This is a genomic window from Paenibacillus alba (genome assembly GCF_013204855.1).
Taxonomy (GTDB): domain Bacteria; phylum Bacillota; class Bacilli; order Paenibacillales; family NBRC-103111; genus Paenibacillus_E; species Paenibacillus_E alba.
The window spans coordinates 1-57671 of the sequence record NZ_JABMKZ010000005.1; the positions used below are offsets into that span (position 1 = coordinate 1).

Annotated in this window: 52 protein-coding genes, 1 tRNA gene and 2 pseudogenes (1 of these 55 running past the window's edge); 36 read left to right on the forward strand and 19 right to left on the reverse strand. The window is 46.9% G+C overall.

Going from position 1 to position 57671, the window contains the following annotated elements; genetic code table 11:
• The first annotated feature begins 506 nt into the window (after positions 1 to 506).
• Entirely contained in the window at positions 507 to 1412 is a 906-nt protein-coding gene (locus HQN90_RS08930) for an ATP-dependent DNA ligase (protein ID WP_173217455.1), read from the forward strand.
• 226 nt (positions 1413 to 1638) lie between these two features.
• Here HQN90_RS08930 and HQN90_RS08935 read toward each other — a convergent pair whose 3' ends face one another.
• Both HQN90_RS08935 and HQN90_RS08940 read right to left on the reverse strand, forming a co-directional pair.
• A complete protein-coding gene (locus HQN90_RS08935; protein WP_173217456.1) occupies positions 1639 to 2817 on the reverse strand; it encodes an FtsW/RodA/SpoVE family cell cycle protein in 1179 nt (392 codons plus the stop codon).
• Positions 2814 to 3146: a PadR family transcriptional regulator gene (locus tag HQN90_RS08940; RefSeq protein ID WP_173217457.1), complete on the reverse strand. Its 333-nt coding sequence runs from the start codon at positions 3144 to 3146 to the stop codon at positions 2814 to 2816. Before HQN90_RS08940 ends, HQN90_RS08935 begins: the two co-directional genes overlap by 4 nt.
• 160 nt (positions 3147 to 3306) lie before the next feature.
• Here HQN90_RS08940 and HQN90_RS08945 point away from each other — a divergent pair, with 160 nt between their 5' ends.
• The 3 genes from HQN90_RS08945 to HQN90_RS08955 are packed head-to-tail and all read left to right on the forward strand — an operon-like array spanning position 3307 to position 5078.
• On the forward strand, positions 3307 to 3996 hold the full coding sequence (locus tag HQN90_RS08945; protein WP_173217458.1) for a metal-dependent hydrolase: 690 nt from the start codon (positions 3307 to 3309) through the stop codon (positions 3994 to 3996).
• Positions 3997 to 4018: 22 nt separating this feature from the next.
• Positions 4019 to 4327 (forward strand): Dabb family protein, encoded by a 309-nt coding sequence (locus tag HQN90_RS08950; protein WP_246362179.1) that lies wholly within the window; start codon positions 4019 to 4021, stop codon positions 4325 to 4327.
• Positions 4328 to 4355: 28 nt separating this feature from the next.
• A complete protein-coding gene (locus HQN90_RS08955; RefSeq protein WP_173217459.1) occupies positions 4356 to 5078 on the forward strand; it encodes a metallophosphoesterase family protein in 723 nt (240 codons plus the stop codon).
• Positions 5079 to 5506: 428 nt separating this feature from the next.
• Here HQN90_RS08955 and HQN90_RS08960 read toward each other — a convergent pair whose 3' ends face one another.
• Positions 5507 to 5896 (reverse strand): helix-turn-helix domain-containing protein, encoded by a 390-nt coding sequence (locus HQN90_RS08960; RefSeq protein WP_173217460.1) that lies wholly within the window; start codon positions 5894 to 5896, stop codon positions 5507 to 5509.
• Positions 5897 to 5998: 102 nt separating this feature from the next.
• On the reverse strand, positions 5999 to 7234 hold the full coding sequence (gene fabF / locus HQN90_RS08965; RefSeq protein ID WP_173217461.1) for a beta-ketoacyl-ACP synthase II: 1236 nt from the start codon (positions 7232 to 7234) through the stop codon (positions 5999 to 6001).
• Between the two features lie 116 nt (positions 7235 to 7350).
• Here fabF and HQN90_RS08970 point away from each other — a divergent pair, with 116 nt between their 5' ends.
• Positions 7351 to 8199 carry a helix-turn-helix transcriptional regulator gene (locus HQN90_RS08970; RefSeq protein ID WP_173217462.1) on the forward strand — a complete coding sequence of 283 codons (849 nt, stop codon included), beginning with the start codon at positions 7351 to 7353 and terminating at the stop codon, positions 8197 to 8199.
• Positions 8200 to 8351: 152 nt separating this feature from the next.
• Here HQN90_RS08970 and HQN90_RS39285 read toward each other — a convergent pair whose 3' ends face one another.
• Complete coding sequence (locus tag HQN90_RS39285) at positions 8352 to 9839, reverse strand: alpha-helical endospore appendage domain-containing protein (RefSeq protein WP_173217463.1); 1488 nt, start codon at positions 9837 to 9839, stop codon at positions 8352 to 8354.
• 566 nt (positions 9840 to 10405) lie between these two features.
• On the opposite strand from HQN90_RS39285, the gene HQN90_RS08980 reads away from it, so the two are divergent.
• The 4 genes and pseudogenes from HQN90_RS08980 to HQN90_RS08995 form a co-directional block, all read left to right on the forward strand.
• The gene (locus HQN90_RS08980; protein ID WP_246362180.1) at positions 10406 to 10609 is read left to right on the forward strand and encodes a helix-turn-helix domain-containing protein; all 204 of its coding nucleotides are present in this window, start codon (positions 10406 to 10408) and stop codon (positions 10607 to 10609) included.
• Positions 10610 to 11344: 735 nt separating this feature from the next.
• On the forward strand, positions 11345 to 11749 hold the full coding sequence (locus HQN90_RS08985) for a hypothetical protein (protein WP_173217464.1): 405 nt from the start codon (positions 11345 to 11347) through the stop codon (positions 11747 to 11749).
• Between the two features lie 880 nt (positions 11750 to 12629).
• On the forward strand, positions 12630 to 13238 hold the full coding sequence (locus HQN90_RS08990; protein ID WP_173217465.1) for a DUF1349 domain-containing protein: 609 nt from the start codon (positions 12630 to 12632) through the stop codon (positions 13236 to 13238).
• A gap of 667 nt (positions 13239 to 13905) precedes the next feature.
• Positions 13906 to 14946: pseudogene (locus HQN90_RS08995) on the forward strand (serine hydrolase domain-containing protein); the annotation flags it as partial.
• A 128-nt stretch (positions 14947 to 15074) separates the two neighbouring features.
• Here the strand turns inward: HQN90_RS08995 and HQN90_RS09000 are convergent.
• Positions 15075 to 18149, reverse strand: a complete 3075-nt coding sequence (locus tag HQN90_RS09000; protein ID WP_173217467.1) for a chondroitinase family polysaccharide lyase — start codon at positions 18147 to 18149, stop codon at positions 15075 to 15077.
• Between the two features lie 415 nt (positions 18150 to 18564).
• Between HQN90_RS09000 and HQN90_RS09005 the strand changes: the two genes are divergently transcribed.
• From HQN90_RS09005 to HQN90_RS09025, 5 genes are all read left to right on the forward strand, one after another.
• Complete coding sequence (locus tag HQN90_RS09005; protein ID WP_173217468.1) at positions 18565 to 20562, forward strand: efflux RND transporter periplasmic adaptor subunit; 1998 nt, start codon at positions 18565 to 18567, stop codon at positions 20560 to 20562.
• The gene (locus HQN90_RS09010; RefSeq protein WP_173217469.1) at positions 20559 to 23711 is read left to right on the forward strand and encodes an efflux RND transporter permease subunit; all 3153 of its coding nucleotides are present in this window, start codon (positions 20559 to 20561) and stop codon (positions 23709 to 23711) included. The genes HQN90_RS09005 and HQN90_RS09010 overlap by 4 nt, the downstream gene beginning before the upstream one ends.
• 85 nt (positions 23712 to 23796) lie before the next feature.
• Positions 23797 to 26655 carry an RCC1 domain-containing protein gene (locus HQN90_RS09015; RefSeq protein WP_173217470.1) on the forward strand — a complete coding sequence of 953 codons (2859 nt, stop codon included), beginning with the start codon at positions 23797 to 23799 and terminating at the stop codon, positions 26653 to 26655.
• 72 nt (positions 26656 to 26727) lie between these two features.
• Complete coding sequence (locus tag HQN90_RS09020; protein WP_173217471.1) at positions 26728 to 27024, forward strand: DUF6509 family protein; 297 nt, start codon at positions 26728 to 26730, stop codon at positions 27022 to 27024.
• Positions 27025 to 27387: 363 nt separating this feature from the next.
• Positions 27388 to 27747: a DUF1304 domain-containing protein gene (locus HQN90_RS09025; RefSeq protein WP_173217472.1), complete on the forward strand. Its 360-nt coding sequence runs from the start codon at positions 27388 to 27390 to the stop codon at positions 27745 to 27747.
• 167 nt (positions 27748 to 27914) lie between these two features.
• Here HQN90_RS09025 and HQN90_RS09030 read toward each other — a convergent pair whose 3' ends face one another.
• Positions 27915 to 29051: a GGDEF domain-containing protein gene (locus HQN90_RS09030; RefSeq protein WP_079413714.1), complete on the reverse strand. Its 1137-nt coding sequence runs from the start codon at positions 29049 to 29051 to the stop codon at positions 27915 to 27917.
• 172 nt (positions 29052 to 29223) lie between these two features.
• Here HQN90_RS09030 and HQN90_RS09035 point away from each other — a divergent pair, with 172 nt between their 5' ends.
• The 5 genes from HQN90_RS09035 to HQN90_RS09055 are packed head-to-tail and all read left to right on the forward strand — an operon-like array spanning position 29224 to position 35674.
• Positions 29224 to 30384 carry a glycosyltransferase family 4 protein gene (locus HQN90_RS09035; protein WP_173217473.1) on the forward strand — a complete coding sequence of 387 codons (1161 nt, stop codon included), beginning with the start codon at positions 29224 to 29226 and terminating at the stop codon, positions 30382 to 30384.
• Between the two features lie 20 nt (positions 30385 to 30404).
• Positions 30405 to 31682: a metallophosphoesterase family protein gene (locus HQN90_RS09040; protein WP_173217474.1), complete on the forward strand. Its 1278-nt coding sequence runs from the start codon at positions 30405 to 30407 to the stop codon at positions 31680 to 31682.
• A complete protein-coding gene (locus HQN90_RS09045; protein ID WP_173217475.1) occupies positions 31679 to 34906 on the forward strand; it encodes an AAA family ATPase in 3228 nt (1075 codons plus the stop codon). The genes HQN90_RS09040 and HQN90_RS09045 overlap by 4 nt, the downstream gene beginning before the upstream one ends.
• A gap of 17 nt (positions 34907 to 34923) precedes the next feature.
• Entirely contained in the window at positions 34924 to 35208 is a 285-nt protein-coding gene (locus HQN90_RS09050; RefSeq protein ID WP_173217476.1) for a hypothetical protein, read from the forward strand.
• 37 nt (positions 35209 to 35245) lie between these two features.
• Entirely contained in the window at positions 35246 to 35674 is a 429-nt protein-coding gene (locus HQN90_RS09055) for a hypothetical protein (RefSeq protein ID WP_173217477.1), read from the forward strand.
• Here the strand turns inward: HQN90_RS09055 and HQN90_RS09060 are convergent.
• A complete protein-coding gene (locus tag HQN90_RS09060; RefSeq protein WP_173217478.1) occupies positions 35615 to 36655 on the reverse strand; it encodes a YkvI family membrane protein in 1041 nt (346 codons plus the stop codon). The two genes, HQN90_RS09055 and HQN90_RS09060, sit on opposite strands and share 60 nt — an antisense overlap.
• Before the next feature lie 139 nt (positions 36656 to 36794).
• Between HQN90_RS09060 and HQN90_RS09065 the strand changes: the two genes are divergently transcribed.
• Both HQN90_RS09065 and HQN90_RS09070 read left to right on the forward strand, forming a co-directional pair.
• Positions 36795 to 37400, forward strand: a complete 606-nt coding sequence (locus tag HQN90_RS09065; RefSeq protein ID WP_173217479.1) for a VTT domain-containing protein — start codon at positions 36795 to 36797, stop codon at positions 37398 to 37400.
• Positions 37401 to 37682, forward strand: a complete 282-nt coding sequence (locus tag HQN90_RS09070; protein WP_173217480.1) for a hypothetical protein — start codon at positions 37401 to 37403, stop codon at positions 37680 to 37682.
• A gap of 163 nt (positions 37683 to 37845) precedes the next feature.
• Here the strand turns inward: HQN90_RS09070 and HQN90_RS09075 are convergent, their stop codons facing one another.
• Entirely contained in the window at positions 37846 to 38565 is a 720-nt protein-coding gene (locus HQN90_RS09075) for a DUF4309 domain-containing protein (protein ID WP_173217481.1), read from the reverse strand.
• A gap of 265 nt (positions 38566 to 38830) precedes the next feature.
• Here HQN90_RS09075 and HQN90_RS09080 point away from each other — a divergent pair, with 265 nt between their 5' ends.
• On the forward strand, positions 38831 to 39400 hold the full coding sequence (locus HQN90_RS09080) for a xanthine phosphoribosyltransferase (protein WP_079413699.1): 570 nt from the start codon (positions 38831 to 38833) through the stop codon (positions 39398 to 39400).
• Between the two features lie 80 nt (positions 39401 to 39480).
• Positions 39481 to 39807, forward strand: coding sequence for a hypothetical protein (locus tag HQN90_RS09085; protein WP_079413697.1), 327 nt, complete (start codon positions 39481 to 39483; stop codon positions 39805 to 39807).
• 69 nt (positions 39808 to 39876) lie between these two features.
• Here HQN90_RS09085 and HQN90_RS09090 read toward each other — a convergent pair whose 3' ends face one another.
• Entirely contained in the window at positions 39877 to 40194 is a 318-nt protein-coding gene (locus tag HQN90_RS09090; RefSeq protein ID WP_173217482.1) for a hypothetical protein, read from the reverse strand.
• Positions 40195 to 40342: 148 nt separating this feature from the next.
• Here HQN90_RS09090 and HQN90_RS09095 point away from each other — a divergent pair, with 148 nt between their 5' ends.
• Together HQN90_RS09095 and HQN90_RS09100 are read left to right on the forward strand one after the other, a co-directional pair.
• Positions 40343 to 40606 (forward strand): hypothetical protein, encoded by a 264-nt coding sequence (locus HQN90_RS09095; protein ID WP_079413693.1) that lies wholly within the window; start codon positions 40343 to 40345, stop codon positions 40604 to 40606.
• Entirely contained in the window at positions 40596 to 41369 is a 774-nt protein-coding gene (locus HQN90_RS09100) for an adenosylcobinamide amidohydrolase (protein ID WP_173217483.1), read from the forward strand. Before HQN90_RS09095 ends, HQN90_RS09100 begins: the two co-directional genes overlap by 11 nt.
• A 34-nt stretch (positions 41370 to 41403) precedes the next feature.
• Here the strand turns inward: HQN90_RS09100 and HQN90_RS09105 are convergent, their stop codons facing one another.
• Complete coding sequence (locus HQN90_RS09105) at positions 41404 to 41583, reverse strand: hypothetical protein (RefSeq protein WP_173217484.1); 180 nt, start codon at positions 41581 to 41583, stop codon at positions 41404 to 41406.
• A gap of 123 nt (positions 41584 to 41706) precedes the next feature.
• Between HQN90_RS09105 and HQN90_RS09110 the strand changes: the two genes are divergently transcribed.
• The 3 genes from HQN90_RS09110 to HQN90_RS09120 all read left to right on the forward strand — a co-directional run bounded on the left by HQN90_RS09110 (position 41707) and on the right by HQN90_RS09120 (position 42523).
• A tRNA-Leu gene (locus HQN90_RS09110) sits at positions 41707 to 41790 on the forward strand.
• Between the two features lie 185 nt (positions 41791 to 41975).
• Positions 41976 to 42218 (forward strand): hypothetical protein, encoded by a 243-nt coding sequence (locus HQN90_RS09115; RefSeq protein WP_173217485.1) that lies wholly within the window; start codon positions 41976 to 41978, stop codon positions 42216 to 42218.
• Positions 42215 to 42523, forward strand: a complete 309-nt coding sequence (locus HQN90_RS09120) for a hypothetical protein (RefSeq protein ID WP_173217486.1) — start codon at positions 42215 to 42217, stop codon at positions 42521 to 42523. The genes HQN90_RS09115 and HQN90_RS09120 overlap by 4 nt, the downstream gene beginning before the upstream one ends.
• A 183-nt stretch (positions 42524 to 42706) precedes the next feature.
• Here the strand turns inward: HQN90_RS09120 and HQN90_RS09125 are convergent.
• Positions 42707 to 43104 (reverse strand): annotated as a pseudogene (locus tag HQN90_RS09125) (arginase family protein); the annotation flags it as partial.
• 41 nt (positions 43105 to 43145) lie between these two features.
• On the opposite strand from HQN90_RS09125, the gene HQN90_RS09130 reads away from it, so the two are divergent.
• Positions 43146 to 43373 (forward strand): winged helix-turn-helix transcriptional regulator, encoded by a 228-nt coding sequence (locus tag HQN90_RS09130; protein ID WP_173217487.1) that lies wholly within the window; start codon positions 43146 to 43148, stop codon positions 43371 to 43373.
• Positions 43374 to 43413: 40 nt separating this feature from the next.
• On the opposite strand, the gene HQN90_RS09135 is transcribed toward HQN90_RS09130, so the two are convergent.
• Complete coding sequence (locus tag HQN90_RS09135) at positions 43414 to 44193, reverse strand: nuclear transport factor 2 family protein (protein WP_173217488.1); 780 nt, start codon at positions 44191 to 44193, stop codon at positions 43414 to 43416.
• Positions 44194 to 44399: 206 nt separating this feature from the next.
• On the opposite strand from HQN90_RS09135, the gene HQN90_RS09140 reads away from it, so the two are divergent.
• The 3 genes from HQN90_RS09140 (at position 44400) to HQN90_RS09150 (ending at position 46790) form a co-directional block, all read left to right on the forward strand.
• Positions 44400 to 44996 carry a TetR/AcrR family transcriptional regulator gene (locus HQN90_RS09140; protein ID WP_173217489.1) on the forward strand — a complete coding sequence of 199 codons (597 nt, stop codon included), beginning with the start codon at positions 44400 to 44402 and terminating at the stop codon, positions 44994 to 44996.
• A gap of 232 nt (positions 44997 to 45228) precedes the next feature.
• The gene (locus HQN90_RS09145) at positions 45229 to 46047 is read left to right on the forward strand and encodes a DUF695 domain-containing protein (protein ID WP_173217490.1); all 819 of its coding nucleotides are present in this window, start codon (positions 45229 to 45231) and stop codon (positions 46045 to 46047) included.
• Between the two features lie 89 nt (positions 46048 to 46136).
• Entirely contained in the window at positions 46137 to 46790 is a 654-nt protein-coding gene (locus tag HQN90_RS09150) for a Bax inhibitor-1/YccA family protein (RefSeq protein ID WP_173217491.1), read from the forward strand.
• A 72-nt stretch (positions 46791 to 46862) separates the two neighbouring features.
• On the opposite strand, the gene HQN90_RS09155 is transcribed toward HQN90_RS09150, so the two are convergent.
• On the reverse strand, positions 46863 to 47048 hold the full coding sequence (locus tag HQN90_RS09155) for a hypothetical protein (RefSeq protein WP_173217492.1): 186 nt from the start codon (positions 47046 to 47048) through the stop codon (positions 46863 to 46865).
• Positions 47049 to 47301: 253 nt separating this feature from the next.
• On the opposite strand from HQN90_RS09155, the gene HQN90_RS09160 reads away from it, so the two are divergent.
• Together HQN90_RS09160 and HQN90_RS09165 are read left to right on the forward strand one after the other, a co-directional pair.
• Positions 47302 to 47496: a hypothetical protein gene (locus HQN90_RS09160; RefSeq protein WP_079413671.1), complete on the forward strand. Its 195-nt coding sequence runs from the start codon at positions 47302 to 47304 to the stop codon at positions 47494 to 47496.
• 76 nt (positions 47497 to 47572) lie between these two features.
• Positions 47573 to 47764, forward strand: coding sequence for a YqzE family protein (locus HQN90_RS09165; RefSeq protein WP_173217493.1), 192 nt, complete (start codon positions 47573 to 47575; stop codon positions 47762 to 47764).
• Between the two features lie 389 nt (positions 47765 to 48153).
• Here the strand turns inward: HQN90_RS09165 and HQN90_RS09170 are convergent, their stop codons facing one another.
• The 3 genes from HQN90_RS09170 to HQN90_RS09180 all read right to left on the reverse strand — a co-directional run bounded on the left by HQN90_RS09170 (position 48154) and on the right by HQN90_RS09180 (position 52015).
• Positions 48154 to 49113: a hypothetical protein gene (locus HQN90_RS09170; RefSeq protein WP_173217494.1), complete on the reverse strand. Its 960-nt coding sequence runs from the start codon at positions 49111 to 49113 to the stop codon at positions 48154 to 48156.
• A gap of 116 nt (positions 49114 to 49229) precedes the next feature.
• Complete coding sequence (locus tag HQN90_RS09175; RefSeq protein WP_173217495.1) at positions 49230 to 50225, reverse strand: YqhG family protein; 996 nt, start codon at positions 50223 to 50225, stop codon at positions 49230 to 49232.
• Positions 50222 to 52015 (reverse strand): DEAD/DEAH box helicase, encoded by a 1794-nt coding sequence (locus HQN90_RS09180; protein WP_173217496.1) that lies wholly within the window; start codon positions 52013 to 52015, stop codon positions 50222 to 50224. The genes HQN90_RS09175 and HQN90_RS09180 overlap by 4 nt, the downstream gene beginning before the upstream one ends.
• Before the next feature lie 260 nt (positions 52016 to 52275).
• On the opposite strand from HQN90_RS09180, the gene HQN90_RS09185 reads away from it, so the two are divergent.
• Positions 52276 to 53115: a lipoate--protein ligase family protein gene (locus HQN90_RS09185; protein WP_173217497.1), complete on the forward strand. Its 840-nt coding sequence runs from the start codon at positions 52276 to 52278 to the stop codon at positions 53113 to 53115.
• Positions 53116 to 53181: 66 nt separating this feature from the next.
• Here the strand turns inward: HQN90_RS09185 and dat are convergent, their stop codons facing one another.
• A complete protein-coding gene (gene dat, locus HQN90_RS09190) occupies positions 53182 to 54009 on the reverse strand; it encodes a D-amino-acid transaminase (RefSeq protein ID WP_173217498.1) in 828 nt (275 codons plus the stop codon).
• 369 nt (positions 54010 to 54378) lie between these two features.
• Here dat and HQN90_RS09195 point away from each other — a divergent pair, with 369 nt between their 5' ends.
• Positions 54379 to 56937 carry an adenosylcobalamin-dependent ribonucleoside-diphosphate reductase gene (locus tag HQN90_RS09195; protein ID WP_173217499.1) on the forward strand — a complete coding sequence of 853 codons (2559 nt, stop codon included), beginning with the start codon at positions 54379 to 54381 and terminating at the stop codon, positions 56935 to 56937.
• Positions 56938 to 57316: 379 nt separating this feature from the next.
• On the opposite strand, the gene HQN90_RS09200 is transcribed toward HQN90_RS09195, so the two are convergent.
• Positions 57317 to 57671, reverse strand: the 3' portion of a protein-coding gene (locus HQN90_RS09200; RefSeq protein WP_173217500.1) for an NAD-dependent epimerase/dehydratase family protein. Its footprint extends 626 nt past the window's final position; only the last 355 of its 981 coding nucleotides appear in the window; the start codon falls outside the window, past its right edge; its stop codon occupies positions 57317 to 57319.

Genomic DNA, 57671 nt, shown 5'->3' on the forward strand with positions numbered 1-57671 from the left:
GGCTCTAAAACGAGTTGAAATTCCCTAAATAGGGGACTCCAGTTCCTTTTCGCGTGTATATGCAGCTTGTTTTCATGAAATAGCGTATCGTAGTTCCTCCTCAGCTATAGAAAACACCTTACCCCGCCCAGAAGCAGTGAGAGTGAGGGTGTGAGTATGCGTATGAGTATGAGTATGCATGTGCACGTGCATGGCAAGTCAGAAATGAGCTGAAACGGAACTGTAGTACGTTAATTGGCTTAAAAGTGGTGAATCAGCAGGTCAGACGGAACTGTGGTCCCTTATTTGGTGAATTTGGCTCTAAAACGAGTTGAAATTCCCTAAATAGGGGACTCCAGTTCCTTTTCGCGTGTATATGCAGCTTGTTTTCATGAAATAGCGTATCGTAGTTCCTCCTCAGCTATAGAAAACACCTTAACCCGCCCAGAAGCAAGGGTGAAAATGAAATCGTACTGTTCGTTTAGAAGCTACTCAAAAACCCGACAATGATCTTAGGAGGTGTTGTCGTGTTATTCACATCGATTAAACCGATGCTCGCCAGTAGCGTGGATGAGCCTTTTGATGATGATGATTATCTATTTGAACCCAAGTGGGATGGGGGACGGATCCTGCTTCACAAGCAAGGGGAGCGTATAGAGGCTTATACACGCGATGGCCAGTTGGTGACAGCCAAGTTCCCTGAATTAAAGGAAGAGGCGCAATCCATCAAAGCTCATGCGGTTATTTTGGACTGTGAGGGGATTGTGTTGCGGAGCGGAAGGCCTGTCTTTGATGATTTTGCCTATCGAGGTCGAATCAGTCTTACAGCTAAAATCAAACAGGCTGTTCACACCCACCCAGCTGTATTCGTTGCCTTCGATATCTTGCTTGCAGAGAAAGAATGTTGGAATGAGCCGCTCAGTGAAAGGAAAAAGCGCTTGTCCGCTGTCGTCGATACTTCGTCAAGCCTGATGGCTACGATGTTTGTTGAAGGTCAGGGCACGATACTTTCGAGCTTAATGAAAGAACGCAACATGGAAGGGATCGTCGCCAAGCGTAAGGATTCAAAGTACATACAGGATACGGTAAGCGCAGATTGGCTGAAAATGAAGCATGCTAAAACGATTGATGTGATGATTCTCGGATACCGCGAGGAGCCTTTCTCGTTAGTCATCGGGCTACATTTTAGGACAGTGAAAAATAAGCCAGTTGGTGTGGTTTCAGATGGTTTTAGCCAGGCGGACAAGAATTTGATCCTTTCTTTGAGCAAAGAGCTGCATACCGTCAAAGAAGCAAACACGCAGTGGATTAGGCCGGAATTGTGCTGTAGAATCGATTATCGGGATCGAACAGACACGCATCAGTTAAGAATGACGGTGTTCCGTGGTTTATTACAGGATAAGAGGGCTGAGGAATGTGTATGGGAAAGCTAAAGTCCGCCAAGGGAAGTGATCCGATTGGGGGACTTTGATTTTATGAAGCGGGAGATTATTTCGGTTTTGAGATGCTGGGAATGATGTCCTTGCGTCTGTAAACACTAAGAATAACGCCGATAGCGGCGAATTGAAAGACGATATGAGCACCCTGATAGCTGATAAAGGGAATTGCGAAGGAACTTAGTGGCGCCCATCCCAAAGACATGAGCATAGGCCAAATAAACTAAATCACAAATAGAGCAAGCAGACTAGAAATCAAAGCTTTCCCGTAGGGGTCGTGCACCTTTTTGCTGATTTGCAGCGAATGAAAGATGAATAGAATGACCAGCATTAGGATCAAGATGCCCGCAAGCCATCCGAAACAATAGATCAGAAACGGGAACATCATAGTGGAGTGAAATTCGGGCAGTGTGGTGAATGATGACCCGAAGCCATGCCCCCACCAGCCGGCGGATTCGATCGCTTTTTTGGATTGGGTAAGGACATAATTGGTGCCTAATGGATCGTCACTTGGATTTAAAAAGGCTGTCAAACGCATAAGACGATAAGATATGTAAGTTTCTTTAAACAACACGAAGAGTATGGTTGCGAATAGCAAGCTAATATGGGTAAGAAAGATTCTTCGTTTTGTTTTTAATACAAGCAGCATGACCATGCATCCCACAATAAGGATCACAAAATCTACGATGGAGTGAGCTTTTAAGATAATCATACTGGGAAGCAAAACGATGCCAAAGTTGATCCAAACCTTGCGAGCCATTGAGCGGATGAACGATTCGTTGCTTTTAACTTTGGATGAAGTGCTCCATATGCCAGCTAATGACAGCAAGATGAAGTAGGGTGAAAGTGAGACGAAATTAATAGGTATTGCTCCGAATTGTAAATAACTATGTAACCCGTTTACCCTTGCTCCTGTATTTATGGTGTAAAGCAGGAGGAGCAGCGTTCCAACGTATAAGGTCCAAGAGTATTTGGCCATTTTCTGATAGTTTGCAAAGCCAATGGTGAGCATGAGTACTACGCCAACACACGTATAGATAACTTGCGTCATACCTATCTGGTTAAAGGGTATGCGTTCGCTTAGCGAGACTTGAGCGGCAAAAACGGCGACAAGGCCAAACAGCATAAACACAGCCATAAGGGCAAGCAGCTTCCAATCCGTCCGAGGCCGATGTACCTTGTGAAACTGTGCGCCTATCAATTCAGGAGCACCCATCTGGCTGATGGCTTCTTGAATGGCCGTGTTTAGTGCAATCCCTCTACTTAATTTCTCCTCAATGATATCTTGCAAGTGACTTTCAAGCTCCATTCGCACCTCGCGATGAACTTCTTTCGCTCGGATATGAGAGAGGACCTGCTTCAAAAACTCGCGGATGTTTTCCTCATATTTGAGCTGCATCATACGCCACCCTCTCCAATCACACGTTCAACGGTGCTGCGGAAAAGCTGCCATTCTTCCTTCTTCAGACCAAGCTCGGCCTTGCCGCTCTTCGTGATGCGATAATACTTCCGTTTGCGCCCCTCTTTTTCATCCCAGTACGCTTCAACATATTTCTCTGCTTCAAGTGTATGAAGAATGGGATACAAAGTGCCTTCCTTAAGGGTGAAAACCCCATCCGTGTGCATTTCCATCTCCTTGGTCATCTCGTATCCATACATGTCCTTGCGGTTCAAGAGCGTCAGAATGAGAATGACAGTACTTCCTTTCATAAGCTCCTTGTTAATTTTCATGCGAGGCATGCTCCTTTGTTTAAATGTATAGGTTATCTATGCATCGAATATCTATGTATAGTATAAAGATCATCTTTTAATTTGGCAAATAAAATATGTTAAAATAGATGATGTGGAAGCAAGACAGCCAAAAAATGATGAAAGACGGAGGCATACGGAGATGAACCTTATTTTTCATGGACAAAGCTGTATCGAGATTCGATTCAAAGAGCATGCGATCATTATAGATCCATTCTTGCGTCATAATCCTAAGGCGATTGTGAAGCCGGAAGACATCAAGGTAAGCTATATTCTGGTCACGCATGGTCATAATGACCATCTGGGCGATTCTTTAGAGATTGCTGAACGTAATCAAGCCACAATTATCGCTCCGAATGATCTTTGCCGATATCTGGCTTTCCAAGGGGCTAAGACACATCCGATGGGTATCGGAGGTTCGTTTGAATTTCCTTTTGGTAAAATAAAAATGACACTCGCCCTGCACGATTCTTCCTTTAACCCGCCGGGCACGCAAGAAAGCATTTATGCTGGAATGGCCAGCGGTTTTCTGATCCAAGCGGAGGGCAAAACGATTTATCACGCCGGGGACACGGGACTTTTTGGGGATATGCAGCTCATCGGCAACTTACATAACATTGATTTGGCATTCCTGCCGATTGGCGATAACTTCACCATGGGGCCTAGCGATGCCGTTATAGCTGCCCGGTTTTTACAAGCCAAAATGGTTATTCCCATGCACTATGATACATTTCCGTTGATTGAGCAGGACCCTCATGCTTTTGTGGAAAGTCTATCTGCTGAGGGGATCAAGGGACAAGTCATGGAACCAGGACAAAGTTTGGAATTTTAAAATAAATGAAAGGGGATAAACCATGATGTTTGAACATATGGTCTCATTTAAATTTAAGCAGCCATTAGACGCATCGAAAGAGCAAGAGTTGATCGAAACCTTGTTAGCTTTCAAAAATCAAATTCCTGGCATCGTTGAGATCACAGCAGGCAGCAATGAAACCGAAGAAACGGACAACATTCAGGGATATACCATCGGTCTTCGCGTGACGTTTCAAGATCAAGAGTCATTGCGGCAATATGGCCCGCATCCGCTGCATCAGCAGTTCGTGAAATCCATTGATGGGTTGGTTGACAATGTGATCGTGATTGATTATCCAATCAAGAAATAGCTGGAATCAGGAATCAGGGGGATTAGGCGTGAGAATAGCTTTTATATCGGACATCCATGGGAACTCATTGGCGCTTGAAGCGGTATTGGCGGATATCACCCGGAAGCAGATTGATCAGATTTATGTGCTTGGAGATTTATGCTACCGCGGGCCAGATCCTAAACGATCCCTTGCCTTGATTCGTTCCTTACAGACGAAGGTGATTAAAGGCAATGCCGATGAATGGGTGATTCGCGGCGTGAATCAAGGAGAAGTTCCTGAACAGGCAATTGCGATGATGAGGCAAGAACGGGAATGGACGGCAGCTCAGCTGGATTCAGCGGATATCGCCTATTTGGACGGTTTGCCCACCGAATTGAATTTGGAAATCGAAGGTATGAAGATTCATGCCTTTCATGCAACGCCGGACAGCCTATTCGAGATCGTGCTGCCAGGCGCAGGCGATGACGTGCTGAAAACCAAGCTGATGTCCGGCTCAGAAGCTGATGTCTACATCTACGCGCATATTCACAGGCCCTACATTCGTTATTTGGACGGTAAAATACTGATCAATGTGGGAAGTGTCGGGCTTCCATTTGATGGGCTGGCCAAAGCCGCTTATGTGATCGTTGACATTCAGCAAGGGAATCTCAGCACTTCCATCGAGCGGATTTCCTATCCCGTTGAAGAGGTCGTCAAGCAGTATGAAGAAGCAAACTACCCGAATGTGGAAATGATGATTAGCCTAATTCGGAATGGTTTTGTTAAATAAAGTGGTGAAAGTAAATAGCCTTCTGCTCCTCGTTAGCGTGGGGTTGGAGGTTTTTTAGTTTGTTTGAACACGTACATTGGATGATGTTTACTTGGATGATCGTGTAAGTCGTGTAAGTCGTGTAAAGAGTGTAAGAGTTTGGGGTTGACTGGCTTTGATATTAGTTTGCGTGATTTTGGCTTATGCGGAAAGAGGGAAGTCTGAGCGGGAAGAAAAACCTGCGATAGTGCAGGAATTTTTCGTTAAATCGTGCAGAAAATGAAAATGCCTGCAATAATGCAGGCATTTTAAGCTTTTTGCTCCAGAAATGAAGAAAAGGCGCCAAAAGCATGCAGAATCGCAGGAATTTCCTTGAAAGAGTAATTTTCAGGGGATAAAGGATGCACATTTGCAGGTTTATCATGTTCACTGCCGCTTGTTTCAATCGTTTATTGCGTATCACTTTTCGCAGATTGCCGCTCTTTCCAGAAAAGGACCGTCAGCATGCGTTCAACCCACTCTTTATCATCAGCGGTAAGCAGCACACCATCGAACATGAGCTCATTTTCACGGAGAAAACGCCGCAAATTGACGGGATTGCTTTGGAAGTTTTCGGTCGACGGTGAAGATTCCAGATAGCCAGCAATGTCCATAAGTTCCGAATAAGAAGTGTTGAGTCCCTCGGACAGCTTCATTAACACTTCGGGAGAGGGGATACCGCGATTCCCGTTCTCCAACTGTGAGATATAGGCTGCCGAAACCCCTGAGCGATCAGCAAGCTCACGTATCGTGAAGCCCTTTAATTTGCGCATATCTTTTAATTTATCGTAGAAATACATGGATTCTCACCCTCACAAACAAAAGTAAACATTAGTAAACAATTTAATAGTAACAGTTTACTAAAGTAATTACAATTAGGAGGGGAGAAAATTTCATAACTTTTATTCGTATTTTTTGAAAATAAGCACGGCGTTATGACCGCCGAATCCAAATGAGCTGGATAAACCGTATTGAAGTGCAGCGCGTCTTGCTACAAGCGGCACATAATCCAAATCACACGCAGGATCTGGATTTTCCAAATTGATCGTAGGCGGAATCAAGTTGTCCTGCAAAGTTCTAATCAGCGCTACGGCTTCAACACCCCCGGCTGCGCCAAGCATATGACCAATCATCGACTTATTGGCCGAGATAGGCACTTGATAGGCGGCGCTGCCGAGCAGCTGCTTGATGGCCAGCGTCTCCGAGAGATCGCCGGCGATCGTGCTCGTCGCATGCGCATTGATCGTGCTGATCTCTTCCGCCGCAATTCCGGCGTCGGAGACAGCTTCGCGCATGGCTCGGAACGCCCCCGAGCCTGTTGGATCCGTCGCCACGATGTGGTAGGCGTCGGAGGTAGAGCCATAGCCGACGATTTCGGCATGGATTGTGGCTCCACGCCGCTCGGCATGCTCGAGCGACTCGAGCACGAGCACGCCGGCTCCTTCGGCGGAGACGAAGCCGTCCCGCTGCGCGTCGAACGGGCGGCTCGCCTGCTCCGGTGTGTCACAGCGCGTCGACAGCGCCGTCGCGTTGCCGAAGCCGGCCAGCGCTAGGTCGGTGACCGTCGCTTCGGCGCCGCCGGCAATGACGGCGTCTGCGCCTCCGCGCTGGATCAGCTTAAAGGCTTCGCCAATCGCATTATTGCCGGTGGCGCAAGCCGTAACTGGGGCGAGTGAAGGGCCCTTCGCCCCGTACAAGATGCTGACCTGCGCTGCGGCCATATTAGCGATCATCATCGGCACCACAACGGGGCTGACACGGCTTGGCCCACGGCTGAGCAACGTGCGGTAGTTGTCCAGAATCGTCTGAATCCCGCCAATCCCCGAACCGATATAGACGCCGACCCGCTCCTCATTGCTTGCATCAATAACCAAGCCTGCATCGTCCAAGGCTTGCTTGGCCGCGGCAACCGCGAATTGGCAGTAACGATCCATCCGCCGCACATCCCGCCGGCCGACAGCGGCCTCGGCATCAAAATCTCGGACAACGCCCGCAAAGTCTGTTTTATAAGCGGAAACATCCATATGGTCGATTTTGGAGATGCCTGATTTGCCATTTGTCAGATTGCTCCAGAAAGTGTCTACATCATTGCCTATCGGTGTAATAACACCCATGCCCGTAATAACGACTCGTTTCATTTCGTGTTCCTCCTTACGTGTTATGCTATTAGATTGTCACATATGTTATCCTATTACAAGTTACCGTTTATACTGGTATAATGACTGCTATGATTCATGTCCAAGGAGGGGAAACGATGAATGCCAAGGAACGACTTCAAGCCTTATCTGGGTTTCTGACAGCCCATCGAGCAAGAATTCAGCCTAGTGAAGCGGGAATCCTGAGTGGAGGGCGCAGACGAACCCCTGGCTTGCGCCGGGAAGAAGTGGCCGCAATAGCAGGGGTCTCTACAACCTGGTATACCTGGTTGGAACAGGGCAGGGAAATTAAGATGTCTGTCCAAGTATTGGATAGCATTGCTCTGGCTTTGCAGTTGAATGAAGATGAGCGTCAGTATCTTTTCATGCTCGCTCTTGAGCAGCCGGCACCAACTACCTTTGAAGATAAAACCCCAACCATTAGCCCAGCACTCAGCAGGATTCTGAACGAGCTGCATGATTGTCCCACGATTATTTCGGATCGCAGATGCAACATTGTCGGATGGAATCAAGCGGCAGCAGCGATATTCCTCGACTTTGCCCTTATTCCTCTCGAACAAAGGAATATGATCTGGCTGTTGTTCACAAGAAAAGAATTAAAGGCGTTGGCTGTGAACTGGAGTGATTTTGTTAAAGGTTTTCTTGCGATGTTTCGCTCCTATTACGGACAATATGTGGCCGATAACTGGTACAGTGAGTTTATCGAGAAGATTAGTGAGCAGAACAAAGATTTTCGTACATTCTGGGACCAAAGCGACGTTAGCTCGGCACCGGAGGTATTCATTGAATTCCGCCATGCGAAAGTAGGGAAAATGCTGTTCGATTTGACGACACTTCAAGTGCAGGGGAGAACAGATTTAAGATGCAGTGTGTACACGCCGGCTCAGGATTCGGATACAGATTCCAAGGTTAGGCTTCTGCTGAGCAAGTTAAATGATTTGGATTAGGGATGTTCAAGGCTCCCTTGATTGCAGACTTGAACGAACAAAAGCCGGTTTCCCAGGATGGAAACCGGCTTTTCATGATGTCATGCCCAAGTGCTTATTCGCTCATAAGTCAGCCCTGTCGTTTGAATGACTTGACGTAGTAGTAGTAGTCACTATGCCAATTGCGTAATTACGAGATGTGCGGAAACAGGTAGTGTTCCTCCCGCGACAGGAGTTATGGTTAGAGCCGTGGAATTGCTCGCAGGATTCCTTACAGTGAGTATGGAATTGATGACTGTCGTTTGCACCATACCCATGCCTGCTATTTGAGAAGTACCTGTCGCCCGCCCAGCCACCGTATTAGCTAATTCAGTGCCATTAAGGGTTAAAACCCATTGACCAGGTTCCGTTACACTTACCTGAAATAAGACCTGATAGATGCCAATCGCCGCTAAGTTAAATGAACTGGGACCTGTACGGGTAATTGTAGTCCCGCTCGCAGGACCATCTTGGGGAAAGCTTATGTCGGTGCCAGGAGCAACTGTTGCTGCATTATCAGGAGGCATCAGCGCAAAAAAATCAGCAAAATTTGATACTGCCGCTGTTCCTGTGGCCCCTGTAGCTCCTGTAGCACCTGCGGTTCCCGTAGCACCCACGGCCCCTGTAGCCCCCGTGTCACCAATTGGTCCTGCTACACCTGTAGCTCCTGTGGCCCCTGCGGTTCCCGTGTCACCAATTGGTCCTGCTACACCTGTAGCTCCTGTGGCCCCTGCGGTTCCCGTGTCACCAATTGGACCTGTTACACCCGTAGCTCCTGTGGCCCCAGCGGTTCCCGTGTCACCAATCGGGCCAGTTACACCCGTAGCTCCTGTGGCCCCCGCGGCTCCCGTGTCACCAATTGGACCTGTTACACCCGTAGCTCCTGTGGCGCCTTCGGTTCCCGTGTCACCAATTGGACCTGTTACACCCGTAGCTCCTGTGGCGCCTTCGGTTCCCGTGTCACCAATTGGACCTGTTACACCCGTAGCTCCTGTGGCCCCTGCGGCTCCCGTGTCACCAATTGGACCTGTTACACCCGTAGCTCCTGTGTCACCAATTGGACCTGTTACACCTGTAGCTCCTGTGGCGCCTGCGGTTCCCGTGTCACCAATTGGACCTGTTACACCCGTAGCTCCTGTTGTACCTGCGGTTCCCGTAGCCCCCGTGTCACCAACTGAGCCAGCTACACCAGTTGCCCCTGTAGCACCCGCGGCACCAGTTGCTCCTGTTGTACCTACGGCTCCCGTAGCTCCAGTAGCCCCTGTTGCTCCGGCGGTACCGCCAGTTGGCCCAGTTGGTCCTGTAGGACCTGGAGTCCCAACCGAGATGGGTGTTGAAAGAATACTCTCCAGCTTCGTTTGAAGTAAAAATTCTTTTTTTGCTACCGTATTAATTGTGCTTTGTACACTGTTATTAATTAATAAAAGATCACTGATTGTGGCGGGCGGTCCGGACAACCCGGGAAGCGTTCCTAAAACATACTGAAGTTTTTCACCTTCCGCATTGAGAATATGGCTTAATCCTAACTCTTCTAGGGCAATTGATGATAACAATAAATTGATCGCTTCATCACGAGTAACTGAAATGTTAGGTGAAATATTAGGTATATTTGCTTGCGACACGACACATTAACCTCCTTTGTATTTAATTATTGTTATAATATATTCTTTTAATCTTTTTCGGTGAGTTCATTTATAACCAACTGTAGAATTTCATCTGTTTACATTGTTTTTAAACTATTATTGGTGTCCGACTATCTTTCTGCCTTCGGCCATATCAGGAATTGCCGTCACGTTTTGGGATACTATCGGCTCGGTTTTGGAATCCGGTGCGCGGGAGTGCTGGCCTTGCTCATCTGGATCTTGGCTGTGCTGTGAATTATTTTTGATTAGCTGCGCGATTAATGCCTCTTATATTTTATTAGTCGTATTTATTTTTCAAATAGGCATCAAGATCATCTATTCAGCAATGATGGGCGTATAGTCCTTGCTGTCCAGAAGTAGTCTGGAAATATTAAAACTCTTATTAATGATTACTAAGGTAAACAAATATGGTTGCATTAGTAAAAAATAATGGTATAATGGTTGCAAGGGGAACAGAATGAGAACGTGAGAGTGATGACACCATCACACCACAATGAATTTGCTGTTTTACACATGAAGGAAAAGGGAGTAGGGGTATGAAAATAATGGCCAAAACCGATGAATTCGTTAAAGCACGAGTTATAAAGGGATATTCCCAAAGAGAGCTGGCGAAGCATTCGGGATTAAGCCATGCTTATGTCAGCTTACTTGAAAGATCAATTAAATCTGTAGGGCCGGCAACTGCAAAAAAACTGAGTGACCTTCTAGGCAAAGATTTGGAGGACTTGTTTAAAATTGAGTTATTGTAAATTCATTCAACCATTAAAAGAGGTCTCCTATTCAATAAGTAGGGGACCTCTTTTTTGCCATATAACCTGCCTCAAAACGTGGTCGCTACTCTTTTGAAAAGTTTCGAGAGGTGTCTCCCTTTGCGGTTAAATGATCAAGGGAAATAAAGATCGTTAGTGAAAGATAAATTCCGTTAGTGATAGTTTACTTTTGTAAACTATCACTTTTTTTGCTTTTAGGGGTTGTTAGTTACATGCAAGGCCATTCATCATTAGCTAATTCAAGCCTTCTCAACTAAACAGGCAGGATTGATAATGCAGCAATTATTGTGATATGTTGAATTAAATTTAGTATGTCTGACGAATACGTGCTTAATATTGCAAACAAGTATTATATTCAATCTGGAATTGATGCTTCGACCCATAAGAATGTGATCAATCGGTTAAATTCTAGGGCTAAAGGTACCGCGATCAATTTGTCTGCAGACCTTGATTTGTTTATCTCGCTTCAATCAACTACAGGTAGTACGCTCAAGGAAATATATGATTCGCTTTATATTTATTTTGACCGTATCCAGTTCAAATGAAGAGTCTTTGATTTTCTTTTTTAATAAATTGTTTACTCAACTCCAAAACCTGGGGACCGTTCCTGCAATCGATATAAACTACAATTTGAAACTGCCGCCGCGAAAAAGAGTGGCAGCCTCATTAAGCTATCGGGAGGTTCGATGCCAAACTTGAAAAGAGGTTATGAATGTGAACCGAAAAAAACGAGCTATTATTTTGTTAGTTTCAACATTTTCTTTGGTAAGTATAGGTTTTTTAGGCGTCAAATGGCTTCAGGACAACATTTTTTGCCAATTCCAAAGCTTTTCAGTCACAATAAATAATAAATCAGACTTCGATATTGTCTCGGTAGAGACAGGAATAATAAAAGACACTTCAAAAGATATTCGTACAACGAAAATAAAGAGCGGTGAAACCATGAAAATTAAGCCTGCACTGACCTTGACTGGAGAAGGAGCTATATATATAAAATATATTGATTCAAGAGGAGATGCCAAAGAAAAAACGATTTGCGGATATACAGAATCACTGTTGGGAAATTCAAGGGTCACGATTAGTAATGATAAGGTGAGTGTTGAAGAAAGATGCACATAAACCTAAATTGATTGTTGAGCTAACTGGGAACGATAATTGAGAGCTTTGATTCGCGGCAGTCTTTCTTTTGGTCCCCGATCCCTGAAAGTAACATTCACGAGTTGAAACAATTATTTTTGAATATACCCGACATAAGAGACAGAGAAAAAGAATTTGAACGAGGGCTTGAGATGTCAAAAGAACTCAAATCCTCAGTTATTGATGTCTCAACTTTTTCTTTTGGAATTTGGGTAACGGTATATGTCATTACATAGTCAGTAGTTCAATAAAAAGAAGTGGCAAATAACTTGGAGAACAGACTAACTCCTAAGCAACAAAAACGACATCAAGAACGTGAAATTATTGACGAGTATCACAAATTGGTAACTGAACAAGCCCTGGAACCTTTGTATCAATCTTTTTTGGAATGGAAATCGGGGACATTGCCTTATGTCGAACTACGTATACAAATAATAAAGATATTCTTCTAGTTGCAAAAATGAAATTAGGCCGTTTATCCGAGGATGAGATTAAAGAAAATAAACGGCTTTTAGAGTTTTGGGGTTATGAGGAAAGTAACTATAGTTAAATATAATAAGCAATCCTGTATGGGACTGGCGGACGATTAAGAAATGCGGAACTTATTTACTAAGTTCAGATGATTCGGTAATCGGATACAACATCTTTGAAGAGTTGTATGCTTGAATATAGGGTTAACAACATTTGCAATTGAATTAATATTCCAAATGAGGTGAACTGGATGTCATTCCCTATCGTTCGGGTTGATATCCAAAATATTTACGCCAAGGGCACTTGAACTACTTGAATGACGGAACATATGAATACCCCTTTTATAATCACACTAGATATATACTATACGGATGGGCGGCGATGGTTAGATATGAGTCTTTTTAATAACTGCGTGGGGAAGAGTCTAAATACTTCTCTTAAATGGATGAATGAACCACATGAATGGGAATTTTCTGAACAAAATTTACTTATGATTACCGCGCCACCTCGTGCAGACTTCTTCCATAACCCAACACAGGAAAGAAGAAAAAATTCTGCTCCATTCCTATATACGACAACAAGTGCAAATTTTATTTTAACCACTCGGGTCAGCGTAGACATACGTGACCGGAATGACTCCGGATGCCTTATGGTAATGGCAGACGAGAATAACTGGGCCAAGTTATGTTATGAGGATTTTAGAGGGCGACCTTCCATTATTAGTGTTGTAACAAAAGATATTTCAGATGATTGTATCGGCGACTTTGTCGGGAATACAAATCCTTTCTTAAGAGTATCTCGATATGATAATTGTTTAGCTTTTCATTACTCTCTTGATGGTATTGAGTGGGCATTAGTGCGGTATTTTGGAATGAGTAATATCCATAGTTTAAAAGTCGGTGTAGTTGCCCAGAGTCCAGTTGGTGATGGATGTGTAGTGCGGTTCGATTACTTACACCTCCTTCCTAATACGAATATAGATGTAAGAAGTATAAAATAATAAAATCTTTATTTTCCTCAAACCTAAGTTGCCTTTTCTGAACTAACGGGAGTTTTGTTGAATAAGTTGTAATAAGTGAGGTGCAGTTTATGAAACGAGGAAAAGCACTCTTTTTGAAGATAGCTGTTATTCGGGCTGACGTTAATTGTAATGGTGATGGTATGCCGATCGATGAACTCTATAAATAGGGTTTTATAAATTATAGAAGTTGAACAGGGAGTAGCTTGCCGGAGCAGCTCCCTGTTTATATTTGTGGCGGGAGGGAACTCCTTGAACAAGTTTCGTTACAGTACATAGACAAAAACATTGAACCAATGCAAAAGGATATTTCAAAATAACATCGCGTTGCTTAGCAAGCACGTCATATTAGACAGTTGACAGTTTGTCATGCGGTATATGTGACAGTCCAAATACGATGTCATCAAAAGTTTAGCGGTTTTATCACTGTTCGATTTAACAATTTCGGGGGTAAGGTGAGGGGGTAAAGCAGCACAACATTTTTAAAAAATAGGAGCGATGCAATATGAAATCATTTACCATTCAAAAAGGAGTTGCACTTACTTTAACAGCTATATTGGCGGGTACACTGGCTTTCCCTGCTTATGGAACTGTCCACGCAGAGGGTCAGACGGCAACCTATCAAGCTATCGATAAAACTGGCAATAACGAGAACGAAAAGAAAAGAAAGCATCGGGAAGAAGTCAAACGCGTCATGGATCAAGTAGTTACCAACAAAAGAGTCCCAAGTGTCATAGCTGGCGGGCTACAGGACGGGGAACGCTGGTCTTACGCTACAGGTACGGCAAGTTTCGAAGTACCACGCCCGGTGGAGCCGGGTTTTTCATTCCGTATTGGAAGCATCACGAAGACATTCACTGCTACCGTTGTATTGCAGTTGGCTGAGGAGAAACAATTGAACCTGGATGATTCGGTCGAAAAATGGCTGCCGGGGGTCATAAAGGGTAATGGGTATGACGGCAACAAAATCACGATTCGTCAGTTATTGAACCATACAAGCGGGCTTGCGAGCTATACTGATCTTGATTTTCGAGATATTACCTTGCCTCAAAATCCATTCCGTTACTATTCGTCCGATGAGCTTATCGGCATGGGACTCGCAAAGCCGCCTGTATATGCGCCAGGGCAGGGCTGGAACTATTCGAACATGAATACTATACTAGCCGGTCAAATTATTCAGAAGATAACAGGAGATACATATGCGGAGCAGATCAGGAAACGGTTGATCGAACCGCTCGGGATGACAGAGACATTTGTAATGGAAAATAGTCACGATATTCCGGGTAAGCACGCCACAGGATATAATATGGACAGATCGGGTCATTTGTATGATTTAACCGAAATGAGTCAATCATGGGCAAATGCAGCCGGAGATATCGTCTCAACAGCCAAAGATTTGACCACTTTCTTCAGTTCGCTGTTGGGTGGAAAGCTTTTGAATCAAGAGATAATGGACCAGATGCTGACGACAGTAGATTCACCTATAGGTAAAGTCGGACTAGGGATTTATGAAATAAAAACTGCGGACGGGCAATCATACTGGGGGCATGCCGGGGGGACTTTCGGATTTGAATCGAGAGCCGTCGGATCACTAGGCGGGCAGCATATTTTGGTAACGTGCATCAACTCGGTAGCCCAGGAAGTGGTACCGGCTCACAATAAGATAATCGATAAGGAGTTTGGCCGTTAAGCTTATCTGTAACCTCTGGCATGGGAAGAAGATTTCGCCGTCGCTTTGCTATTAGAAGAAGAATAAACGAAGAAACTATCCAGCTCCTGGATAGTTTTTTCGTTTGTGCGCTCAGCAGACCCTTTTCATTATTTTACAAGTGTGATGTCAATTGACTTACCGTGTACGGTGTCAAATTCTACGGTTGTTGTCGTCTCGGTTGTGCTGATCACACGCGCTTCGGTGCTGGCGGTTTTCAAACGCCATTTGCCGTTTAAGAGGAGCGTGTCCTTCTTCATAGCGCTCGGACTCAGCTCTGTGGTAATCCGCAGATCGGGATCGGCCACGCTCAGCACGGCTTCGCTTGCGCTAATGGACTGAACCATCGCCATGATTGGATCGCTGCTGCTTCGAATCATACCTTGGTTAATCGGCACACTGCTGTTAAATATGGCGTAACCGGTTATGTCCTTGCCCGGCTCCGTGTTATTAACAATATGGGCATTGCTGTTTTTTTGCAGAACGGTGTATTGCGTGTTATTCGCGAAATTGGCCGTCCCCTGTGGGCCTGCCCCTATTTTGATGGCATACTCGTAGCCGGCCGATGCCGGTGCAGAACCGTGATTGATATAGGCCGTGGTGTAATTGCCGGTCGTATTTTTTGTGCTTGTGTTGTTTTTGGAATTTTGCACGCCGCGAGCAATCATAGTGCCAACCGCATTGGGCAGCACATATCCGTTGCCGTAAGGATCGACGATCCAGGCCGAGGTTGGACTCGTGATCGTACTCGAATACGTCGCGCTGACGACGGGAGTTGTAGAATTAAACCAAAATGGCATCGTATTGCTGGACATATACGATTGGAACAAGGTAGTTTCCGTGTTGTGCGTAGAATCCGTGTTTTGAATGTCCGAGCCTAAGCTGACAATTTTATCGCCAAAAAAGAAGACCGACTTGTTCGCGCGGAAGCTTGGATCATATACGGTATCGTGCAGTTTCATGGCGAAAACGCCGTATTTATTTTGAGACGACACGCCTCCTACGAATGTGCTGTCCGAGTAAGACCTCGCAAAACCGTCATTCAGCGCAAGCTCATCCAGTGACAGGCGCTTCGCCGTCGTACCCGGCCAGCGGCTCCAATCCCAACCTTTTTCTACGTTGATCCCGCTTTCGACAATTCCCGAGGTTAATCCGGTTTGCAGGATTTGCATATTGCCGTAACTTTGATACCGGCCGTATACATTCTGTTTGTCACCGGCTTCGAAGTCCCATACATATCGGCTCCAACCTTTAATGCCGATCAGCCTGTCGTTGATTCTGTTCACGGCCATTGCGCCGTATGGCATAACCCAGTATCCTTGCGGATTCGCCTTCGGCGCGATTCCCTTCTTCGCCAGATTGTCTGCCAACTGCAGACCGCCGAGCGTATCCAGGTATTCAACGCCGTACGAGTCGGATTGTTTGAAAAGGTCTTGCAGCACTTTGGATTGAGGGTCCCACAATCTCATGAAGGTGGAGGCGAGTTCCGTGTCTACTGGAGTTTTCGCCATAGCCAGATAGGCGTATCCCTGCAAGCTCGTCAGCGGGCTGGTTGATGCCGGGAAACGTCCGGTCGCGCCAACGGGCATGACGTATTTATTGGACGCCAGCTCCAGTGTAAGCAGTGCTTTTTTGATATTGTTGAATGCGCCGTCGGACAGGGCATAAGGTGTTCCGCTCAGGAAGTAGGCGATCAGGGCTGTCGTGTGTATCGCATGATCACCGTATGCGTTCAAGTACACTCCTTGATGATGGAAAAGTGTACCGTCAGGTTTGAGCGTATCGGCAAGTCCAGGCGCGATTTGTAGTGCTTGTTCATACAAGCCGACAAGGCCCTCCATGTACTGAACTTTCTTCGGCGTATTATCCATGCCCAGAACGTAAAGCAGATTGTACATGAATTTTGTCCGCATTTCGTCCGCCGTCGTCTCCACATAGACGGAGTTGTCGAACGTTTTGCCGAAATTGGCGTACCAGAAGATCGTGTTCAGCTCCCGATCGAAGATCCCTGCGGTCTTCAGCTCATTGCGCATGAGATAAATGGCATGGAAATACCCGCTGTTCTTGTTCGCTTCATGATCCTGCGTGCCGATCGCGCTGCCTTCGGCCCACCCTTGGTCGTTCATATAATCGAGCACATCGAGCACTTTTTGTTTGCTTGCCGCATTGCCGTTGATCTTGTAATCGAAGACGAGCGGCAGCAGCACGGTGTTGCTGACATTCTCGCCAAATTTGGGCAAATGCGGGTCTGCGTTGGCATACAGCGCCTCTCCGGTGATGGCGCCGCCTGGGTGTCTGACGATATGCAGCGCATTGTAAGCGGCAAGTCCCTTGCGAATGAAATTTTGGAGGCCGTCATAACGCATTTTCAGTGGCCCGCTCAAGTTCGCATACTGGAGCGCATCGCCGTAAACCCACTTCTCGTATTTGTTTGAGATCGTATTGAACGCATCGATTTCCTGCTGCGTAATGGTCGATGGCAGCGGGATCGTCGGCTGCTGTTGGCTGTAGGCGTAGACATTGTCCCATGTACTGGCCCCAACGTTAATGCCGGGTTTAGGCATCTGATAATCAGCCGATCTTCTCTGAACCATAGAAGGTGAAAATTCTAGATTGTCGAAGTAAAGACTTCCCGACGGCACCGAAGCGGGCGGAACGATCTGCATCGTCTCGAGCATTTCGTTCGGATTTTGCGTATAAGCCGGATTTCTGCCCTCTTCTCTGAACTTGACCCAGACGGCCCGCCATCCTTTGAAATTCAGATTCACTTTGAAAGTGTAGTGAAAGATGCCGCTGTTAATTTCGGTGGTTTTGCCGAAGTTGAATGCCACTTGATCTTGAACAGGATTCTCATTATAAATCCATAGCTTCATACCGCCGCTTTTGACGTTTGCTGCGGTCAGATTGGCAGGCTGCGTGGCGCGCAGTTTGGAGCCGTTCGACCATGTCCATTGCAGGGAGCGACTTCCATGTTTGTAATGTTTGCTTGACAGCACCGTAGTGCCGCCGTTCTCCACGCTCCAGGTGGAAGGAAGCGCAGGCGCCTCGAAGGATTCCGTACTCGAGTAATCGTCGGCAGCGAACGTTCTCTCGGGAAATGCTTCCAAGCTTGATGCGGTAAGCAGCGCCGCAGCCAGTAGCCGCATGCCATGTTTCCTTCCTTTTGATACGGTTGAGTTCATCATAAATTCCTCCTTAGATTTTTTATGATAAAGGCCCTTCTTTGCCGAGCGGAATGCTTGTACATTCCTTCGAGAAATGAGCCTCTAGTCATCTGGCTTGAATTCGCTTGTTCAGATCAGTCCCCCTTGCAAATAGATATACCTTGATTATCGAAAATAAATTTCCGATATGTTATAGAATTTCTAAAATAGTAAAAAAATGCATATTTATGCCTAAAATCAATTCATATTTCCTAGTTTTATAGAATGAACTTTGCATAAAATGTCGAATGAACAGGCCTTTTCTCCTATAAAATCTAAGAATTTTGCGATTTTTACAATTTTTTTACATGTTGATCATACATCTATCATCAATGTCAAGTAAATTGGAAGAGAGCTTTTGCCCAAATGAAAAGAAGTAGACGGAGGTTTCCATCCCATGAGGAAGTACAGTTCACTCAAAAGCACAGCAATCATCGCAGTTGTAACTGCGATAACCGTCTCTATTGCGGGCTGCAGTACGCCGGCAAGCACCCCAAAACCAGGGGCAAGCGGTCGAACAGGCACACGTCAAATGACCGTCGAAACACAAGTTGTTAAGTTGTCGGATATCGGTGGCGGACAAATCTTTACAGGCGCAATCACCCCTGCATTCACAACGAATCTGTCCTCCAAGGTGAATGGTCGAATGACTGCTCTGGATGTGACCGTTGGGGAAAAGGTGAAGATTGGTCAAGCTTTGGCGCATATCGACACAACAACGTTGCAACAATCCGTCGAGCAAACCAAAAGTGAAGTTGCTTTAAGTCAAGTCCAGTACAACAAGGTTCTCAATGATCAAGCCAATAGTCTGGCTTCTGCTCAGAAAGCACTTGCGGTTCAACAGGCTGCCTATGAGAAAACGATTAATGATCAGAAAAATGCGGTAGCTTTAGCTCAAACTCAGCTTAATAATGCGATTACGACGCAGCAAAATGCAGTTGAAACTGCGAAACAAGGGGTTTCTTCCGCTCAAGTGGGGTTCACCAAAGCCCAAGCCGATGCGGCGACTGCGGTAACCGTTGCCCAAACGAATTTGAACTCGCAGCTGGATAGCTTATTAACAACTCAGAATAACAATATAGATACATATCAATTAAACGTACAGCAGGCTGTAGCTGCTTATAATACAGCAGCTCAGTCGGGGAAGGACATCGACAGTGCTTTCGCGAAGTTGCAAACTACTCAGTTGGCCTTGCAGCAAGCCCAGCAATCTCAATATAAGGATACGCAAACCGCTCAGCAATCCTTGACTAGCTTGCAGAATGCTTTGTTAACAGCTCAAAGCTCCCAAGCTGTTCAAGTTGCCCAAGAGAGTTTAAATTCTGCGCTTTTGGCACTGGCGAATACACAGGCAACATCAGCGGCTCAGCTTGATCTCAGCCGCACACAGCTTGCGCAGTCCCAATCAGCCCAAGATATTAGCAAAAACAGTGCGGAAGCTACGTTGGAGCAATCCAAGCAAGCGCTAAAAACAGCACAGTCTACGGATGCCCTGCAAGTAAGTGCGGCGCAGCTTCAGCAATCTCAAACCAAATTGAAAATTCTGAGCGAGCAGCTTGAGGACGGTGTGTTAACGAGTCCCGTCGAGGGGATTGTAAGTGCCATCCTCGTTCCTGTCGGGCAGAATACAGGCCAATCCGCAGTCATGTCGATAGCTTCAGTTGATCCGGTATTAGCAACCGTGAACATTTCGGAGGCGTCCATCGGAAAAATTAAGACAGGCTTATCCATGGCAGTCAAAATACCGACATTGAATAAATCTTTTGACGGGACCGTGTATGCCATTCATCCAACAATGGACCCTACGTCCAAATCTTTTTTGGTCGATATTAAGATAAATGATGCTAACCATGAGGTCCTTCCTGGTATGTTTGCTGAATCCTCGCTCAAAAGCGAAGGCAAGCAATCCATCGTGGTGCCAGCTGATGCTGTACTGAGTCAGCCAAGCGGAAATGCTGTGTACATCGTCAAAGATGGCAAAGCTTCCAAAACGCTGGTAAAAGTAGGCGTAATGACAAGCTCTTCCTTTGAAATTACGAGCGGACTGAAAGTCGGAGACGAGCTAGTCGTCAAAGGACAAGAGCTGCTATCGGATAATGTTCCTGTTCAGATTAATCAACCAGGACAAGAGAATGGTGCCGGCAAGGGCAATACCCAAGGCGGACAAGGAGCGGGCCAAAGCCGAAATGGCACGCAAGGCGGTCAGGGAGGCCAGGGTGGTCAAGGCAAATCTGGCGGTCAAACCGGCCAAGGCGGACAGGGAGGCCAAGGGCAAAGTCGAGCTGGCGGCCAAGGAGGTCAGAGCGGTCAAGGCTCGCAAGGCAAGGGAGCGGACACAGCGAGTCCCAAGCCGAGCAGTCCAAGCACGGATTCGAAAGCGGGGGCTGGACAGTGAAATTAGCTAATTTCTCCGTTCATCGTCCTGTCACTATTCTAATGATTATGATCGCACTCGTGATTGTGGGATCCATTGCGGTTCCGCTCTTGCCAGTGGATCTTTATCCAAACCTGGAAATCCCTTCGGCAACGGTATCGGTGTCTTGGAGCGGTGCTTCTCCTGGACAAATTGAACAGCAAATTACGAAGCCGATTGAGAACGCGATGGCTACAGTTACGGGCGTAACGAGTATTTCATCTAACTCTCGAACGGGCTCGAGCAACGTGACGCTGCAGTTTAATTATGGAACTAATATTGATCAGGCGACATTAACGATGCGAGACAAGCTGGACCGTGTTCGAAGGCAGCTTCCTTCCGATGCGGACGCGCCCGTTGTATCGCGAGTAGACCCGAACAGTACGCCAATTATGACATTAGCCTTGTATGGCAAAACAGATTTGGTAACCTTACGCGATATTGCTGACAATATTGTAAGTCCAGATGTTCAGCGTTCGGATGGCGTTGCATCCGTTGGTGTTACCGGCGGGCGTGTCAGACAAATTCAAATCCTTGTTGAACCAAGCCGTCTGCAGCAATACAATATTTCATTCAGCACGCTGGTATCTGCCCTGGGGAATGATAATTCATCGACAGATGCCGGACTTGTCAATAAAGGCAGTCAATTGGTGCCTTTGCACATAGATGGAGATTTCAAATCCATTGCTGACATTGGTAAGGTTCAAGTACAACTGGGCAGGGGACAAACGATTGCGCTCAGCGAGCTTGGCAAAATCATTGATACCTATCAAGATGTTACGCTGGAAGCGCGCAAGGACGGAGAAGCCAGTGTAAGTTTATCTGTGCTGAAACAATCCGATGGCAATACGGTTTCGGTATCCAGCAATATTCAGCAGTCCCTTCAAGAGATACAGTCTAAGCTTCCTGAAGGCATGCATATTGCGGTTTTGAATGATTCAGCCAAATTTATTCGCGATTCCTTGCGCACTGTTGTTGAACATACTCTGCTTGGCGGTGTTTTCTCCGTCATCATTTTATTGTTTTTCTTACGAAGCGTCAGGGCAACGCTGATTATCGGCGTTGTTATTCCGATCTCGATTATTAGTACATTTAGTATGATGTACTTCAGTCATCAAACCATAAATACCATTACGCTTGGCGGATTGGCGCTTGGTTTAGGCTCGCTTGTAGATTTCGCGGTCGTTGTGCTAGAAAGCATTTTCCGCAAAAGACATGAGGGCTTGTCACCGGAAGAAGCCGCCAAGGTGGGAACTGCCGAAGTAGGCACAGCGGTTATGGCGTCCGCGCTTGCGCAAATTGCCGTTTTTGCGCCTACCGCTTTCATCAGTGGCTTAGTTAAGCAATTTTTCTGGCCGATGGCGCTTGTCGTCTGTTTTTCTCACATCGCGGCATGGTTTGCAGCTGTGACACTCGTGCCTATGCTGGCCGCCAAAATTTTGCGAAAGAAAGTCGACGAAGAGCTTCCAGCCGGAAGATCCTTCAATCCCTTGATCTGGTTCGGTCGAGGCATGGAACGTGTCACCGGCGTCTACGGCAGGCTGCTCAAATGGTCTATGCTGCACCGCTGGGTTATTATTTCGATCACGGTGATTCTTTTTGCAGGCAGTGTGTATTCGGTGCGGTTTGTCGGCAGTGAATTAACGCCCAAAACAGATCAAGGGCAAGTCAATTTAAACATTAACCTGCCACAAGGAACAGACTTTGCCGTGACGAATCAGGTCGCAACAACACTTGAAACCAGATTGAAGGACGTACCGGAGATTGACTCAGTCTTTACCTCTGTTGGCTCTGCGGGTGGTGGCGCCTTCCAATCTTCCGCGACGAATACAGGGAGTATTCAAATTAGGCTGAAACCGCTTAGTGAAAGAAAGAAAACGACGGATCAGGTAGCCGAACAAATCAGAACGTTGACGACGGGCTTTGCCGGCGCACAGATTGGTGTGAGCGTTCCAGCAGGGGTTCGCCTGCCAGGCATTGGCGGTGGCGGGAACTTCGGTGGCGGCGATATTCAAGTCAATTTATCCGGGCCGGATTTAGCCGTTTTACAGAAATTGGGGGATCTGGTCGCTCAAGAAATTACTTCTGTGGATGGCACCAGAAACGTGCAAAACACACTGGATCGTTCGATTCCACAATTTAATTTGACGATTGACCGCGATGCCGCCGCGCATTATGGTGTTTCGTTAAGAGACGTCATGTCGGCGCTGCGTACAGCTTATCAGGGAAGTGTAGCTACGCAGTTCAAAACAGCAAGCTCGCAAATTTCAGTGCTTGTTAAATACCCCAATGATTTTACGAATAAACTGGAAAATTTCAATAATGTCACGATCAATACAGCAGGCGGCACCGTTGTGCCTGTGAGTCTTATTGCCAAGGTGGAGCCTGGAACAGGTCCTGCGCAAATTCGCAGACAAGATCAGAACCGGGTAGCAACGGTTCAGGCTTCCGTTTTTGGGGCTTCGGTTGGCGAAGTTTCCGCCTTAGTCAAACAAAAAATCGATGCGATTCAGCCGCCGGATGGCTATCAAGTTACATTGGGAGGACAACAGACCAGCCAAAACGATTCGTTTAAGAGCTTGTACTTGGTCTTGCTCCTGTCCATTGCCTTGGTATACATGGTTATGGCGAGCCAATTTGAATCGTTGTATGGCCCTTTCATCATCATGTTCTCTCTTCCGCCAACCTTCGTTGGTGCGATATTAGGTCTTCTAGTCACACATCGGACCATTAATATGAACTCGATTATCGGGATGATCATGTTGATCGGGATCGTCGTTAATAATGCGATTGTTTTAATTGATTACACGAATCAACTGCGTGCCAAAGGAATGCCGCTGTTTGATGCTTTGCTGGAAGCCGGTAAAATCCGCCTGCGCCCTATTCTAATGACGACGGCGACTACGGTGCTTGCGATGCTGCCGCTGGTCATCGGGTTTGGGGATGGGGCAGAAACACAAGCTTCCATGGCGACCGTTGTTGCTTTTGGCTTGACCCTATCCACACTCATTACACTCGTTCTGGTTCCGGTCGTGTACACGTTGCTGGATGGCTGGAAGGATGGCATCGCTAGAAGATTCAAACGCAAACCTGCTGCTTTACAGGAACAAACATCGACAACTTCCGTGTAAAAGTCAGGTGTATGATGGTACGAAACATGCTCTGTAGATGTTTATGAAGATGGCTTTCCTAAGGAGAGCTCTAAGGAGAAGGAACATGAAAACAGTGAAACGCAGTGTTACTTTCTGGCTGCTTGGCTTTCTTTTGTTTAGTTCGATGGCAGCTTTCTCGGTTTACCCCGGGAAAGCTTTAGGAGAAACACTGAATCCTGCAGCCGGAACGGCAGGCATTCAGTCCGCTGCTATTCAGCAAATTGAAGGCGGGAAGGGCTTTACGGTCATATTGAAAAAAGACGGCACGGTTTGGACGTGGGGCAACAATCTTCGCGGTAAGCTGGGCGCCGGGCTTAATAATCGCAATCAAGCTTCACAAATCAGCGGATTGACGGATATTACGGCCATTGCCGTCGGTCAGGCACATACGCTAGCGCTGAAAAAGGATGGAACGGTCTGGTCATGGGGCGAAAATACCTTCGGTCAGCTGGGAGACGGGACAACGATGGATCGTTTGGCTCCTGTGCAGGTCGCAGATCTCACGCATGTTTCGGCCATTTCGGCGGGCAACTTCCACTCGGTTGTGATCAAAGACGACGGCACAGCATGGAGCTTTGGAGACAATACATACGGTCAGCTTGGAGACGGCACGAATACGGCTCAAAGCAAGCCTGTGCAAGTAAAAGGCAACATCGCCTCCGTGAAATCAATTGCCAGCGGGGCTTACCATACTTTGGCGATTGATCAAGATGGTGTTGTTTGGGCTTGGGGCGACAATTTCTTCGGTGAGCTTGGCTACGGCTATGATCAGAACCGCTTGAATACGCCTATAATGGCGACAAGTACCAATTGGCATATCACGCAGATTGCGGCCGGCTTCGACTTCTCCTTAGCGTTGAAGGATGACGGAACGGTATTAACTTGGGGCTTGATCAATTCAGATCCAGCAGCGATGTATAGTGCAATTACGACCAATATGCAGGATGAACACAAGTTCCCTGTTCTTGTGATAGGGCTAGATCATGTCACTCACATTACGGCTGGGAATTCACATGCTGTAGCATTGAAGGAAGATGGCAGCGTCTATACGTGGGGCGACAATACGTCCGGTCAATTAGGCGTGGGAATAGGTTACGATGGTAAAACGTGGAATCAAACGTTCCCGAGCCAAGTGAATGGCCTCCCCGAAATTACCAACATCGGAGTCGGTTCCAATTATACATTTGCGATTGGCAAGGATGAGAGTTTATGGGCATGGGGCAGCAACAGCTACAGCCAGCTGGGAGACGAGACTTTAAATAATCAAGCATCTCCTATACAAACTTTGGTTCGTAATTGGTTAAATCCACCGGTTCTTCAGCCAGGTGAAGGAACGGTCATGATTCATGATCCGAAACCACAGCCTTTGGCAGCTGGGGATAGTGATACTTTTGTCATTTATAATAATCGCATATACGGCTGGGGCAGCAACTCATTTGGTCAATTAGGCGATGGAACTCGTACTGCTGCTCCTGCACCGAAAGTGCTGAATGTGGATAAGATTGTTTCTATTGATGCCGGAGACGCTCATACCGTGGCGGTCAAGACAGATGGTTCTCTCTGGACATGGGGGCAAAATTTCTTGGGTCAATTAGGGGATGGAACAACCAATTCAAGTTCTGCTCCGGTTCAAGTGAATTCCTTGAAGGGCGTCGTTGCCGCGGCAGCCGGAAGCAACCATACGATTGCGCTTCTGAATAATGGCTCAGTTTGGAGCTTTGGAGACAACACCTATGGCCAATTAGGTCATGACAAGACAGCTGCGACTAACCAAATTGTCCAGTTATCTCATATTGTGGCGATTTCCGCAGGCTCAAACTTTAATTTAGCCTTGGAAAATACCGGGAAAATATGGGCTTGGGGAGACAATACCAGCGGACAGCTGGGGGATGGTACGCTGGCTGGCAAGCAGCAGCCTGTTGAAATTTCGGGTCTGACAGGTGTGATAGCCATTTCAGCCGGCAAGAACTTTGCACTGGCTTTAAAAGAGGATGGCACCGTTTGGGCGTGGGGTTTTAACGGCTTCGGCCAGCTCGGGGACGGCACAACGACAAGTCAGAAAAAGCCAGTACAGGTAGCGGCATTGCCAACTGCTAAATCGGTCTATGCAGGTTCTTATCATAGCTTAGCGATCGATTCGGACGGCAAGGTATGGGCCTGGGGCCAAAATATGTTCGGCCAACTAGGTGATGATTCCAAAAAGAATCAGAGCAAGCCTGTACAAATCAAAGGCATCGTAAAAGCGAGTGCGGCTGCCGTAGGTGGGTATCACAATGTCATTAAAGACAGCAACGGTTCCATCTGGACATGGGGAGGCAATTATTCCGGACAACTTGGTAATAATCAACTCGTGAATCGCAGTCAACCAACACTTGTTACGGGCTTCTCCGATAGCTTTAATGACTTGGCGGGACACTGGGCGAAGGATGCGATTGCTCAAGCAGCTGAGAAAGGGATCGTGAACGGATACAGCGATGGCAGCTTTCTACCCGAGCGTGTTATCACCAGAGGGGAATTCGTGAAGCTGGCGGCTTCCGCGCTGCAGCTGCCGGTTTCCACTGACAACGTGAGTGGGGCTTGGTACCAGCCCTATGTCAACGCGTTATTGAAGGCAGGCATCCTGCAAGTAGGTGATCTCCACGAGGGATGGGATCTTCCGATTACGCGCCAAGAAATTGCCGCAGTTGCTGTGCGAGCGGTAAGCCCGGAAATGCAAAAATCCAATACGGCGCTCGAACCGGGTTTTGTTATGAACGAGGCTGTTAAAAAGGGAATTCTGCAAGGTTTGAGCGATGGCAAGCTGGCGCCGGATGAGGCTACGACGAGAGCACAGTCGGTTGTGGTTATTGAACGTGTGGGAGATATCCTGCAAGGCAAACAATTGCCTATCGATCCCTTGGCGGCGGAGCAAACCAAAGGATAGTCAGATGAACCATGTGCGCTTCTTTCTGGAATCAGGTATACTTAAGCCTGCAGATGAAAAAGGGGTGACACAATGTTTACGATCACAAGTTATACCGTGGAATTGGTGAAAGATCCATTTCAGATTTTGACAGGCCAGCGATATGAGTTTCTCATTGACATTGAGGTAGAGGAAGATGATGAGCTGCATTCCGAAAGCGGGCTCTACATTCGCGTGATTTATAATGTGGAAGAAGCCAAATCCGGCCTGTTGAAATATGAGATTTATGAAAAAACGACGCAGCTCTATTTGGATTTTGAATTAGAAGATGAAGAGATTGCTAGCGTTGAGGCATTCTGCAAAGAGCATGTTCACGAAGGCAATGAGTAAGCTTCCAAAACCCAGAGTGAACATTTTTAGCGGGATTTAGGGTTCCACTGTGCAAGACGCATCAATCACCGATGCTAAAGCCTGCGATAGTGCAGGCTTTTTCAACGATTTCGTGCAAAAAGCCTATAATTCCTGCGATTATGCAGGCATTTTAAGCTTTCCGATCCTGAAATCCAGAAATGGCTTCAAAAGCATGCAGAAATGCAGGAATTTACGCATGGGAGCTGCTTTCAAACTCAAAAAGATGCATATTTGCAGGTTTCAAGAAAAGAACAGTTACAAAAATCGAGGGCCGAGCTCAAGTAGTTTTTTTACTTTTGAGTCGGCCCTTTTTCATGTAAGATGGGGGTATGAAAGGAGGAATTGTTCATGTTGGCATCTGTGTTTGTTGGCATTGTAGCAGTAGAGCATATTTACATATTGATTTTGGAAATGTTTCTCTGGACTTCTCCGCGTGGATTGAAAGCTTTCGGCCAAACGAAGGAGCAGGCTGAGCAGTCCAAGTCGCTTGCTGCGAATCAAGGTTTGTACAACGGTTTTCTGGCAGCTGGACTAATCTGGGGGATCGTGCATCCAGAACCGGCTATCGGCCGTTCCATTGAAATATTCTTCTTAATCTGTGTCATTATTGCTGCTTTATATGGCGGGGCTACGGCGAAGAGATCTATTTGGCTGGTGCAAGGGCTTCCTGCTGTTGTTGCTTTGCTTTTCGTTCTTTTATAATCCTGTATCACACTTGTATGACGCGTAATAACCAGAGAAGTCCATGTCGTTATGGATTGCTCTGGTTATTTATTTTGTGTATTCGATTCAAGAAAATAAAGTTTGTTAGTCAGAGTCCAGCAATTCTGTGATTTTTTAAATAGTATTTTCATTTTTCCAGTCATTGATCAACTATATTTAACGACCTTATTTTTACCGCTCGTTTTGGCTTTGTACATCGCTTCATCTGCTTGCTTGATGAGTTCCTCAGCGCTTAGACCGTTTTTGTATTTGCTGTATCCGATGCTGGCAGTAACGATGGTTTCTTTCTCGATGCGACTGCGTACTCGTTCGGCGAAAGCATCCATTTTGACGCTGGGATCGGTCACCATAACGACCATTTCTTCGCCGCCATAACGGCCGGCAATTCCACAGTCCTCGGCTTCTTCCTTCATGATTTGAGCGACTTGCTTCAATACATCATCACCCATTTGATGGCCTTGCGTGTCATTGAGCTTCTTGAAATTATCAATATCACTGAACAATATGTACACAGGCAAATGCCGCTGAACATGTTGGGTAACGCGTGTATAGAAAAATTTGCGATTAAATAGTCGGGTAAGCCCGTCCGTAATGGATGAATTGTAAATCGCCTGCATAAGCTCAACAACACGGTCAAACAGCAACATAAACAATAAAAAATAAAAAAGGATCGGCAGCACATTCCCGGCAACGGTAAGAATAGGCTGAGCATTGCCATACATATAAACGTTGACAAGATGATCCGACTGCATGAAAAAATAAACGGTCAGTGCCGATTGATATTTCATTTGTTGACCAATAAACGGAGGAATCATATAAAAGCAGAGAAAGATCAAGACAAATACGTAAAGCTCGGAGCCGATATCCTGAAGCAGTCTGACCTGCTGAGCTGTCCCGTTATACATTTGGGGCACGCTGAAATGAAGGACAGAAACGACAAATCCCATAATAATCAAGCCATAGAAGAAGATGTATTGCTTGCGAAATGTTCGATTATATAGTTGGTAGATTCCTAAATTCAACAGGACGAACGAAATCATTTTGAGCATTAAGAGCGCATAGGCGGTTAAGCTTGTATCCACAGACGTGAGTGAAAAATAAATCTTAAGCAAGTAATGGAATCCTACTATAATAAGCGAAATGGTCATTGACATATAGCCTTTTTTGCGACGATCCAGAAATAATCGAAGAGAGATGACGAACATCAATGCAACGATGATAAATACTATTGCATTCGATAATAATGAGGCTAATTCACCGAATAGCAGATCAACAACTTTCATACTTTCCCCCAAAATTTCCTATTTTTCGACAAGTAGTGACTCTATTATAAAGGAAAAAGAGAAAGAGGGATAGAATCGATTCTGAAAGCTCCAAGGTGTTCTCTTTTATATTCGATCAACAGCAGTTACAATAAGAAGGTAAGCTCAAGGATTTGGGAGAGGGGCTCATGCAATGAACATATTGCAAGCATTGTTTTTCCCCCCGGAACAGCCGGGTGGGGTGTCATCCATGGTTCCCTATATTTTGGACCGATTTAATAAAAAAGGCTGGGAAATGGAACTATTCTCGCTGCCTAAGCGAATTCGCAACAAGGGTACGGAGGAAGTGGCGTTCAGCACCTTCGATTGGACGAAATATGCCGGCAACCCGATTGTTGATAAATACATTCAGACCTATAAGGATTATGTATGGTGGACGAAGCTTAGAATATCGAAAAGTTATGACATTATTCATGCTCATCACCCGATAGCAGCACTGGCGATGAAGCAAATTTATCCGAATACCCCCGTCATCCTGACGATCCACTCCAGTTTTGAGAGAGAGCTCATTCTGAATGGCCGCATTCAAGAAAATGGGATCGAGCATCAATTTCTAACCCAAATCTATGGGGAGCTGGAAGCCAAAGCGGATCAGATCATTACGGTTTCGAATTCTTTTAAACAGTACATGTCGGAGTATGTACAGGATAGTGAACGCATTGGGGTAATCCCAAATGGATTCGATGAGAAGCGTTTCCGTCCGATTTCACATGAAAATCAAGTTGCGCAGTTCATTACGGTTTGCCGCTTAGTGCCTGCCAAAGGTCTGGATACGCTGCTAATTGCCTGCGGAGAGCTGAAGAAGCGCGGTCATCCCTTCGTTTTGCATATTATCGGGGATGGACCTAGCCGCGAAGAGCTGGAGAAATTGGCGATAGAACATAATATTTATGAAGACACGATCTTCTATGGCTATATGCTTCATCCGGAAGAGTTCATGCCATTTTTTGACGTATTCGTATTGCCTTCGCGTGCCGAGGCCTTCGGATCTGTTTTTGCGGAAGCAGCATTATGCTGGTTAGCGTTGATCGGAACGGATGTAGGCGGAATCGCTGAGCAAATTGAGCATGGGCATAACGGATTACTGGTACCGGTTGGGGATGCGATGGCGCTCAGTCATGCACTAGAAAAGGTTATTATTGATCCGACTTTCCGCTACAATTTGGCCAGAACGGCTTGGGAGAAGGCGAAGAAAACCTATTCGCTGAACCGGGTGCTTCGTCAACTGAAAAATGTATACGAGAGCTATCCTGTCAATAGCCATGCAAATGAGAGCGACGACGACAAAAGCTGAAATAGAAAGGCGTTAGAGACATGAAACGACTGCGGTTTATGCATGCCGCCGACCTGCATCTGGACAGTCCGTTCAAAGGCATGTCGGCGCTGCCTGAACGGGTTCGTGAGCGAATTCGGGAATCAACGTTCGAATCGCTCAAAGAACTCGTGGGTTTAGCGATCCAAGAGCAGGTAGATTTTGTACTCATTAGTGGAGATGTTTACGATTTATCAGACCGTTCTCTGCGTGCGCAGATTCGCTTTCAGAAAGCTTTGGAGCAATTAGCCGGGCAGGGAATTCCGACTTACATTATTCATGGTAATCATGACCCGGAGGATGGACGCGCCGCGAAGCTGGTTTGGCCGGCAGGCGTCCATTTTTTTGCGTGCGACCAGGTTCAGACGATGACAGTGGAGAAAGCCGATCGTGGAGTAATCGCCCAGATTCACGGCATTTCGTATCGCACGGCAGCTGTTACCGACAATTTAGCTCTACATTTTAAGGCAGGTCAAGCTGATGCTTGTCAGATTGGTCTTTTACATACGAACGTAGATGGAGATCCCGGTCATGATAATTACGCTCCTTGCAGCAAACAAGATTTGCTGGCCGCGGGGATGCATTACTGGGCATTAGGCCATGTGCATACAAGGAATGTGCTGCAGGAGCAGCCAGCTATCGTGTATCCCGGCAATCTGCAAGGACGCAGCATTCGGGAAACAGGACCACGCGGCTGCTATATCGTGGAGATGTCTGAGGATGGGCGTGCGGAACTAACCTTCCACGCGCTTGATCGCGTGCGCTGGTTTCAGGAACGGCTGTCTATTGCGGGAATTCAGACGGAGCAGGAATTGAAGGATCGGCTCGGGGAGCGGCTGGAGCGGGTACGCTCTGAAGCGGACGGCAGAGATGCCGTCGTCCGTCTCGTTCTGGAGGGCCGCGGCGCGAGTCACGACCTGCTGCGCAAAGGGCGGGCGCTTCAGGAGCTGACCGCCGAGCTGCGCTTGGACGAAGAAGAGCGAAGCCGCTTCGTCTGGGTGGAATCGATCGAGGACCGAACGGCAAGTGAGCTCGATCTGGCTGTGATGCTGCAGGAGAAGAGCTTTCTGGGCGACCTCCTGCGATATTCGGCAGCGCTGAGAGCGGATAGCGCGGCGCTGGAGGGTTTTGCACGCGAAGCACTGTCCGCGCTGCAAAGCTTGCCGCAGGCAGCCGGAGACCCGGCGGCAGCGGAGCCTGAACGGCTGCGCGAGTGGCTGCGCGCCGCTGAAGAGCTTGCCGCGGACCTCCTGTCCGCGGAAGGGGGGTGGCCTGGATGAGGATCGTATCCATCCAGGTGGATGGTTTCGGCAGCTTGCGGCAGCAGCAGCTGGACACAGACAGCCCGTTCGCGCTGTTCTACGGCGCGAACGAAGCGGGCAAGAGCACGCTCATGGGCTTCGTGCGCGCGGTGCTGTTCGGCTTCCCGACGCGGCAGAACCGCGCGGAACGCTACGAGCCGCTGGGCGGCGGCGCCCATGGTGGCGCCTTGACCCTGCTCGACGCGCAGGGTCAGCTCATTCGCGTCGAACGCTACGACGCGTCCGCCACAGGCGGCAAACGAGCCTCTGCGGGGCTCGTTAAAGTCACCCTCGGTGATGGCACCACCGGGGGGGAGGAACTGCTGAACACGCTGCTGGGCGGCCTATCGGCCGACCTCTTCCGCAGCTTGTTCGCTTTCGGCTTAACCGAGCTGCAGGAGCTGCGCACCCTGCAGACAGACGAGCTCAGCGGCTATCTGTATAGCGCTGGGCTTGGGGTAAGCGGCTCGGCCATTATGGAGGCCGAGCGCAAGCTGACGGCGCAGGCCGATGGCCTCTACAGACCTCGGGGGCGCAATCAGGAGATGAACCGTCTCCTGAAGGAGCTTGAGGGTCTGGAGCAGTCGCTGCGCCGCAGCCGGGATCAGGCAGCCGACTATGATCGGCTGCAGGCGGAGCGCCGCTCCGCGGAGGCGCGCATTGCTGCGCTGGAGCAGCAGCAGGAGACGCTGCGCGCGGAGCAGCAGAAGCTGAGCCTGGCCGGCAAGGCGCGCAGCGGATGGCTCCGCTTGCGCCAGATCGGCCGGGAGCTCACGGCGCTGCCCGCGCTGGCCAGCTTCCCCGAGCATGCCTCGGCGAGGCTGGACGCGCTCGAGGCGGAGCTGGAGCGCGCCCATGCGGACCGTGCCCGGCTCCGCCTGCGGAAGCAAAGCTTGGAGAGCCAGCTAAGCGCTATCCAGATTCAGCCAAGCCTGCTTGAGCATCAAGTGGAGCTGAATCACGCGCTGGAACAAACAGCGGCGTATGAAGATCAGAGGCGCAGCCAGGATCAATTGCGTGTGGAGCTGGAGCATCAGCAAGCGCAAATCGACAGGCTGCTTAAACAAATAGATGCGCAGGGGGAAGAAACCGAGTTCGATTTGGCGTCTTTCGCGGTATCGATCTCCCTGCGCGAGCAAATTCGTTCGTACAAAGAACGATTTCAGAAGTGCCGAGCGGATGACTTGCGTGTCAGGACAGAGCTGGAAAGTCAGGAACAACAGCTTGCACGTACGCAAGATTTGATTGGGAGCATAGAGTCAGATTTGCGCTCAGCACCCTCTCGTTTCGGTGGAGTTGACCCTATGGCAGTGTTGCAACGGATGTCTAGCGATTATGCCAAGTGGCAATGGCTTGTGCGAGATGTGGAACATCATAGAGAACGTGAATCCGTGCAGAATCAATTTCGGTTGAGCCTTGAGGAAGCCGCCAAAGTCGGGAAAACGAGTGCGCGAAAGCTTCGCCAGCGCATCCTGATTTTGACTGCTGTGTTGGCCGTGCTTGTGCCTGCCTTGTTGTTATGGCAAGGAAATGGGTTGTTTGCGGTTTGTGTTTTTCTTGTTTTTGCCGGTGCGGCTTGTTATCTCCTCCTGTCCGATCGTCAGACGGAAAATCGTTCGTCCCGAACGATGGCAGGCGCTCCTGCGCGAGATGATAGCCAAAACGAAGCAGATCGTGAGCTTCATGAAGTGGAGCTTCGACTGCAAGCGCAAATTCGAGATTTCCTTCAGCAGCAGCCTGGCTTTCAAGAAGCCGCAGCTGCATCATCCGGACATTTGGGGCAAAGGAGTGAGCGTTCTTCCGTTGTGGATCTTGCGCTTTTTCAGCCTCAATTAGATGCTTGGGTAAGAGAAGCAGAGCAGAGCAAACACCACTACAGCGAACAGCTTCGCAAGATGGAAAAACTGCAGGATATGAGAGAAAGCAAACAAGTCTTAGAACAGCAAGCAGAGCAGCGAAAAGCGGCTCTTGCACGTATAGAATCAGAAGTTTCTGACCTTCGCATGGCGTGGAGCCAGCTGCTTCTTTCGCTTGGCTTAAGCGGAAGCTTGTCCCCGGACGCAGCGATGGAGAGCATTCAGACGATTGAGCAAGGGCAGGAGAGTCTGCGTCAGCTTCATAAAATGACCTCTAAATTCGAGGCTTTAGCTGCAAATCTGGAGCAATACGAGAAGCAGGTTGCGTTAAGGCTCCAGCTGCCAGCGACGGCAAGGAAGGACGTTGTTTTTGCGCTCAAACGTTGGAAAGAACAGGAGCAGGAGCAGTTGAAGCTGCTCACTGACAAACAACAGTTGGAACAGCTTCTTCTAGAAATCGATGAAGATCTGCTTCTAATCCAATCGAATGAGCAGCGTATTCAGGAACGGCTGGCCCATCTTTTGCAGGAAGCATCAGCATTGGATGGGGAGGAGTTGCGTCTGCATCAGAGGCAGCAGGAAGAACGCAAAAAGCTGACAGAAGAGCAGCAGCTGCTAGTATCCTCCCTGGAGTCGCTGCTTGGTGCGTCATTGCTGGAGAGCTATACACAGCTTCTAGAGATGACCGGCGAAGAAGAAATGGCTGAGCACATCCAATCACTTCAAAATCAGCTTGCCGACACACTGCGGCAAACGAACGAATTACGCGAAGTCATGGGGAAGCTGGCAGGTCAAATCGAGAAGCTGGAGCAAGGCTCCGAGCAGGCGGATAAGCTGCTGCAGGCTGAGGATTACCGAACCAAGCTAGGGCAGCAGGTCGATCAATATGCGGTAGCTGTATTTGCTTCCCAACTGATGAAGAAAGCTCGCGAGGTGTACGAGCAAGAACGCCAACCTGGCGTACTGCTAAGGGCATCGGATTATTTTGCGCAAATGACGAACGGCGCTTTTGCTCATGTCAAGGCTCCATTTGGGGAACAACGTCTGGTTGCGATCCGAGCGAACGGGCAATCGGTGGAAACGAACCAGCTTAGTCGGGGAACAGCGGAGCAGTTATACTTATCCATGCGTTTTGCACTGGTGGAGGAATATGCTGGAAAAGCCGTATTACCGCTGGTGATGGACGACATCCTTGTGAACTTCGACGAGGTGCGGATGGAGAGCTGCTTACGGGTTCTGGCAGATATAAGCCGCAGACATCAAGTCTTGTTGTTTACCTGCCATGGTCATGTGCGTGAAGCGGCAGCCCGATTGATTCCTGAGCATCGATACATACATCTTTCATGAAAGCTGGAGGCATCCCAATGGAATCAGATAGCGATAAGAAGAAAGAACATCGGGAAATTACGTATCAGGTAGGTTGGAAAAAAGGAAAAATCGCTTGGAATGAAGGGGCAACCGATGCTTTGGCCGTCAAAGACAATCATGCTGCAGTAAACGACCACAAGGCCGAAGACCCGCATTTGCAGCTAATCTGGAGGCCGGCACTTAGTTTGCCAGATGGGCTGATGTTTCCCATCTTATTCGCGCTTCCGATACTCTGCTTTAGCTTAACGCTAATTCTCATGTATGGGCTGCGCAATGGCTAGCAGCAGGGAGATGAGTATGAGAAGGAGGGATAGCTAGATGAATTTACTACTTGCCATCATTGGCGGATTTTTGGGCCTTTTTGTAACGGGTGTTGCCGTGTACACCGCTTGGCTCGTTTATCATCAATGGCAGCAGCAAGCGGCTTCGCCGAGAGCCGTAAGCCAAGTGGAAATTGCCGTGAAGTATTTTTCCAGATGGACGTTGATGGATTATACCGTTGTTGGTTTGTTTATCGTTGGACTGCTGCTTCTGTTAGCAGAGCTTTTCGCTATATTACGTGATCCGATGGCGATTTCAACGTATCATTTTTCATATTTGCTGACAGGCATTATTCTTTCTGCGATGGGGATGCTTTTGTTGATTGCCCGTTTGGTCATCGTGCTAGGTTTCAAACAGGCAGGCGCCTTACATCGCCCGATGACGGTTGCGCCAAATCATGAGAACGAGCCAAACGACGCTAATTAAGCCGAAAATTGGGTAAAGGGCGGAGAGCAGTGCTTTGAAGCCAATTTGACTGACGAAATAGCTTAAAGCAAGGATGCTGAGAAGCAAAATCTTAGGCTTTAGCTTTATTCGCTGCTGAAGCTGCAAAGACAAGCCGTAGGCATCAGCGATAAATGTTGTGAAAATTTCCCCATAAATGACGAGCAAATAAGCAATTTGTGGAACAGCGCCCAGTCGATTAATGATATTTCCCATCGGGATTTCATATTGGGCAATACCTGGCATTTGAGCGGATAGCGCATAGTGTGCGGATAATAGCAGGAGTCCAATCCCTGCCCCGCCAAGCAGTCCTCCCCAGTAAAGATCGGAGCGCTTTTGGATGGAGGAGCCCATTGGCACTAGTACGGCTTGGGCCATTGCCAAGTTAAAGGCTGTATAGAGAAACGGTGCGAACCATATTTGACCTATGGGTTCATCGCTTGTGATCCGCAGCCAGTTGTCAGAAGCCGGAGAATGCCACGTATAGATGACAATCACGAGACTGAACGTAAGCATGATGGGCACGACAATCGAATTCACGGTCATAATGGCCCCTATGCCACGGGATAAGACGAAGTAAGCCAAAACTAACGTGACAAGCAGACCGGTCTGATAGGATAGATGCAGCTGTTCCTCAAACACGGTTCCTCCGCCAGCCAGCATAACCGTTGTAATGCCGAAAAGGACAAGCATCGTAAACAAGCTGATCCAGTTGCCGATTTTATCGCCAAACAAAACCCGGTTCAAATCTTCATAAGAGTCTGCCTTCAAATCATGAGCCATCAGCATGAGCTTAATGCCGATCCATATGAAGAGCATGGTGGATAAGGCAATTGTCAGTGTAGCCAGCCAGCCATAGCGTGTGAAAAACTGCAAAATCTCTTGTCCGGAAGCGAATCCGGCTCCTACTACGGTTCCGATATAGGTAAAGGCAACTCGGACGATCTGTGTTCCTGTTCGCATTTATTGCCCCGCTTTCTTTGGTTTGGTATAGTACAAGGTATGTTAGGGAAGACAAGCGCATGACTGGAACTTGGGGCAAGCCTTTATTTTTGGTAAAATAAAACAGAACAGGACGACATCGTTCGGAGGTGTGTCTTTTGTGAAAGAAGCTCTTTATGATTTGATTGGTCATTATGGCTATATTGCGCTCTATGTTTTGTTGTCAGCAGGGATTATCGGGGTACCGGTGCCAGATGAAACATTGATGGCTTTTGTTGGTTCATTGACGGCACCGGGAGGACCTTTTGAGTATGGAACAACACTCATTGTTATATATGCCGGAACGATGACAGGGATGGTGGTCAGCTATCTCATCGGTCATCGTGTGGGGAAACCGTTTCTTTATCGTTATGGGAAGTGGGTCAAATTAACCCCAAAGCGGCTTGAGCAAGCTGAGGGCTGGTTTCATAAATACGGGCTTTGGACCGTCTTTTTTGGATACTTTGTGCCGGGAGTACGGCACTTTACTTGTTATCTATCCGGCGTAAGCGGAGTCAAGTTCTATAAGTACATGCTCTATGCAGGCACAGGCGCATTGCTATGGTGTACAACCTTCTTGACTCTGGGCCACTACATTGGAAGCAATCTGGATGGCTTGTTCTATCTGATTCACAAATATATGGGAGTAACGCTGTTCGTCTTGGCGATCGTAGCCGCCGTTGCGCTGGCGTTATACTTCCGTTTCCGGAAACGGAGAGCTGTTTGAATGCCAAAAAAGAGCATGACTGTTTTCTTTGTGAAAACAGTCGTGCTCTTTTTTGGCTTGGATGATCGTTGCTCTGTTAAAAAGCAGCTGAAACCGCCAAAAAGGCCGTCTCGGCGCCGCTCAATCAGCCAACCCCACTCGAGCCTGCCCAAAAGGCAGTCTCAAAGGGAAAAACAGCATCTTCAGCGTGAAAAAGCAGCTGAAACCGCCAAAAAGACCGTCTCGGCGCCGCAAGAGCAGCCAGCCATACTTGAGCCTGCCAAAAAGGCAGGCTCAAAGTGAAAAGCATCATCCGCCGCACAAACAAGCAGCTGAAACCGCCAAAAAAGGCTGTCTCAGCGCCGCGAAAGCCACCACGCCTCGAGCCGTCCCCCCGCCCAAGCCAAGCAGCAAACAACGCAAAACAACCCAGCCCACGGGCTAGGTTGTTTCCACTTTTTTAAAACTAATGATCTGCAAAAAGCTTAATCGATTGAATCGTATTCTCATTCGGATCAATATCCAGCTTCAGTAAAGTTCCTTGTGACTTGTAGGAGAGCACGTACTTGGAGTTGGAATCCGGCTTGCCCAGAATGTCAATTGCATCTTGGACTTTCTGGCCGAGGTGCAAGCCGCGCAGCCCTGGATCAATTTCAGTGGAATGAACATCCACGAACTCAAGCGCATCCTTCTTGTTGAAACCTACGGAAAAGTCGATGAAGTCATAAACTTGGATCGGATCCTCTTCTTCATCCATCACGAATTGTTTCTTCGCTTTCCCAAAACGATCCAGTACGGCATTTTTGCTCGTTCCCAGCTTTAAACCCATAAGTGTTGGTTTTTCCTGTTGATACGCATCTTCTGCTTTAACCTTCGGTTTGGTCGTCGGCTTGACTGAGGCAGGGGGTTGCGGCAATTCGGTGAAATCGCTCTTGGACGACCCTGCAACTTGTGCTTCATGCTTCGCGCTGTCTTCTGGGGTTGGCGTCACAGTTGGTGATACAACGACGAGGGCAGGTGGCGTGCTAACCGGCGGCGGGTTTTGTTGTTGGAATTGCGTAACTGGATCTATGGTAGGCTTTACGGAAGGAGCAGATGACTCTTGACACCCTGTAACCAGCAATGTAGCAATAGCAACTGGCACGCAGCCAAGAACGATAGGTCTAATAAGGTTGTTCATCATCATCTTCCTTTCTGCCGAATCTTTGTAATTAAAATACAACATTACTAATCATACTGCTTTCTGGTTGTTAATCTCAATGCATCTCGATGCCCAAATGTGAGCAATTCTAGAACGAATTTCATGATTGCTGAACCCTACACTAGTATAGACACCCTTAGGAGCGTAAAAGTTTCACTTCGAATGTGTGTTATTCATAAATTGGGACTTGAAACCTACTTCGTCAATATGGTAACTTACTCATAATAGACAGGATGAGGGGGCAGTTATCATGGAATTGTTAAAACAGCGAATCCTAGAGGTCGGTGTCGTTGTATCGGATCAAGTACTTAAGCTGGATGCCATTCTTAATCATCAAGTAGATCCTGTGCTTATCATGGAGATGGGAAAAGAATTTGCAAGATTGTTTAGAGAAACAAAGCCGGACAAGGTATTAACGGTTGAATCTTCGGGCATTCCGATTGCATACACAACAGCTTTACAATTAGAAGTACCCATGATTTTTGCACGCCGCAAAAAAACATTGACCATGGATCAGGATACGTATAGTGAACGTGTGCCTTCTTTTACCAAAGGGATTGTCACGGATATTATGGTTTCCTCCCATTTGCTCCACAAAGGAGAGCGGGTTTTGTTGATTGATGACTTTATTGCAAATGGAGACGCAGCCCGCGGCTTAATTCGCATTATTGAGAAGGCCGAAGCCGAGCTAGTAGGCGTAGGCATCGCGGTGGAGAAGTCCTTCCAAGCCGGCGGAAACTCAATTCGTGAACGCGGAATTCGGGTTGAATCGTTAGCTCGTATTGCTTCCTTAGCGAATGGACAGATCACTTTTAACTGATTTTACATCTAGACTTTGACTTCCCTGAAAACGATTTATCCTATATAATGAAAATTAGGTAGGAGAGGAGGCTGACATCTATGGGTATCGAAAATGGTTCCATTGAATATTTCATGACAAAGCTTGGGGAAGCCAAAACACATTTTGAACGTGCGCTTGACTGTAAGCATACAGAGTTTGATGACCTGTATCCGTATATGATCGAACACCCTCAATTTTTCTGGTATAAACGCTATGTTGCTTGGTCTGAGTTGTTAACGATCGTGAAACTCTGCACAGAGCTCACAATAGAGTGGGAACAACAATTTTCCGCGGCACAAGTGGAATATATTCAGAAACGCGTAATGTCTAGCAAAGTCCTTGATTTCTGGTTTGAGACGAATGATTCGAAGGAACATGTTAGCTAATTCTTCCCCATATACAAAAGAGACCAATGAATCCTTTCGGATGCGTTGGTCTCTTTTTTTAATTCCGATTCAAACTCCATTTTCTAGAACATTCATACTTTCTATATGACGTTTGGTTTGCTCGGAACCCAGTTGGTGAATGGCTCTGTACACTTCTGTTAAGTAATAATCATACTCCTGATTCGCTTCATTGGAATAATATACTTTCCAAGGCAGCCAAGAGGTGGCGTAGCTTCCTTGGGAAGAGTTATCGGTTTCCTCGAAGAGCTCTTGCAATTTATCAAGCTCCTCTTCTGTAGCAGATATTTCAAATTCATAGTTCAACGCTGCTTTATCTTCCAGAACTTCGCCCGTGCCTACGTTGATGTAATATGTTTTTTTGTCCACCTATAAACCTCCCATGCGAATACGATTGCGTAGCGTGGTCACGTCTTGATTAAGGTAACCCAAGTAAATTCGATTTATGTAAAGTTTGAAGAAAACAGGAATTGGTGTATGCTAGAAGAGTAAAATTGGTGTGTTGGAGGTAAGATGAATGATATCGGAAGAACAATTAGATCAGTATCGGATAGATAGTACGCTGCTGCGTGTGATACGTGACGTTAGTCCAAGGAATGACGTTCGTGGCATTGTTGTTGCTTGGGATGATGAGAGTGTTTTGATCCGCAAAAAAAATCGCCGAGTTGTTAAACTGGCACGAAGTTATGTGTATCAGCCGTATGGCGACGAAAGACCTCCTGAATATATGCTGCCCCAAGATTTGATCGAACCTGACGGCGAGTCGGAAGATGACGAATAAGCCGAATTACTCGCCTGTGAACAAAATCCCTATTCGGGGAATACATATGGATCTTGTGAATTCGAACTATGGTGATTATTTGCTGATTTCCAGCGACGATCCTTTGCAGACTTTGAATTCGTCGCCATGGGGCGGCGGTTACGGCATCCACAAACGGCTTATGAACAGACAAGTGGACAAGCTTTACAACGAACCTGATCCCCTAGGGGAGATGAACACTTTTATCCAGCGGGAAGGTTTCGATCCCCAAGAAACAGCTGGTATGCTGACAGCGGCCTTCGTGAAAGATGTAGGGTATCATAGTTTGGCTTGGGGAAATCAGGAAGGTGAGGAAGGTGATCATCTTGCCAGTGAGATTCTACAGCAGGATCAAGAGCAGGAACATCTGCAGGTTTGTTCATGGGTAACTGTGGGACTAGGGAATAAAGCAAGAGCCGGAGCAATACTTCCCATTACGTCGCTCTATCCTGGAACGATCAATACGATTGTAGTGATCAATGGCTGTTTAACAGATGCCGCAATGGTGAATGCTGTGATTACTGCGACCGAAGCCAAAAGTGCCGCGTTGCAAACATTAGGCGTAGAAGTAGATGGTCACCCGGCTACGGGAACGAGTACGGATGCTGTTCTTATTGCGGCAACTGGCCGCGGTCACACGTATCGTTATGCGGGGACGGCCACTTCGCTGGGCTACTTGATTGGCAGAACGGTGTATGAAGCGATTCTTGCCCAAAAGCACTTATACGAGAAAACGCTCCACTGAATCCGCAAGGATAAGCAGAGCGTTCTGTTTTCGATTATGTTCTGCGGAAAATACCGTAAGCAACCCCAGCTTGAAGCTCACCTAATCCGGAATCATCTTCATCTTCTTTTTTAAAGTTGGGGTCATGAACAATGCCTTCGGCTTCGCCTTCCGTCAGATGCCGTTCATTTCCGGTATATTTGGGCTCCAAGGCTTTGATTTCTTCTTCATCCATCTATTATCCCTCCTTTGCCAATAGGGTTAGGAAGGAGGGAAGGTTTTATGCATGTTTGGCAAAAAAGTATCGTTGACGAGCTTTCATTTTCCATGTTATATTAAGTTTTGTTAAAGCTAATAAGCGATCATGGCGGAATTGGCAGACGCGCACGGTTCAGGTCCGTGTGGGCTTACCCCCGTGGAGGTTCGAGTCCTCTTGATCGCATTATAACTAAAGTGAAACCCTTCGAATAAATTTGAAGGGTTTATTTTTTGTGATTTTTAATGTGCTGCTGGCGTATCGTAGGGGCTTAGCTTTGATAATCAGGAATCTAAAAAATTGAACAAAAACATTTCCTTTGAGGTATAATGAAGGTGTGAATTGCAATCCCATAACGTGGAGGGATAGAAATGAAGCCTATCAAAATTGAGGATCGCGAAATTATAGATGCCATTAATTCGGGCGCAGCTTATTTCGAGATTGACAGCCGAAAATTTATGCTTTTTGAAGTAGAGAGTTTACCAGGGTCGGACATATACGAAGTGCAAGATGAAGAGGAAAAAAACCTGCTGCTTGAAGCTCTTAATGGAGACAATCCCACACTATCTGAAGCTGAAGTAGATGTAATGTTAGGGATTTCAAAGGATTCATGAACGTTCATTGGAGAAAATCGGCTGTACTTTCCCTAATGAGCTTGGACAGTTGGCGTGAAAAAATGGAGTTACAGCCAATTGCATCGTACTTGAGAAATTGCATCGTTCAGTATTTTCAAAAACAAGATTTCACCATCTATGTGCCGGGTAGCGCTGTTTTCATTGAAGGATATCCTGCTGGTCTGCGAATGGCACTCATCACAATTGGAACAGTTGATCCCTATAAAGTGTTCTACAGATATTCGCAAAATGCTGTAGAAATATTCCTTGTTCGTCATCCTCGTCAGAGAATACTTCAAAAATGAATCGAGTGCTATTCGGCTCGGTTCTTTTCTTTTTCAGATGCTAAGAGGAAGCTTTCACTCCAATAGTCAAGAACGAGCTCTTGAATTTGTCCTTGTGACGGTTCAGGGACTTTTTGCTTATTTGTTATGACTCTACTTATTTTAAATAGGTATTTCTCCAAGCAGTTTCTTCAAGTTAATAGAAGAACGAAATGTCTTCGGGTCAAGCACATCTAGATCAAGGTGAATAGCTAGGTGCTTAATGTTGCTTTGTTTAATCCAATCTTTGATAGATTCAGTACTGCTCATTAACACAATTCTAACTAAATCGCTGTGAGCATCGATCCAAACCAAACCTAATTCCCCACTGTATCGTTCGTTTAAATAGGCAAATGGGGCTTGTTCGACTAAGCAGTCACCACCAAACATGACAATGCGATCCGGCTTATGAGCAGAAATGATGTGATGAGCAACCGCTAATTGCTCAAGCAGCTGTTTTCTTCCATACGTACCGTTCTCGTTTTCAAGTGGAGTTCCGTCATAAGCTTGAACGGGGACATGGATAAGGGGTTGATCATGTCAGGAGCTAGCCAAGCCAGTACGCACTTTATAGATAGGTACTACCAGAAAGGATAGTGTAAATATGAGTATGGCTGAATTTAAAGGCAAAGTTAAGAATATTCAAGATACACCTTTTGGTTATACATTATCGGTTATCGGAGGCATGGTGAAACGGACAGAATACCCACAAGTTCCCCCTAAAGTCGAGTATAGTCTCATGGAGAAAGTGGGAACCTTATTACCTGTTTTGGAAGATTTATGTGAGTGGGGAGTAAAAAACCAAGGAGCTAAGCGGCCTGTTCTCGCTTAGCTCCTTGGTTTTTTGGCGTCCAACGCGGCATTATTGAATTTCAAAATCTACGGTTCGAATTTTTTCGGTTTTCTGGTGGCAGAATGGGTTCGATTACGTCCCAATGTTCGGCGATTTTCCCATTCTCCACGCGGAACAAATCGTAGAAAGCGTTAGGCTCTCCATTGATGAGACCTTCGCTTACCGTAAGCACAAAATCGCCCTGACCGATAACTTGATGAACATGCGTGTATTGCATTTCAATATGCTGCTCTTCCAATGCCTTCACAGCAGCAACGAGACCAGAAAGGCCGTCTGCAATATGCGGATCATGCTGAATATACTGATCCCCATCAAAGTAAGTGGTAAGCAGGCCGCGATTATTCCCGATCATGATGTCCTCAACAAAGCATTTCACATATGCTTTATTCGTATCCGTCTTGTCGATATCCTTGATCGTGACCGGTCCGTCAATCATCGTATGATTGCTTGGTGTTTTCTCCACCATATCTTGCAAGTTGTCCCAATGCTCGACGATGAATCCATTCTCAAAACGGAAAATATCAAACCCGATTTTGGGGCCGTGAAAATCATAGATGGAATGAAGAACCACAAAATTTCCATCGACTAAAGTGCGCTGAATGCTAACCTTTGTACCCACTTCCTTGAGATGTTTAAGCGCACCAAGCATGGCCGCGCGACCATCGGGCAAAGCCTGATTGTGTTGAATATAATGATCGGGATGAACGTAATTCATAATGGCTTCGGTGTGGCCGCTTTCTAAGCTTTCCAGCACTGCAATTGCCTTAAGGACAAGCTCATTTTGATGTTCTAATGTCATTGAAATAGCTCCTTTTTATCAGAAATTGAAGTTTGATAGTCACTAGATAAATAATGAACATTATGTTGTTTATTCATCTGTTGCTCATTATAATAGGGATTATTGCAACGCTCAATATTCAATATTTTTGTTTTTGAAGGATAAGATACATGCCAAATAAATTTGTCGCGTAAACATCAAATTTTTTTCAAGGAGAGACAAAAACGATGAACAAGAAGGTCGATTTAAGAATACTGCGGACAAAGCAATCGATCCGAAAGGCATTTTATGAGCTTATTCAGGAAAAAGGATATGAAGCGATAACGATTCAGGATATTGCTGATCGGGCTGTGATCAATCGAAATACTTTTTATCTTCACTACGAAAATAAACCTGACTTATTACATACATGTATGGATGAGTTGTTGAGCGAAGTGAAGAATGTAATTGTTCAATGTCCAATCAACATGAATCCCTTCAGTATTTCTAAACTCGAGACAGTCATGCAAGCTATATTGGAACACATTTCACGCAACACATCTTTTTACCAGGCAATGTTAATTCAAGAGAATAGAATCCATCCGTTTCGAGAGAAAATGGAGAATATTATTAAAGAGAAACTAAATGAAGGGGGGAATCCTGCTGCTGGAAAATCCTCTTTTGTTATATCTAAGGAATTGCTGCTCGAATACCTTGTATCCTCATTTATGGGAGTTATCATTTGGTGGATTAAAAACGATCAGCCTCTTCCAGCGAGTGAAGTTTCCTCTCAGTTTAGTAGACTGGTTGCCTACGGGCGTTTGAATGTCGCAGGTATCGAATAATATTAACGCAGACAAAGCAGGATCCATGTCTCACAAACGGGGGCAGCCAGCCCATTTTTTTGAATGCAAGTTAATGGAGAAAATCTCGCCAAACCTGTTCATTTCCTAGGAAATAATTCGGAAATAAGGTGCCCAATATTTTGTTGGATAGCGGACAAGCAGGCAGGGTAGGCAACCAAGGTCAATGCCCCTTATAATAGATAAAAGATCGGAGCGGGCAAGGAGGCATTCTATGGAGGAAGATTGGAATTTGTTTGAGCGTGATCGGGATCGTGAGCCGATTCTAATCTTTATGAACACCGCGTTGAAGCCGAAAGCGCCTTACCTTGGCTTTGGTCAGCTTGTTACTATCGTCTTTAATATGTATAGTCTGTGGGACTTGTCAGGCAGTAATAAGCAGAAGGCACAGCAGTTGTTCTACTCTCTTGAGGATAAGCTCATTTCTCGCATGAAGGATCGTGGAGTTTCACTGTATGCGGGGCGTATTTCTGCCAATCACAAAATGGAAATGCACTTTTATGCCAAGGATGACTGGGATGGAGAGTTGGAGTTAAAGCGGATGCTGGCGGATTTCCCAAGCTTCCGCTACTATTTTATGATGAAGCACGATCCGGATTGGCTTTTTTATTTGGAGGAAATGATTCCTTCCCCGCTTGAAGAGCAGTGGATGCGCAATGCGAAAATCGTTTATGCCTTGAAGCGTCATGGTGATAAATTGGACATAGCGAGAGAAGTGCAGCATTGGTTGCATTTCCCGGATGCTACTCCGCTGATTGAAGTGAAAAGAAAGATCGGTCAACTGGGTTATCGGGTAGTCGCTTCGGAACTGGATACGAGAGGAAGCACAGACATGCATGTGCTGCATGTAAGTATGAAACATACTTTGGATGTGCCGACCGTTAATACGGTAACTAGAGAGCTTTTCCTTCTAGCAACAGAGTCGGGGGGCACGTATGATGGCTGGGGAACGCAGCTCGTGCTTAGGTTCCCTGCGAAAATACGTGTTTACCTCAAACGGATGATGAAGAAAGTGCTCGTCATTTTCAAATAAGGAAGATTCCTAGTATGGCTGTTTTCATGAAAGCTAGGTATAATACATAGTATAGTTTGTACATGTTTGATAAAGGAGATGACAAGTCCATGGAAAGAACAATCACAGGAACAGTTACAGGCAGCTTCGCACATGTGCTTCAAACGTTTGCACTTTCACTTCTGGTCTCATTTCTAGGGACATTAGTCGGAGCTATGGTTGTTCCTGCACCCATGATTCCACTATTTATTATCGCAGAAGTCGTGATGCTGGTTGCAGCCATTGTGATCCGTATTCGCGGCAAACACATTGGATTCGGCTTCCTTTATGCTTTTACAGCAATTTCCGGTGTAACGCTTTATCCGGTCATTATGGCGTATGGCAGCCAATTAGGAGCACAAGTTGTTTCTGGCGCGTTTTTCGCGACAGCAGCGATCTTTGGCGGTCTTGCCTTCTATGCGCATCGCTCGCAGCGTGATTTCAGCTTTTTGGGCGGATTCCTATTCGCTGGAACAATCGGTCTCGTACTTATGAGTGTCATTGGCATGTTCGTAGGTTTTGGCTCCGTGGTCAATTTGGTTTGGTCGATGATTGGGATTTTAATTTTCAGCGGCTGGGTTCTGTATGATGTGGCTCAATACCGTAATGGCGTAGCTTCAGAGGAAGTTCCGCTGGCAGCACTCAATATTTACTTGGACTTTATTAATCTGTTTATGTACATTTTGCGTTTTATTGCTTCTATCGTGGGAATTAGCAGAAATTAGACATTAGTTGTCGAATAAAAAAAGCACTTTCGATCTTCACACTTCAGTGTGAATCGAAGGTGCTTTTTTGCATTAATCGCCGCGAAATTTGCGGCTGACTTCCAATAAGCTATGTAGGAGCAAGGTTAGTTCAGCATGGCTTAAACGAATAATGCCAGCTTCCGCTTCCTCCTGTTGGTTAAGTTTGAGCTCAAGTACACGCTGGGTTGGATCCATTTGGAGCTGGAGTTGATCGGTAAGGAGCACTTGTTCCCACATGCTATGCACCTCTTTCTCTCTCTTTAGTCTAGGATATGCTCAAATCAAGAGATTAGAAGCGTATAGTTTTCGGCGAGAGGTGATCGTTTTTTGGGGGGACAAGCACGATTTGCCTGCTAGCTTCATACAATTTAAGGATCCTAGTGAGGAGAAAGGGGATGACCTTATGGCGGCTTGCAGCACTTGGACGTATAGAGGAATATCGGCTTCAGTATTTAAAGCATTACAACAAGTCGGTAGGAAGCAAGGCTTTATGATTCCAAATTCAGCTTCAGGCAAGTTCATGATTACAGTAGTAGGCATGAATGTCGGTTTTCAGTATTCCTGGGATATGCAGGGTCAAGTCTTGCTATTGCAATGTGATAACAAACCGATGCTGCTTGGATGCGGAACGATCAAAACATTTGCAGATAAAATTATCGCCGAAAGCGGCGGGAAAATCGGTTGATACCTAGCAACCACCTGCCGATCCGTTTAAGGGGTAATCTCTCTGGTTAAAATAGAGAGAAAAGGCAGGTGGTCGTATGGCCAAAAGCGATGAGCTGGTCAAGTACATAACACAGCAAGTGGTTACGTATATCGATACCCCGAAAGCTGTTCGCCAACACGCCAAAGCGCTCAGTAAAGAGCAGCGAGAGAGTTGGCAGACCCGGTGGTTCGGCATGCTGCCGCTTGCTGCTCGTATGTTCATGGATCAGTTCAAACCGAAAAAGTGATTCATGCAAGGTAGTAGCGAGACTTCTAGTTATTGTGGAGACAAATGGAAAGGGCTATCCTAAAAGTAGAGAAAATCTACTTGAGGACAGCCCTTTTATCTTCGGGTGGATTTTCCTTGCCAGCCGGTATAATTCCTGCGATTGTGCATCCTTTTTGTCTTGAGAATGGGCAAAATGGTGAAAAGCCTGCGATTATGCATCCTTTAGAATGCTTTTCTCGATTTAAGGAGGAAAAAACAGAAAAAGCCTGCACTTTGGCAGGCTTTCTCTGTTTTCACGCGATTTGATCGGAAAAGCCTGCACTTTCGCAGGTTTTCTAAACCGATGAGCGACTAGCTTTGCTTATAGGTTTGCGCAGTAGCTACTAATGGCTGCGGGTCAGCCGCTTTTTAACGATATACATGACCTTGCGCCAACGCATCCTTGAGCTGTACATAACGGGAGCCTTCGTGGTCTAAGGTCAGGTAAGTTTCACCGGATTCCCATTGCTGGTAGCCTAGTATGGCAAGCGGGAGTGTAACTTGACCGTCGTACAATTCTGTCACATAAGTTAGCTTGTCCGATTGACCAAGTGCATCCTGAAGCTGCTGCGGTTGGGTAAGGGGCAAGGGAGTACCTTGAACCCAAGGAAGACGATCATAGGGATCGAAGGAAGGGTGCTGGACGGTAGTCGCAGGCCCTTTTAAGACGGATTCCGTTATTGGTAGATTCGTAAGCTTGGCTGAAGGATCTTCTTTTAGCGGAAGAAGCTCACCGGATTTGGCGTCGAAATAATAAGCTTGATTGTGGATCATGACTTTCCATACAGCGGTTAGGGCGTTCATATATAATCGGTTTAATTGTATCGTTTCATTTTGTACAAAAGCGGAATAAGGGATAGTAGCTGGAATGAGTTCCTGCTGTACCAAAGAACGATACAGCGTGTTCAAGCTGAATAGCGGATGATCGCCTGTGCCATACTCGGTGAGTCGGAAGGAGCCGTTCTCTGTTGCATGTACAATCATATAGCCAACTTCTCGTCCATGATCTGTGAGAATAACCCCCCAGCCATGGGTGCCGGGACCAAGCGGGAAGCTGCTCCAAACGGCCGACTGCCAGCTTTCAAATCCGGCTTCACGCGCGAGAACAACACGCCAGTTGTTAATGGAGGCGGTTAATGTTGTTTCGCTTCGCAAATCTGGATGTGGTTTAGCCGCGGTGCTTCCAGCGATCGTTTCTTTTGCGTTCTGTGTAAGGCTGCTCCGAGCCATCTGATCCAGACTCTCACCCGCAGAGCTTTGAAGGGGAATAACAAGTAAACTGCTAACACTAATCAAGCAAGCGGTTGTCCAAATGATCCAACGTGCCAATCCGTTCACCCACCTATCGCCAAACTCTCAATTGTATGAATCTATTGTAATGCTTATGCTATAAAAAGATTGTTAGAACCTGGAACCGTAATTATGCGATGTTTTAGCGACATGCGTCAGTTCCTGGGTGTACGACTTGCATTCAGATGAAACAATCCGCAATTGATGACAGAAACGGCAATACGCGGTTTATGCTGCCAGTCGATTTCTTGCAGCCGATTGCGGCATTGGGCTTCAATTTCATCGCGCTGCTCCGGCTCTGCACCTAGCAAAAGACCGTTATAATAAGACTCTACGCGGTCGATTTCACTGCGGTGCTGCTCATTGGCTTCGTCTGCCCAGCTGTGATCATAGGTGCTGATTTTACGCTCCAGCGTCATTTCTAGGGCGTTCACCGCTTTCGACAAGGAGATCGTATCGGGCAAAATATGACTGTTCGCGGGCAGTTTTGGCGAAAGGCTTTTGGTTAGCAATTGTTTATGAAAATGCTCGCGAATTTCGCCGCTATTGAGCTGGATCGCCAGGGAATGAATTTCGCTTCGTTTACGATCGCAAGCAAGCTCAACCTTGTAATTCAAGCAGAGCCAGGTATCATAGACGAGTGCTGCATGATAAGTGGCCCCGGTCGGGAAAGGTTCCTCGAACAAATGAACGAATTTCCCTCGTTCCCGCACGATCGTGAAGATCTGATCCAACCGTCTGCTCCCGAAAGTAACTTCATCCTGAGGAACACGCGTTGTTATAGTCGTAGGAACGAAGCCAAAATAGCGGCCAAGAATGCTGTCCGAGCTCCCATCAGGAGCCCCCGGCATGGGGCTGCCGCCAGAGGCAGGCGGCCCTGCTGCTGGCGGAGGTTTGACAGCGGTCGCCGTCGCCTTCGGCTTGGCCTCGAGCTTCATCTGTTCTGGATCGAAGATGAATTTATACGTCATGGTTTCCGCCGGCGCCCCGGTACGCTCGACAAAGCTCCAATAATAGGGACGTCCTGTCATCTCACGATCCGCTTCCGGGGAGAGCTTCGCCGTGACATACGCAGGAGACTTCTCGATAATTGTGCAATTATAGGCTTCCAGAAAACGCAAAACGAATGTATGAATATTTCGCTTGTTCATGGACGTACCTCACCGATCTCCGAGCCGCTCGCGGCGTTCAGAATGCCTTGAAAGGCAATTCCCTGCAAAGGGTCATTTTCTTCCACTTCCGATTTGACTTCGATAATAGTATCCGCCAGCTGATCCATCTTCTTGCGAATGTCGTCTTTGGATCGCGATTCCATCACCATCCGGAAAAGGGATGTTTCAAGCGAGCCTTTCTTCTCAATCTTCTCCAAGATCGTATCCAACTGCCCGATTACCATCTCAAACATGTTGATTTTCTCATGCAGCAAGGAAAGAATGTGTTCTTCAATCGTGTTGTTCGTAGACAAATTATAAATATTGACATCATGCTGCTGCCCCAGACGGTGCACACGCCCAATCCGTTGTTCTACCCGCATAGGGTTCCAAGGCAAATCGAAGTTAATCATGTTATGGCAAAACTGGAGGTTAATTCCCTCGCCACCGGCTTCAGTAGCAACGAGCACTTGAACGCGATTTCGGAATAAATCCATCATCCAATCCTTCTTGCCGCGATTCATTCCGCCTCGATAAGGGACAGCCGTGATCTTGTGTTCTTTCAAATAATTGAGCAAATATTCTTGAGAAGCGCGGTACTCCGTGAAAATGATGACCTTGTCATTAATATCCTGAACAAGCTTCATCGTGGTTTCCGCTTTGGTATTGGCTTTAATACTGCGGATGAGCTCAACGAGCTCCCATATTTTGGGCCGTACGGGAGAATCCTCGGCAGTTTTCTTAAACAAGTTAACAAGCGTAATGAAAACGGCGTCTCTGGAGCTGCAGACTTCACGCTGCAGTGTAATGAGCGAGAGCATGCTGCTCAGATCGCCTGCGCTTTCCTCGTACCGACTGCGTACGAAGTTCGTGACCCCATCATAGAGCGCTTGTTCATCGTGAGATAACGTGAGCGGAATATTTTTGACAACACGTTTGGTGTAGTGAACACCACCGTCTCCCCGACGGTTGCGAATCATGACCTTGGATAGCTCTTGCTGAAGCTGAACCTCGTTTTTTGGTGTTCTTTTGCCAACGACATAATTGGACTTGAAGCTGCTTTGAATGCCAAGTTGACCTGGCTTCAGCAGCGTAATTAGGTTATATAATTCTTTCAAATCGTTCTGCACCGGTGTTGCGGTTAAGAGTAGGCAATATTTTTTGCGCAGCTCGTTCACGAAAGTGTAGTTGGTTGTTTTCTTGTTTTTGAGTTTGTGGGCTTCATCCACAATGAGCATGTCATATTCAAGACCCATCACAATTTCGCGGTGCGGGTCCCGCTTGGCCGTATCCATCGAGGCCACAATGATGTCGCTTTGCTGCCACATATACGCTTTCTTGTGAGCGACCGCAGGTATGCCGAATTTGGAATTTAATTCCCGAACCCACTGAAGCACGAGGGAAGCAGGGACCAGAATAAGCGTTTTGCGGACCAAGCCGCGGATCATGTATTCTTTTAAAATTAAACCGGCCTCAATCGTTTTCCCTAATCCCACTTCATCGGCCAAAATGGCGCGGCCCCGCATTTCATTCAGCACACGCTTCGCGGTATCAATCTGGTGGGCCATCGGCTCCAGCTGTCCGAGATGGACAAGACACTGCATTTCGTCAAACGTAGAAATAAGCCTCGATTCTTCCGATTCGTAAGCTAGTTGATATAGCGTCCAGTCGTCCCATGGACCTCCTCCACGCATACGATGATCCAGTTCAGTTAACGAGTCCCTCTCAAAGTGCATGTCAAGCTGATGATGAATAGGGCGAATGTTCTCTTGCTGTTCATGTTGTCGCATGGATGTGCCCTCCTGAAAGCTGGGAATGAGAAAACTTGAAGAAATGCTTGGAAAAATGACTTGAAAGCAGCAAATCGCTGCCGAATACGTGTTAGTATGTCCAGAAGAGGGGCTTTCATAACTTTTTCCATGTAAGAGTTTTACTCATCGCCTAAACTTGCATCTCGCAGATAAGTCCTGGATTTCGTAAGTGAGGATGAATTTATGGTATGATATAGCTTGTCTTTGGATTGTAATGTAAGAAAGGGTGACCGACGGAGATGACGGCATGGCGATTTATACATACAGGAGATCGTTCTCCTGCTGAAAATATGGCTTTGGATGAAGCAATACTGACTGCGCATAGTGAGGGCAAGGTGCCCCCTACGGTACGTTTCTATGGATGGAACCCGGCAACGCTTTCGATTGGTTATTTTCAAAAGGCGGCAGAAGTAGATCAAGAAGCAGTAGCCAAAGAGGGGATTGGCTTCGTCAGACGTCCAACCGGAGGCAGAGCGGTACTGCACGACAAAGAACTGACGTACAGCATCATTGTTGCAGAGGATTATCCGGGAATTCCCCGGAATGTGACAGAAGCTTATCGTGTGCTGAGCGAGGGGCTTTTGCAAGGATTTCGTGCGCTTGGCCTTGGCGCTGAGATGGTGCAGTTGGCCAGTGATGAAGAGAAGGAGAAATATGCTTCGGCAGGATCAGCCGCATGCTTCGATTCCCCTTCTTGGTATGAGCTGGTCGTTGAAGGGCGCAAAGTAGCTGGGAGCGCGCAGGTGAGGCAGAAAAATGTCGTGCTCCAGCACGGCTCCATCCTACTGGATATGGACACGGACCAACTATTCCGCATGCTGCGATTCTCCAATGACAAAGTAGCAGATCGCATGAAACAAAGCTTTCTCAAGAAAGCTGTTGCCATCAATGATTTGCTTCAAGCTGGGGGAAAAGAGCCGGTAACGTTGCCTCAGGTGGAAGCAGCTTTTTGTCGTGAAATAGCGCTAGGATTGGGCGTAGAGCTTGTCGAGTCGACGTTGACACCTTACGAACTGGAGCTAAGTGATCAATTGGTTCGTGAGAAATACGGCACAGAGGAATGGAATTTGCGTAGATAACGAGAAAAAGAACCTTAGAATCCACAATTGTGGTTTCCAAGGTTCTTTTTTGTGAAAGAGAAGGGTTTAGGCAAACGTGCGCTCGAATTCACGCTGCAAAGTTTGCGTAAGTGGACCGGGCGATCCGTTAGCAATTGGTTTTCCATCGATCTGAAGGATGGGTGTTATCTCCACAGTTGTTCCTGTGATAAAAGCTTCGTCAGCCAAGAGCAGCTGTTCCGTTGTAAAAGCTTGCTCTTTGACGTTAATTTTGAGCGAATGAGCTAATCTTAATACAACTGCTCGTGTGATGCCATGCAAAATCAAATGGTTGGCAGGATGCGTGTAAAGCACATTGTCCTTAATCATCATGATGTTCGAGGCACTGCATTCGGTTACGATTCCGTCTCGATGTAGAACGACTTCTTGTACACCATGATCGAGTGCGGCTTGCTTAGCCATCGTATTAGGCAGTAGATTCAATGTTTTGAGATCACATCGGAGCCAGCGAATATCCGCAAGCGTGATTGCCTGAATGCCTTGCTGCATGGCAGAGACAGGTCTTGGGACTGTTGTGCAGTAGGCCAAGAGAACCGGCTCAGCATGTGTTGGAAACGGATGTGCGCGAGGCGCCTCGCCACGGGTGATTTGTACATAAACCGTACCTTCGACAAGTGCGTTTTTGTGTACAAGCTCAGTCAGGATTTCACCGATCTTGTCGCTCGTATAAGGCAGCTCAAGGCGAACCTCTGATGCTGATCTTTGCAGTCTTTGCATGTGGGCTTCTTGCTCGTAAAGAGTTCCCTGATAAACTCGGAATACCTCGTAAATACCGTCTCCGAAATAGTAGCCACGATCATCCGGCGAGATCTGTATGTCATTCTTGGGCAAGAACTGATTTTTATAAAAATACATGTCATCATCTCCTTAAAATAAAAAGGAACAAATGTTCTAATAAATCCAACATTGTGGTATCCTATCTATAGGTTAGCAGAGGAATTCCTCATCGTCAAAATGTGCGGCACCGAAAACTGGATTCATAGAATCAAACCAGTTATTTGCTAGGTATTCATGTGAAATAAAGAGCATTTCCAAGCAACAATCAGATAATTAGATAAGGGCTTGTATTTAGCGAGGAATTTGCTTGATTAGCTGTTAGATGATCAATATATAGTGTTGTATAATGGTTATATGACACCATATGTTGTGATTTTACATAAACTTCTTAGTGGAACCATCATTTTAATCGCGGTTGAATTTGTAGCTTATTAGGAGGTAGTCGTAATGGGGATTGCAAAGTCAATTAACAAGCTGGATGGGTTAAGTGAGAAAATATTTTTGGACCGTTATGCACTGAAAAATGCGGATACGAGCCTTGCCAAAGTGGGAGATACCGTTCTCGTACTGACGAAGGATGATCCTAAGTTCCCCGCCAAAGAAGTGGGGGAAATCATCAGCCGAGAAGGAAACATCGTGAAAGTGAAGACTCGCAGTGGCGAAACCGTAGCCTCATCAGTCGAGAAGCTTACGCTCAATATAGAAAAAACACCGGAAGAAATGTGGGACCGTTTGGCAGGGGCGATGGCTTCGGTGGAGGGTACGCCTGAGAAACGTGCAGAATGGTCTGATAAATTCAGATATATTTTAGATGATTGGAAGCTTGTGCCTGGAGGGCGGATTGCTGCTGGTGCAGATGCCAGTGATGAATTGACGCTCTTTAACTGTTATGTCATTCCTTCTCCTCACGATAGTCGTGGGGGCATTATGAGTACATTGACGGAAATGACAGAAATTATGTCGCGCGGCGGTGGCGTAGGCATCAATTTGTCCTCGCTGCGACCACGGCGTTCTGTGGTGAAGGGGGTTAATGGTTCTTCCAGCGGAGCGGTGTCATGGGGCGGGCTTTTCAGCTATACCACCGGTTTAATTGAACAAGGCGGGAGCCGTAGAGGCGCTTTAATGCTGATGATCAATGACTGGCATCCGGATCTTGAAGATTTCATTACCGTGAAATCCACAATGGGCCAAATTACGAACGCGAATTTATCCGTTTGCGTCAGCAATGGCTTTATGAAAGCCGTGAAGGAGGACCTGGATTGGGAGCTGGTCTTCCCGGATACAACAGACCCTGATTATAACGACAAATGGGACGGCAACTTAGATGCATGGAAAAAGCTAGGCAAAACCGTTAAGCCTTATCGGACTGTCAAAGCACGTGAAGTCTGGCACACGATCATGGAGTCAGCTTGGAAATCGGCTGAACCCGGTGTGGTCTTCTTGGAATACTACAACCAGATGTCCAATAGCTGGTATTTTAACCCTATCATTTGCACGAATCCATGTGGGGAGCAGGGCCTGCCGGCGTGGGGCGTTTGCAACTTATCTGCGATAAATCTTTCGAAGTTTTATGATGAGCAGAAGCATGATGTGGACTGGGCGGATTTGGCCACAGTTGTTCGTTATTCGACGCGTTTTCTTGATAACGTGATTGACAAGACGCCCTACCATTTCGAAGAAAATCGGGTAAATCAACAAAGTGAACGCCGCGTAGGTCTTGGCTCTATGGGACTTGCTGAGCTTATGATTAAATTGAAAATCCGTTACGGCAGCCCGGAATCACTCGTATTTCTTGATAACATATACAGCTTCATGGCCAAAGAAGCCTACCTGGCCTCAGCGGAAATTGCCGGTGAAAAAGGGTCTTTCGAAGCTTTTATAGCGGATAAATTCCTGGAAAGCGGCTTTATGAAAAACATGACCAAAGTATTTCCTGAGGTTGGCGAAGCCATTAAGATACAGGGGATGCGCAACGTTACCGTGATCACTCAAGCACCTACCGGCAGTACCGGAACGATGGTGGGGACATCGACGGGAATTGAACCTTATTTTGCCTTTGAATATTATCGCCAAAGCAGGCTCGGCTTCGACAAGCAATATGTGCCGATTGCCCAGCAATGGAAAGATGCGCATCCGGATCAAGAGCTGCCTGATTATTTCGTCACAGCGATGTCTCTGAGTGCCGAAGACCACATTCGCGCGCAAGCTGCCATTCAAGCTTGGGTGGATAGCTCCATCTCCAAAACCGCGAACTGTCCGGCTGATTTCACAGTGGAAGATACCAAACGTCTATATGAATTGGCCTTTGATCTTGGTTGCAAGGGTGTAACGATCTATCGGGATGGCAGCCGTGATGTGCAGGTTTTGAGCACAAGTTCGGATACAAAGGATGGAAAGAACGAAGAGAAGTCGGAGAAAAATGAGAAATGCGAAGAGGAAAGTGACAAGCAATACAAGCGCCGACCGCAAATCTTGCGTGGGGCTACGTATAAAGTCAACACCCCGTTCGGTATGGCGTATATTACCATTAATGATATGAACGGTGCGCCGAGCGAGATTTTCCTCAACGTAGGCAAAGCAGGCTCCGATGTGTTCGCCATGTCCGAAGCACTGGGGCGCGTGTGCTCGCTGTTCCTGCGTTATGGCGACCACGGCGACAAAGTCAAGCTGCTCGTGAAGCACTTGAAAGGCATTGGCGGCTCCGGCGCCATTGGCTTCGGCACGAATCGCGTCGAGTCGATCGCCGACGCCGTTGCCAAAGCACTCGAGCAGCACGACGAAGTGATGAACGAGCAGGATGACGCGCGGAACTACGTGACCGCGACAAGCGAGGTGCTGGATGCGCCAGCTCCAGCACCTGCGGCAGCGCAGACGGGCTCGAGTCCGAGCGCCCACGCGTCCAGCGTGGCGTCGAAGGACTTGTGCACGGCGTGCGGATCGGCTTCGCTGGTGAACAGCGAAGGGTGTAAGAATTGCATCAACTGTGGGTATAGCAGGTGTAATTAGGTTGAGGGGGGCCTTGTTGTGGGGCCCTTTATTTTATTTTATTTTATTTTATTTTATTTTATTTTATTTTGAAATTCCGTAATTCTGTGAATTTCTCATTAAATCAAAAAAAATGATTTATTTCATCCCTTTAGGCTTACTGTATCACATTTATTATTTTGTTTGGTAAACCATTATTTTCACCTGGATAACCTAATGAAGCATTAATAAACCTACAATCATAGTTCATATAATCCATTCTTTTATGCACATGTCCAAAGCACCTATTTTACATAGTGATGAGAAAATAATGTTATCGAGGATTGTCTGCCATATCGACAAAAAGAGCAAGTCCAGAGAACGACTAGCCGGCGATTGTCGTCGTTCGCTCTCCAAAGCACTATCGCCCAGTAGATGGTTCCTCATAGCTTTGCAAGCCGGCGTCGCGCAAAGTTCTTCCGACATAGCCCAACTCTCGACGTGCAGCGGCATCGTTGACTGTGAACTCACGCCCGATCATGCGTATCATCGAGCGTGAGATCGGCGGATCGCCGTCTTTCCGCGTGACGGCCCAGATAGTGTCGAGCAGCCTGCCAATGGCAGAGGCAAGCCAGTAGGGCATCGAACGCAGCTTATCGATGGACAGGCCCTGCAAGTTCGCGAGCGAGGAGACGAACTCACGGAAAGTCTGCCCTTCCTGGTCTTTGATGAAGAAGGCATGACCGCCTTCTCCGCGTTCAAGAGCACATTGTATG

What these genes read in the sequence shown, in the direction of transcription:
- HQN90_RS08935 (WP_173217456.1), bottom strand. Translation starts at nt 2,817, where the DNA reads ATGATGCAGCTCAAATATGAGGAAAACATCCGCGAGTTTTTGAAGCAG.
- HQN90_RS08940 (WP_173217457.1), bottom strand. Translation starts at nt 3,146, where the DNA reads ATGAAAATTAACAAGGAGCTTATGAAAGGAAGTACTGTCATTCTCATT.
- HQN90_RS08945 (WP_173217458.1), top strand. Translation starts at nt 3,307, where the DNA reads ATGAACCTTATTTTTCATGGACAAAGCTGTATCGAGATTCGATTCAAA.
- HQN90_RS08950 (WP_246362179.1), top strand. Translation starts at nt 4,019, where the DNA reads ATGATGTTTGAACATATGGTCTCATTTAAATTTAAGCAGCCATTAGAC.
- HQN90_RS08960 (WP_173217460.1), bottom strand. Translation starts at nt 5,896, where the DNA reads ATGTATTTCTACGATAAATTAAAAGATATGCGCAAATTAAAGGGCTTC.
- fabF (WP_173217461.1), bottom strand. Translation starts at nt 7,234, where the DNA reads ATGAAACGAGTCGTTATTACGGGCATGGGTGTTATTACACCGATAGGC.
- HQN90_RS08970 (WP_173217462.1), top strand. Translation starts at nt 7,351, where the DNA reads ATGAATGCCAAGGAACGACTTCAAGCCTTATCTGGGTTTCTGACAGCC.
- HQN90_RS08980 (WP_246362180.1), top strand. Translation starts at nt 10,406, where the DNA reads ATGGCCAAAACCGATGAATTCGTTAAAGCACGAGTTATAAAGGGATAT.
- HQN90_RS08990 (WP_173217465.1), top strand. Translation starts at nt 12,630, where the DNA reads ATGAGTCTTTTTAATAACTGCGTGGGGAAGAGTCTAAATACTTCTCTT.
- HQN90_RS09000 (WP_173217467.1), bottom strand. Translation starts at nt 18,149, where the DNA reads ATGATGAACTCAACCGTATCAAAAGGAAGGAAACATGGCATGCGGCTA.
- HQN90_RS09005 (WP_173217468.1), top strand. Translation starts at nt 18,565, where the DNA reads ATGAGGAAGTACAGTTCACTCAAAAGCACAGCAATCATCGCAGTTGTA.
- HQN90_RS09015 (WP_173217470.1), top strand. Translation starts at nt 23,797, where the DNA reads ATGAAAACAGTGAAACGCAGTGTTACTTTCTGGCTGCTTGGCTTTCTT.
- HQN90_RS09020 (WP_173217471.1), top strand. Translation starts at nt 26,728, where the DNA reads ATGTTTACGATCACAAGTTATACCGTGGAATTGGTGAAAGATCCATTT.
- HQN90_RS09030 (WP_079413714.1), bottom strand. Translation starts at nt 29,051, where the DNA reads ATGAAAGTTGTTGATCTGCTATTCGGTGAATTAGCCTCATTATTATCG.
- HQN90_RS09035 (WP_173217473.1), top strand. Translation starts at nt 29,224, where the DNA reads ATGAACATATTGCAAGCATTGTTTTTCCCCCCGGAACAGCCGGGTGGG.
- HQN90_RS09040 (WP_173217474.1), top strand. Translation starts at nt 30,405, where the DNA reads ATGAAACGACTGCGGTTTATGCATGCCGCCGACCTGCATCTGGACAGT.
- HQN90_RS09045 (WP_173217475.1), top strand. Translation starts at nt 31,679, where the DNA reads ATGAGGATCGTATCCATCCAGGTGGATGGTTTCGGCAGCTTGCGGCAG.
- HQN90_RS09050 (WP_173217476.1), top strand. Translation starts at nt 34,924, where the DNA reads ATGGAATCAGATAGCGATAAGAAGAAAGAACATCGGGAAATTACGTAT.
- HQN90_RS09055 (WP_173217477.1), top strand. Translation starts at nt 35,246, where the DNA reads ATGAATTTACTACTTGCCATCATTGGCGGATTTTTGGGCCTTTTTGTA.
- HQN90_RS09060 (WP_173217478.1), bottom strand. Translation starts at nt 36,655, where the DNA reads ATGCGAACAGGAACACAGATCGTCCGAGTTGCCTTTACCTATATCGGA.
- HQN90_RS09070 (WP_173217480.1), top strand. Translation starts at nt 37,401, where the DNA reads ATGCCAAAAAAGAGCATGACTGTTTTCTTTGTGAAAACAGTCGTGCTC.
- HQN90_RS09075 (WP_173217481.1), bottom strand. Translation starts at nt 38,565, where the DNA reads ATGATGATGAACAACCTTATTAGACCTATCGTTCTTGGCTGCGTGCCA.
- HQN90_RS09080 (WP_079413699.1), top strand. Translation starts at nt 38,831, where the DNA reads ATGGAATTGTTAAAACAGCGAATCCTAGAGGTCGGTGTCGTTGTATCG.
- HQN90_RS09085 (WP_079413697.1), top strand. Translation starts at nt 39,481, where the DNA reads ATGGGTATCGAAAATGGTTCCATTGAATATTTCATGACAAAGCTTGGG.
- HQN90_RS09095 (WP_079413693.1), top strand. Translation starts at nt 40,343, where the DNA reads ATGATATCGGAAGAACAATTAGATCAGTATCGGATAGATAGTACGCTG.
- HQN90_RS09100 (WP_173217483.1), top strand. Translation starts at nt 40,596, where the DNA reads ATGACGAATAAGCCGAATTACTCGCCTGTGAACAAAATCCCTATTCGG.
- HQN90_RS09105 (WP_173217484.1), bottom strand. Translation starts at nt 41,583, where the DNA reads ATGGATGAAGAAGAAATCAAAGCCTTGGAGCCCAAATATACCGGAAAT.
- HQN90_RS09115 (WP_173217485.1), top strand. Translation starts at nt 41,976, where the DNA reads ATGAAGCCTATCAAAATTGAGGATCGCGAAATTATAGATGCCATTAAT.
- HQN90_RS09120 (WP_173217486.1), top strand. Translation starts at nt 42,215, where the DNA reads ATGAACGTTCATTGGAGAAAATCGGCTGTACTTTCCCTAATGAGCTTG.
- HQN90_RS09130 (WP_173217487.1), top strand. Translation starts at nt 43,146, where the DNA reads ATGAGTATGGCTGAATTTAAAGGCAAAGTTAAGAATATTCAAGATACA.
- HQN90_RS09135 (WP_173217488.1), bottom strand. Translation starts at nt 44,193, where the DNA reads ATGACATTAGAACATCAAAATGAGCTTGTCCTTAAGGCAATTGCAGTG.
- HQN90_RS09140 (WP_173217489.1), top strand. Translation starts at nt 44,400, where the DNA reads ATGAACAAGAAGGTCGATTTAAGAATACTGCGGACAAAGCAATCGATC.
- HQN90_RS09145 (WP_173217490.1), top strand. Translation starts at nt 45,229, where the DNA reads ATGGAGGAAGATTGGAATTTGTTTGAGCGTGATCGGGATCGTGAGCCG.
- HQN90_RS09150 (WP_173217491.1), top strand. Translation starts at nt 46,137, where the DNA reads ATGGAAAGAACAATCACAGGAACAGTTACAGGCAGCTTCGCACATGTG.
- HQN90_RS09155 (WP_173217492.1), bottom strand. Translation starts at nt 47,048, where the DNA reads ATGTGGGAACAAGTGCTCCTTACCGATCAACTCCAGCTCCAAATGGAT.
- HQN90_RS09160 (WP_079413671.1), top strand. Translation starts at nt 47,302, where the DNA reads ATGATTCCAAATTCAGCTTCAGGCAAGTTCATGATTACAGTAGTAGGC.
- HQN90_RS09165 (WP_173217493.1), top strand. Translation starts at nt 47,573, where the DNA reads ATGGCCAAAAGCGATGAGCTGGTCAAGTACATAACACAGCAAGTGGTT.
- HQN90_RS09175 (WP_173217495.1), bottom strand. Translation starts at nt 50,225, where the DNA reads ATGAACAAGCGAAATATTCATACATTCGTTTTGCGTTTTCTGGAAGCC.
- HQN90_RS09180 (WP_173217496.1), bottom strand. Translation starts at nt 52,015, where the DNA reads ATGCGACAACATGAACAGCAAGAGAACATTCGCCCTATTCATCATCAG.
- HQN90_RS09185 (WP_173217497.1), top strand. Translation starts at nt 52,276, where the DNA reads ATGACGGCATGGCGATTTATACATACAGGAGATCGTTCTCCTGCTGAA.
- dat (WP_173217498.1), bottom strand. Translation starts at nt 54,009, where the DNA reads ATGTATTTTTATAAAAATCAGTTCTTGCCCAAGAATGACATACAGATC.
- HQN90_RS09195 (WP_173217499.1), top strand. Translation starts at nt 54,379, where the DNA reads ATGGGGATTGCAAAGTCAATTAACAAGCTGGATGGGTTAAGTGAGAAA.